Source organism: gamma proteobacterium symbiont of Scutellera amethystina (genome assembly GCF_059730845.1).
Map to the genome: position 1 here is coordinate 56,541 of NZ_AP035935.1, position 56,559 is coordinate 113,099.

Consider the following 56,559-nt stretch of genomic DNA (forward strand, 5'->3'; position numbering starts at 1 on the left):
CGGATTACCGCCGCCCAGCATGATCGTGCCAGGCGTGCGCAGCCCTTCGCCCATATCTTCCATCAGACGAGAGATGCCGGAATGTTGCGTAAATTTGTCGCCGAACTGAGAAAAAGCCATAGGAGGTAAAAACATTGTTATCAGGGGGAAGACCACCATAGCGCCCGCAACCGGCAGGCGCAATGGCTAAAGCCGTGGGATCAAGCCTGGACCTGCGGGTTAACGCAGTTTTTCTCCACTTTACCGCTCAGTGCGGCGATCAGGTTGTCGACCGCATCGCGCGCCATGCCGTAGCGCGTTTCATGCGTGGCGGAGCCGATGTGCGGCAGCGCGACCACGTTCGGCAGCGTGAGGATTTCCGCATCGGCCGGCACCGGCTCGACTTCAAACACATCCAGCCCGGCGGCGTGAATAGTGCCGTCTTTCAGTGCGGCGGTCAGCGCCTGCTCATCGACCACCGGACCGCGTCCGGCGTTGATCAGAATCGCGCTCGGCTTCATCAGTTTCAGCTGTTCCGCACCGATCATATGGTGCGTCTGCTCGGTCAGCGGCAGGCTGATGCAGACAAAATCGCTCTCTTTCAGCAGCGTTTCCAGATCGCAGGCGCGTGCGCCAAAGCGGGTTTCCGCCTCTTCATGCTGGCGGCGGGCGTTGTACAGAATGTTCATGCCGAAGCCAAAGTGCGCGCGCTGCGCCAGTGCCAGACCAATGCGGCCCATGCCGAGAATGCCCAGCGTCTTGTGGTGTACGTCGATACCGAAGTGCTCAGCGTCGATACTCTTTTTCCACTCACCGGCTTTGACCCACTTATCCAGCTCGGTGACGCGACGCGCGGTGCTCAGCACCAGCGCCATCATGGTATCGGCCACGGTTTCGGTCAGTACGGTGGGCGTGTGCATCAGCAGAACGTTGCGCTGGTTGAGCGCATCAACGTCAAAGTTGTCATAGCCGACGGAGACGGTAGAACAGGCACGCAGTGCCGGCATGCTGGCCAGCAGCTCATCATTCACTTTGCCGCCGGAGCCCAGCAGACCCTGCGCTGCGGCGAACTGCGCCGCATGTTGTTTCACCGTCTCCGGCGAGACATCTTTCACTTCCGTGACGCTGAAGTGCTGATCCAGCTTGGCACGCAGGTCATCGGGCAGGCTCTTATACAGAATCACAGCAGGTTTCATTATTTGCTCCCTGTAGAACGTGTGACGGGCGACCTGAGTCGCCCGGAAAAGTCATCGCTTACGCTTTCAGGCGTGCTTCGCCCCGTGAATCGGCGGCGGCGTTTTGTTGGCCGCCGGTTTAACAATCAGCGTCAGCCACACCGACGCCAGTAGCGCAGCACCCATAAAGACATAGGAGGCGGCAGGACTGCCGGTCGCCCCATTAAGATAGCCTACGATCCATGAACCGATGAAGGAACCCAGTGCGCCCATACTGTTAATCAGCGCCATGGCACCGCCGGAAACATTGCGCGGCAGCATCTCCGGAATGATGGCGAAGAACGGGCCATACGGGGCGTACATGGCCCCGCCGGCAATCACCAGCAGCGCATACGACAGCCAGAAGTTACTGGAGCCCACCATCCACGAGCCGAGGAACGCCAGTGCGCCAATCAGCAGCAGCGGCCAGACAAACAGCTTACGGTTTTGCGTCTTGTCCGACGCCCACGACACCACCAGCATGGCGATGGTCGCCACCAGATACGGTACCGCCGACAGCCAGCCCGCTTCGACCATGCCCATCTGCGTGCCGTTACGCAGAATCGACGGCAGCCACAGCACGAAACCGTACACGCCGATGCTCCAGGCAAAATATTGCAGGCACAGCAGGATAACGTTGCGGTTGCGGAAGGCTTCGCTGTAGTTGCGCACCGCTTTAATGTTCTCCTGCTCCTTCTGCAGCTGCGCCTGCAGCGCCGCTTTCTCTTCGTCGCTCATCCATTTGGCCTGGGCCGGTTTATCCTGCACCATAAACCACCAGGCAATCGCCCAGATCACCGCCGGGAAGCCCTCGATGATGAACATCTCGCGCCAGCCAAAGGAGTTAATCAGGTAGCCGGACACCACCGACATCCACAGCACCGTCACCGGGTTGCCGAGGATCAGGAAGGTATTGGCGCGTGAGCGCTCAGATTTGGTAAACCAGTTGCTGATGTAGATCAGCATCGCCGGCATCACCGCCGCTTCCACCACGCCGAGGACAAAGCGGATGGCGGCCAGCATCGGAATATTGCTGACGATACCGGTCAGCGAGGCGCAGCCGCCCCACAGAATCAGACACCAGAAAATCAGTTTTTTTACGCTGCGGCGCTCGGCATAGACCGCGCCGGGGATCTGAAAGAAGAAGTAGCCAAGGAAGAACAGGGCACCGAGCAGCGATGACATGCCTTTGGTGATACCGAGATCCTCATTTATCCCTGCGGCAGAGGCGAAGCTAAAGTTCGCCCGGTCCAGATACGCCAGACTGTAGGTGATAAACACGATGGGCATGATATACCACCAGCGTTTTGGCGCGATTGTCTGCGATTTCATGGGTGACTCCTCTGGTTGAGGCGGGCGCATTCTGTGGATGCGTCTCGAAATTAGGGTGTAGAGACAGTTTTAGCGTATTGGCACGGCATCGTAGCGGCGCGATTCATCGCGCGTTGTTGACGTTGCGTCCTGCATGTGCGCAATAAATTGCGCCGCTACGGGTCCGTGCGTTTGTTTAATAATCGCCTAGCGCTGCGCGCGTCGGCAGACCTTCGCTGTCGCCGGCAACCTGAATCGCCAGCGAACCAATTTTGTTACCGCGCAGAATCGCCTGCGGCAGCGATTTCCCTTCCAGCAGCGCGCTGATCAGCCCGACTGCAAAGCCATCGCCCGCGCCGACGGTATCCACCACATTCTCCACGTGGATCGGCGCAATCTGGCCCTGCTCGCCCGCGGCGGTTTTATACCAGGCACCGTCGCTGCCGGTTTTGATCACCACCGCCCGCACGCCTTTATCGAGGTAGAAATCCGCGATCGCTTCAGGCTGACGGTAGCCGGTCAGAATCAGCCCCTCTTTTTCACCTGGCAGCACCCAGTCGGCGTATTCTGCCAGCAAATTCAGCTGCTTACGCATCTCTTCTTCACTGCGCCACAGCACCGGACGCAGATTAGGATCAAAGGAGATGGTTTTGCCGCGGGCGCGCATCTCTTTCGCCGCATGTTTAGCCAGCGCCAGCGAACTATCGGAAAGCGCGGCGGCCACGCCGCTCAGATGCAGATGGCGCGCGCTGCCGAAATAGCTTTCGTCGAAATCATCCGGTGACAGGTGGCTGGCGGCGGAGCCTTTACGGAAATACTCCACTTCCGGATCGGAGCCGTCGTCCACGCGCGCTTTAAGCTGAAAACCGGTGCGATAGCGGTTATCAATGGTCACGCAGCGGTGGTCAACGTGCTCTTTCGCCAGCTGCTGCAGGGTAAAACGGCCGAAGCTGTCGTCGCCGACGCGGCTGACCCAGCCAACCTGCAAACCGAGGCGCGCCAGACCAATCGCCACATTAAGTTCGGCACCGGCAATGCGCTTCGTGAACTGATCGGCTGCGGCGAGATCGCCGGTTTGCCCGGCGATAAACATCGCCATCGCTTCACCAATGGTGACGACATCCAGCTGAGAGGTGTGTGTCATGCTCAACTCCTTACACCGCGCGCAGCAGATCGACGTAGTGGCGGGTCACCGCCAGTAAATCTGCGCCGGCTAATGGGAACTCAATACCGCGCGGTGCATCGGCCGGCAGCGCCTGCAACAGCGTGCGCCAGCTGTCGTCGGCGTCATCCAGCGCAATGGCGCGGAAGCTGTCACCGTGCGGCACCGCCGCCTTAACATGAATGTAGCTCACGTAGCGACTGAGCTGCGCCGCTGCCTGCAGGGCGTCTTCGCCGGTCCAGCGCCAGTTGCCCATGTCGAAAGTCATATCCAGCGGCAGCGCGGCATCGCAGGCGTGATGGAAGAAGTGCAGCATCGGCGTCAGCTTACTGTCCGGCGTCTGATCGTTTTCGATGACCAGCGTGACGCGCGAGCCGGCCAGCACCTCAACCAGCTGGCGATCGGCCAGCGAGACATAGTGACCCAATGCCAGCTTGAGGCGCTGAGCGCCCAGCAGCTCAGCTTCCTGCAGAAACTGCGCCAGACGCGGATTGAGCGCACCATCCGCCTGCCACAGCGCTTCCGGCACTGAATAGCTGACGCTGAGCTGATGCAGACGCAGCGCGTCGCCGAGCGTATGCAGCTGGCACAATTCGTCGTCGCTGAACAGCTCGCGGCGGATCTCGACGCCATCGGCACCGGCCGCTTTAATCAGCGGCAGCAGCGCTGCCTGGCCGCCCAGTTCTGCCACCTTGCGCGCGCCGTAGGCGGCCGTGACCACAATAATTTCCGCTTTCGACATCTTTCCTCCAGCCTGTCTCGCTGTGCTGCCCGCCGCACCGTTATGCGTCGGACAGCACGTTAATGTGCTGTAAAAAGCTTAATGGAACCGGTTCCAAAGGAAAGTAGCAGAGTGCGGAATTATGATCCTGCTCACGAAGTGAGCCGTGAAAAGCGGGATTAGCGCAGCGGCTGGCTGGAGCCGCGCACAATCAGTTCGCCGGAGAAAACCTGCTCGCGAATCGGCTGTTCGCTGCCTTCGATACGCGCGATCACCTGCTCCAGCGCGGCATAGCCGATCTGCCAGGTGGGCTGCTTCAGCGTGGTGATACCGACGCCAGCCAGCGCCGCCCACTCCAGTTCGTCGAAGCCCAGCAGGCCAATGCTCTCGCCCCAGCGCAGCGTCAGGCGCTGTAACGCCCGCGCCACCTGTAGCGTCAGCGCACCGTTGGCCGCCATCACCGCGCAGCGTTTGCCCGGATGGCGCTGATGAAACGCCTGCAGCACCTGTTCCAGCTGCGCCGGCTGATGCAACACCACTTCGGCATTCTCTGCCACCACCTGTGGCGCGCTGCTGATGGTGTCAAAGAAGGCGGCGAGACGTTCGCGGCGGGTGTTGACGCTGCCGAGCGGCTCACTGAGAAACAGCAGCGCTTCGTAGCCATTATCCAGCAGATGCCGGGTGGCGATGCGGGCGGCCTCCGGGTTGTTGAGCCCGACCACGTCGCAGGCGAAGTCGGGAATTTTGCGGTCAATCAGCACCATCGGCAGCATCGACTGCTGCAGACGGTTGAGCACCTCTTCGTGCATCCCAACCGCGTTGACCACGATGCCTTCCACCTGATAGCTGCTGAGCAGCTGCAGGTAGTGCTGTTCGAGATCCACTTCGTTGTTGGTGTTACACATCAGCAGCGTGAAGCCGCGCGCGCGGCAGGCGGCTTCAATGCCGCTCAGCACATCCACCGAGTAGGGATTGGTGATATCGGCAATGATCAGGCCTATCAGCCGGGTGCGGCCGCGTTTGAGTCCGCGCGCCATCTGGCTGGGGCGGTAGTTGAGGTCGGCAATCGCCTGTTCGATACGGGCTTTCAGATCCGGCGAAAGCAGATGTACTTCGCCATTCAGATAGCGGGAAACGCTGGTTTTACCGGTTTTTGCCGTGCGGGCAACGTCACTGATTGTGGCTCGTGGCGGCCTGGTTTTCATCACATACACCTGATTAATTGCATCAGGCGAAGACTATCACAGCGCGGCACCCGCGCAATCACTGTGCGTCAGAAGTGAGGCGCAGCATTGGCTGCCACAGCGTCTGTAACTGCGCGGGCGGCGCGCCTTCCAGCAGCAGCAGCACCATTTCGGCGACGCGTTCGCCAATCCGCTGCTGTGATGATTGCAGAATCGCGTTGACCGGTTGCGTGATAATCGAGTCGTGCGGCAGACCATCGTACACGTACAGGGGAATTGCCTGCGCGCCGCTCAGACGCCCGGCCTGCTGCAGGGCAATCGCTGCGCCTTCGCCGAGCGGGCTGCAGTCGGTGATGATGGCGTCAGGCTGGATAACGTGCGCCAGCCAGGCACGGGTTTGCTGATAGCCCGCTCGGCGCGAGGGCGGCAGCGCGGCCATCCAGCCAGCCTGCTGCGCGCATGGCGTGGCGGGCAGCGCGTCGATAAACCCCTGCCGGCGGTCAAGAATGTAGGTGCTGGGCTCGTTACCACCGAGATAAGCGATGCGCGTATAGCCCTGCTGCTGGCAGTGCTGCGCCGCCAGTAGCGTTCCGGCATGGTTATCATAATCAAACCAGGCGTAAGGCTGCGGCAGCTGACTGCGCCCCAGCGTAAGAAAGCGAAAACCCTTCTGCTGCAGGCGCTGCAATCGCACATCCTGCGGCGTGGTATGGGTGACAATCAGCGCGTCCAGCATGCCGCTGCGCAGCATGCGCAGCAAATTGCGCTGCTGATCCTGCGGTTTGTCGGGGAGCAACAGCAGATCGATCTCGTGCAGGGCGAGACGCTGATCGAGCGTCAGCAGCATTTCACTGTAGTAGCTGTCGTTGAGTGAGGCATTGCTGACCGGAAACACCAGCCCGACCGCATTGGCACGGCCGGTCTTCAGGCGACGCGCGGCGGCATTCGGGCGATAACCGCGCCGGTCGGCTTCCTCTTCGATGCGTTTGCGGGTAGCAGCGGCGACATCATCAAACCCATTCAGCGCGCGGCTCACGGTGGTCACAGAGAGGCCAAGGGCGGAGGCGATAGCTTTGAGTGACATGATGGCTTTCCACTGATCAAATTTTGATCACGCTAGCATAAAGTCATCGCTGGCTCTATCGTGCTGCGACGTTTACGCGTTATCTGCTGCTTTGCGCGTCAATAAGCGCGTAAAAACGCGTCAAAAGCCGGCCTGCAGCGGCAGACCGGCCTGTGCCTTAGCCCAGCGGACTCAGGGTAATTTCGACGCGACGGTTTTGTGCTTTACCGGCTTCGGTGCTGTTGCTGGCGACCGGGTTATCCGGGCCCATACCCTGGGTACGCAGGCGGTTCTTCGCCACGCCCTGCACGATCAGCGCGCTGGCAACGCTTTCTGCTCGCTGCTGCGACAGGCGCATGTTCAGCGCGCGCGTGCCGGTGCTGTCGGTAAAGCCGACCACGTTGACGGCGGTTTTCGGATACTCTTTCAGCACCATCGCCACACCGGTCAGCGTATTTGCGCCGGCCGGTTTCAGGTTGGCGCTGCTCGAGTCAAAGGTCACGTTGTTCGGCATGTTCAGCACGATGTTATCGCCCTGACGCGTTACGCTGACGCCGGTGCCGCGCATCTTGTCGCGCAGTTTGGCTTCCTGCACATCCATGTAATAGCCGACGCCGCCGCCCAGTGCCGCACCGGACGCTGCGCCAATCAGCGCACCTTTACCGCGATCTTTCTTCGACGAAGAGAGCACGCCCACGCCAGCGCCCAGCACCGCGCCCAGACCCGCGCCGATGCCCGATTTCCCGGCCTGCGATTCGCCGGTATAAGGATTGGTGGTACAACCCGACAGCGCCACGCTGCCGCTCATTAACAAGGCCAGCGCCAGTACACGCTTTTTCATGAAAAAGTCCCTCATACGGAAACGGGGAAAATGCCCCAAAACGGCACTATTATGCCGCTCAATGATGGGGAAATTCGTGAGGCGCAGTCTTAATTTGTAAACTTTTGCCTTAAAGATTATCGGGATGGCAGAAACAGCTGGTTTGATGATCGTTTATCAGCCCGCAGGCCTGTAAAAAAGAGTGGCAGGTTGTAGGCCCGACGAATTTAAAACCACGCTTCTTAAGCGCTTTAGACAGCGCAATGGCCGGTTCGGAGGTGGTGGGCGCCAGTTTATAATCCGCATAACGGTGCAAAATCGGCTGGTTATCGACAAATGACCAGATAAAGCGGGAAAAGTCTTCGCCGGTGGCCTCCAGTGCCAGCAGCGCTTTGGCATTATTGATGATGGCTTCCAGCTTGCCGCGATGGCGGATCAAACCGCTGTTCTGCAGCAGGCGCAGCAGATCGGCCTCATCCATCAGCGCCACCGCCTGCGGATCAAAATCATGAAACGCCTGGCGGTAGTTCTCGCGCTTTTTCAGCACGGTGATCCATGACAGGCCAGCCTGTTGCCCCTCCAGACACAGCATCTCAAATAAGGCGCGCTTATCGGTCTGCGGCACGCCCCATTCCGTGTCGTGGTACGCCAGATAAAGCGCATCCTGTGTTACCCAGCCACATCGCTGCATTGCATCACTCCCTAAGCATGAGGAAAAAGCGGTCAGTCGCTTGACGTTTGAAAGAATCGATTAATAGTTAATCAATGGGTGCCGATAATAACGTCATGGACGTTCGCGCTGCAACCGGGTGAACGCTTCAGGATCATCATCAATTTCAAGGCCAACCCGATCCCTTCTGGCTCGTCAGGAGTCTTTCATGTGGCAGAACAGTCAGCGGACCGGCCAGTGTCTCTTTGCGCTGGCCTTTAGCGGTGGGTGGCTACTGGTGGCGGCCCTGCCGGCGCACGCCTGGGATCAGGCCAGCGAGAGCAGCGCGCCGGATTACAATGCGATACTTGCCGAAAAAATTTCCAGTAATCATTTGATGTTGACAGAAAACCGCGACAGCGATCTGCTTGATGCCGCGCTCAATCCGCCCGGCGGCGGCATGGCGCTGCACAGCGAAACGGCCAGCGTCGGCAACTCGCCGCTGGTGAACCGCTACTCGGCAGGCTGGAACCTGCCGATGAATGACCGCCTGCGCACCGGTCCGGTGGCGCAGTTTGCCGTCGATGATTCCACCCTGAGCTGCGCCGCCTGCGCGCCGGTCGATCGTAACAACGCCGAACACATCGCTTCACTGGGCTGGCGCGTGGATTCCAGTTTTGGCTGGATATCGCCGTGGGCACAGGTGAGTTACAGCCATCAGCTCAGCTTTGACGGCACGGCCGCGCCACGCGATCGGCCGGAAGAGATGAACCGGGAAACGAACTGGATGGATGTCAGCGTCGGTGCCCGTCTGCCGCTCGGCCAGAACATGGCGGCGTTCGCCTCCTTCGCCCAGACCGGTGCGGTCAGCAGTGGCGAACAGTTCATTTACAACCTCGGCGTCAGCGCCAGCTTCTGAAGCGGCATGAAATGAGAAGTGGTGCCAGCCAGCGGAAATATAATAAGCGCGCTAATTATTTTCTGATTTGGTATCACAATGCGCGAAAACATTATTCTTATTAGCCGCGAACTGGCGGCCTTTATCATCAGTGGATTGGTGCTGGTCTTTTGTATGGCGATGGTCTACATCGACGTCAACTGGATGAACGATGCACTGCACGAAACCTCTTTCACCGAAGCGACACAGGAGCTGATGCTGGCGGCCATTGCCGCACTGTTCTTCTTCGCCGCCTGGCAGCGACCGCAGCAGCGCAGCGCGCTGATTCTGGTCGGTGGCTTCTTCAGCTGCATGCTGATTCGTGAAATGGATTTTCTGTTCGACGTGGTGCAACACGGCGCATGGCTGTGGTTTGCGCTGGCAACGACCGCGGCCTCGCTGGCGATGGCGCTGCGTCAGCCGCGGCAAATCCTGCCGGGCCTGGCGGCACTGCTGCAGCATCGCAGCTGGCAAATGATGGCCGCCGGGCTGCTGGCGGTGCTGGTGTTCTCGCGGCTGTTTGGCATGCATGAGCTGTGGCAGCAACTGATGCTGGATGGCTATAACCGCGTGGTGAAGAACATGGCGGAAGAGGGCAGCGAGCTGTTTGGCTACAGCCTGTGTCTGGTGGCATCGCTACGCTATCTGTGGCAAACCCGCCCGGCGCTGGCAACGGCCCGCGCCAGCCGTCGCGTGGTCAGCATTGAGGCGGCTGAAGCGCACTTCGCCTCGCGCTAAATCCGCGCGGTTTTATGGCGATCCCCGGTGCTAAAACAGGTACACTGACCGCTTAGCACCGGGTCGCCGGTGCACCGGGTGAGTCAACGTCAGGTTTCTTCATGTCAGTCAAAATCTTATCTTCAACGCTGGTGGGGCTGGACGGCTTTTGCCACGATCCCCTCACCACGCTGCAGCAGGCCGATAACGGCACGCTGGCGGTGCTGCACAACAATGTTCCGGCGTTTTACGCGATCACGCCGCAGCGCCTCGCGCACCTGCTGGCGCTGGAAGCAGCGGCGCAGCAGCCGAATGATGTCACGCTGGACGACAGCCTGTTTCACAGCGACGCCGCGCCAATCGCCGTGCCGGTGGGCAAGTTCGCCATGTATCCGGGCTGGCAGCCGGACAGCGACTTCCAGCGCCAGGCGGCGATCTGGGGCGTGGCGCTGAGCGAGCCGGTGACCGCCGCAGAGCTGGCGGCTTTCGTCGCCTACTGGCAGGCGGAAGGCCGGCTGTTTCACCATGTACAGTGGCAGCAGAAACTGGCGCGCAGCGTGCAGATGAACCGCGCCGCCAACGGCGGTCAGCCAAAGCGCGATATCACTCAGATCAGCAATACTGATTATGATATTCCCGATGGATTCCGAGGTGAGTAATGAAAACGCCGAACGATCTTTTCAGTCGCCTGAAAAAAATTATGCCCGCGGATGTGCAGCCAAAGTTTAAAAACGGCGCCGAGCTGCTGGCGTGGAATCAGGAGCAGGGCCGGCTGCGCTCAGAAGCGATTGTGCGCGAAAACCGCGCCATGAAGATGCAGCGCATCATGGGCCGCTCCGGCATCCGTGAGTTGCACATGAACTGCTCGTTCGACAACTACCGCGTCGAAAATGACGGCCAGCGCAAGGCGCTCAGTCTGGCGCGTGAATACGCCGCCGGGTTCGAGAACAGCATCGCCAGCTTTGTCTTCTCCGGCCGTCCCGGTACCGGTAAAAACCATCTGGCGGCGGCGATTGGTAACGATCTGATTCTGCGCGGTAAAAGCGTGCTGATTGTCACGGTGGCCGATCTGATGTCGAGCATGAAAGGCACCTTCAGCGGCGGCAGCGACCTGACCGAAGAGCGGCTGCTGCAGGATCTCAGCCATGTCGATCTGCTGGTGATCGATGAGATCGGCATGCAGAGCGAATCGCGCTACGAGAAAGTGATCATCAATCAGATTGTTGATCGCCGTTCGTCGTCAAAGCGGCCGACCGGCATGCTCTCCAACCTCGATCCGGCCGGCATGAATACGCTGCTTGGCGAACGGGTGATGGATCGCATGCGCCTCGGTAATAGCCTGTGGGTGCGTTTTGACTGGGAAAGTTACCGCAGCCGCGTGCGCGGCGACGAGTACTGATACGCGGCAGAAGCGCTAAAAACCCGGTTTTACCGGCGATTAACCGCCGGTGCGGGCTGCTAAACTTACACCTATTACTCTTTGTCAGGTGAGGGTGCGATGAAAGCAGCCGGGAAAGGACCAGCGGTACTTCGACTGAACAACCTCAAACGGGTGATGACGCAGCTGCGTACCACCCGCATCACTTCCCGCCAGGATCTGGCGCTGGCGCTCGACCTGAGCAAAAACACCGTTTCCCTGATTATCGATGACCTGCTGGCGCAGGGGCTGATTCACGAGCTTGGCCCGGTCAGCGTGGCGGCGGCCGGCCGGCCCAAAATTGAGATCGAACTGCGCGCGGGTCAGCTGAAAAGCGCGGGCATCATGGTGGAGCGCCAGGCAATTCACTGGCGCGTGTGCGACTACTTTTCGCGCGTGGTGGCCGAGCAAACCTGGCGCACCGAAACGGCCGATGCCGACGGGCTGCTGCACGAGCTGACGGAAGTGTGTCAGACGCTGCGCGCGGCGCATCCGGCGCTGCTGGGCGTCGCCATCGGTTTTCCCGGCATCATTGATTCTCAGCGCGGGCGGGTGCACTTTTCTGCGCCGCTCGGCTGGCAGGATGTCGATGTGCTGACGCCGCTGCGGCGTGGCGTTGAGCTGCCGCTGCGCATCATGAATAACGTCAAAGCGGCCGCGCTGCTGGCGGTGCAGCAGCTGGAGCTCAATAAAGCGCAAAGCCACTTCTATCTGCGCATCGCCGACGGCGTGGGCGGCGCGCTGGTGGAGCGCGGCGAGGTGTTCAGCGGCAGCAGCTGGACCGCCGGTGAGATTGGCCATCTGAGCGTGCAGCCCAACGGCGCGCGCTGCAGCTGCGGGCGACAGGGTTGTCTGGAGACGCTGGTCAGCCTGCCGGCGATCCAGCAGCAGCTGGCCCGGCGTAAGCCCGGCTTACGCTGGCAGTCCGGCGACAGCGAGCCAGAGATCGTGTATGAGCTGATGGCGCAGACCGGCCGCTATCTCGGCCATGCGCTGAGCCAGGTGATGCAGCTGGTCAATCCGGCCAGCATCATCATTGACGGCCCGTGGAATGCGCAACCGGCGTTTGTGCAGGCGGTACAGCAGGCGGCACAGGCCGGCACGCTGGCGTTTACCTTTGCCCATACCGCGCTGCACTTTCTGCCGCAGCGCATCGATCCGGCCAACGGTCTGGCGCTGGCGGTGATTGAGCACTACGAACGAGCGGTATGACCGGCGGAGCAGCGTTTCTTTTTTGACTCGCCAGCGGGCATAATACGTTGATTGACAGGCTCTCTTTGCGGACCGCGCAATGAAAACGCAGCGCATCACTCTGGACGATATTGCGACTCTCGCAGGGGTCACCAAGATGACGGTGAGCCGCTATCTGCGCACGCCGGAAAAGGTCAGGGCGGAAACGGCGGCGAAAATCGCCAGCGTCATGGCCGAAATCGGCTACGTCGCCGAACAGGAAAACACCGCGGCGTCGCGGCACCCACCGCCGCGCATCGGCGTACTCATCCCCTCATTCAATAATCAAATCTTTGCCGATCTGCTGGCCGGTATCGAATCGGTCACCAGCGCCCACGGCTATCAGACGCTGGTGGTCAACTACGACTACAATCCGCAGCGCGAAGAGGAGCAGATTGCCACGGTACTGGCTTTTAACGTGCAGGGATTGATCCTGACCGAGTCGGTGCACACCGTGCGCGCGGAAAAGTATCTTAACGCGGCCACCATTCCGGTCGCCGAAGTAATGGGACTGAGCGAGACGCGCGGGCGCATTAACGTCGGCTTTGATAATTACCGCGCCGGCTACGACATGACCGCGATGCTGCTGGCCAGCGGTAAACAGCGGGTGATTTATTTTGGCTCGATGTCCGATCGCCGTGACCAGCAGCGCTACGCCGGCTATTGCGATGCCGTGGCGGCGGCCGGATTGCCGGCCGGACGCATCGTACCGAACAAAGTCTCTTCGGTGTCGATTGGCACTGGCATGATGACGCTGGCGCGCCAGCTCTATCCGCAGATGGATGCCATTCTCTGTACCAACGATGATCTGGCGGTCGGCGTGCTGCAGGAGTGTCAGGCGGCAGGCATTGCAGTGCCGCAGGCGCTGGCGATTGCCGGATTCCACGGACTGGAGATTGGTCAGGCGACAACGCCGCGGCTGGCCAGTGTGATTACACCGCGCTTCGAGATGGGCAAAGTGGCAACGGAAATTGTGCTGAAGAAGATTAACCAGCAGCCCACCATTGAACAGGTGGATTTGCATTATCAGCTGTCGATGGGCGCCACCATTTGAGCGGTGGCGCTTTGGTGCAGGCGCGACGTGCGCCTGCATAATTAACGCTTAGTCGCGTGCAGCGGTGGGCGGCACAATCGACGGCTGAGCGTGATGGGTGCGCTTCAGGAAACGGCTCTCCAGCAAATTCCACGAGGTGTAAGCCAGCGCCAGCGTCATTACAATTGTCAGCCCCAGTCCAGCAAACGCGTTGGCATCGAACACACCGAAATGCTGCAGCACCTGAATAATCGGCCAGTGATAGAGGTACATGCCGTAAGAGAGATCGCCGTACTGGCTGATTTTAATCTCTTTACACAGGCTGGTGCAGAACAGAATCACTACCGCCGAAAACGCCACCGGCTCAACGATAAACGCATAATCCGTGCTCTTGAACAGCAGGAACACCACCAGCGACACAATAGTGATCTCTTTCAGACGGTCAAAGGTTGGCTGATGCACCGCCAGCAGGCTGCCAAAGAAGAAGTAGGACGACAGCGCAATAAACTGCTTGGCCAGCGTATCGGCTTTCGGCCCGCTGTACAGCGCGGTGAAGTAGAAGTACCAGGCGCAGGAGATAATAAAAATCACGCTCCACACTTTCAGCGGGCTTCGTTTCAGCAACGGCACGATAAAGGGCAGCAGCACGTAGAGCGTCAGCTCGGCTTTGATGGTCCACAGGGAACCATCCAGCGGCTGATTGGGGTTGTTGGTAAACACGCCCGGCAGCGACGGCTGAATAAAGTTAAGAAACGAGAAGTTGGCGACCAGATATTTAAGGGTTTCTTTATTTTTCAGGAAATCCATCAGCGGCAGGGTAGTAAGACACATGCCAATCACAAAACACATGATGATGGTGAAAATATAAGCCGGCAATATACGTTGTGCGCGCTTAATAAAATAGGACGTCAGCGATTTACTTCTTAAGTAACTTTTTGCAATAAGAAAACCACTTATTGCGAAAAATCCTTTGACGGCAAAATCACTATTGAGAAAATGCGCCAGAAAACGGATATCGGCGTTTCTCGTCACCTCAGCGGAATGCACCAGCATTACGATAAAGGCGAGGGAAAGTCGTACGATGTCAAAATTGTTTTTTTCGTTCATGTCAGCATTCTTTCATTGAGTGACGACGTGCCAGGAAAAGCCATGAAAGACTTTGCATGGTTGCTTCGGAATATTCTTATCACAGGTGTTCTGCGTGAGCAGATGCAATCTATTAGAATTTTAATCCACATAAAAAGCAAGCAATGTTCAGGACCAGTAAAATATTCGGATTTTCCCTGGATGACGATGAGAAAGGGCTTATTAATGAAAAAACGCTAACCAGTTGGCTAGCGTTATTTCTGGACCTAACGGAACAGCTGGAAAGTGCGTGACACCTCATAGCCGACAATCGACTGCTTGCTCGATACGGTGTTGTAGTAGAGATAGTACAGCACCATCAGAATGGTGACAGCCACGGCAAGTACCTTCTTCAGCTTTCTGGTTTCCCAGATACACAGCGAAATAAGCACCGGCTCAACCTGCAGCAAATAGTTCGCCAGACGACCACCAGAAGCGTAATCCTGTAGCGCCATCCTCAGGCCACTGCCGATGGCAAAAGTGATCACCAGAATGTAATAGGTATTAAACTTTTCCGGGTCGAAATTTTTAATTTTATCGCTCAGCAACATGTAGCTGAAGATAAAGACGAAGCCGATATTCTTCAGGTTCGACAGGGTCAGAATACCCTGTTCCTGGCGAGAATCGGCATCGGCATAGCCCATGGCCCTGTCGCCCAGCGCACCGAGGTGGCTGGAGAGCGCGGCGATCAGCGCTGAACTGCCGAGAAACGCCAGCGGCAGGCTGGCGACCACGATGGCAATTGGGATATATTTGTTTTTACGCACAATCATCGCCAGCGGAATCAGCAGCGCGACAATCGCGGTGGCGTGGCTGATAAACGACAGGATGAAGGTGGTGATCATGCCAGACTTGCTGCGCCGCGACATGTGCCAGACGAAGCCCATTAAAAACGCCGAACATAAACCGAAGCGAATCTGGTTCATGTCTTTGTTGATAAACAGGTGCGCAGAGTAGACGGCGAGGGCCACCAGCGGCAGCGGTGTCAGCTTACGGAAGTAGTGCGCGTTGACACCAACAGCGATGACCGCGAAGACAAAGATGAAAATGTCCGGATTAGCGGTAAAGATGCGTGTCGCACCGGCTATGGCGTAAATGGCTGGTTCATAACGGAATTCCACGACCGCGCGCCAGAAACCTTCGATAATAATTTTATCGATAAACTGGGCATAGAAGTCGCGATACTGGAAGTCATCAAGGCCGGTTCCCAGGCCACGAATACCGCCAAAAGTAAAAAGTACTACAACGGCAACAAAATAAAGCCACGTCCTGATTTGCGCTGTGTTTTCATTTTTACTTAACATGATTTCGACAATAGCGACGAAAGTCAGGCTAAGACTTATGATCCAGTAAATTCCCATGGTCACAGATTCTTATAGTTTAAAATTCACTTATAACATACGGCCTTGTTAACGTAAACATGAGAAAAGTCTAATTTTTCCTGGTCCGATATTATATTGAATAGGTTTTGCCATATTTATTTGCTACCGTTTCCACAGACATTTTTCGATGAGTATGTTTTTTTCATTATCTCGCGGGGAGCCGGAGCGTCACTGAGCGATTTTATCCGCTCAGTTTGACTTTTGTTACTGTTTTTATTAAGGATTTGGAGCCAGTGCGATGAGAGGGTTGCGGATATTTAGCCTGTTTTTTTTACTGTATCTTCCGGCCGCGTTTGCCAATAAGGAAATTCCGATCTGGCCAGATGAAGTGTCAGCAAATAATAAATTTATTAATTTTAGTAAAAACCCGGCCATTAATAACCGGGCTGTTACCCACGTCGATGCGCCACAAATGATTTATGTTCCGGCAACGGGAAAAAATAATCATGCGGCGGTGCTAATCATTCCCGGTGGGGGTTTTTCTTATATTATGAAAGATCTTGAAGGGCTGGACGTGGCCAATGTGCTCAGCAAGCAGGGCTACGCTTCATTTGTGTTAATTTATCGTCTGCCACACGACGGTTCAGCGCAGTATCGCCAGCAGGCTTTTGCCGATACCCAGCGAGCGCTGCGGCTGATTCGGGCCAATGCGCAGCAGTACCAGGTGGCGCCTGACCGCATTGGCGTGATGGGCTTTTCCGCCGGCGCCTTTCTCGCCGCCAATCTGAGCAACACTCCCGATGAAGCTAACTATCAGGCCGTCGATGCGCAGGATAAGGTGTCGGCGCGCCCGGATTTCAGCGCGCTGATCTATCCGGTGCTGTCGCTGAAACAGGGCGTGACCCACCCGGGCACGCGCGCGGCGCTGTACGGAAAAGATCTCAGTGCGCAGCAAATGGCGCAGCTTTCGCAGGAAGATCGCGTCAGCGCGCACACGCCGCCGACTTTTCTGGTGCAGGCGCTGAATGATGGCACCGCCTCACCGCAAAACGCGCTGGGCATGTTCAGCGCACTGCGGCAGAACAAGGTCAATGTGGAACTGCATCTGTTCCAGCAGGGCGGTCACGGCTTTGGCACCGGCCAGAAGCAACATCTGCCGGTGCAAAACTGGCTCACCCTGTTCCACGCCTGGCAAAGCAGCCTGGTGAAGCGGTAAGCGGGATGCGCCGCGGTAACGTAGATGCCGCAGAGGAAACGGAATTCCTCCCTGGGCAGTTATACGGTATCTGCCAGCTCACCGTCGGTTAGCCTGGCAAGGATTTGATGATAACTGCTGCACGGCAACTTACCGATCAACACACGGTTATGGTTACCGGCCTGAGCGAGAGGGTGAGCGCTACATCAAACGGCTGTGTCTCAATAACTCTTTGCGGACGATTTATGAGGCTTCCATTTGATTGCGGTGCACGAAAGCAAATAAATCACTCATGGTTTTGCAGTGCAGTTTATCCATTAACCGGCTTTTATAAGTGCTGACGGTTTTATTACTGACGCCCATCCGCGCCGCGATGCGCATATTATTCAGGCCCTTAATAATGTGATGGAAAACCTGAAACTCCTGTGGTGACAATGATTCAATCATTTTTTTCTCCGCCAGCGTGCTATCCTGCTCCATTTGCTGCATAAAACCGCCCAGCGGGAAATAACCGTAACCACGTTGTGTCACCTGAATAGCACTGACGATCTCTGGCATATCGGTTTTTTTACTGACAAAGCCATTGGCACCGCTGCGCAGGCTCTGCACGGCATACACGTTTTCATTTTTTCCGGAGATAACAATGATTTTTCCTGGAAAACTCTGCTCGCGCAATGACTTAACCACTTCAATTCCGTCCAGCGACGGCAGGTCGATATCAATGATGACGATATCCGGCTGCTGCTGCTGAATCAGCGTTACCGCTTCCCGGCCATCGGCGCTTTCGGCCAGCACCGTATGTCCATTTTGTTCCAGCAAATAACGAACGGCCATCCGCGCGATCGGATGGTCATCAACCACAACGACCTGAGCCATAGTTAACCTTTTCCTGATGAGTGAATGACAGGTCAAACTTTAGCCGCTCGTTTAATTTTATATATTGCGTATGATCAAGAACAATAAAGTAATTATTTGTAGTCCATGTCCTACAAGATAAATTTAATTTTAAAAGGGAAGGGTTTATTCCGCTCTGGGGCGTTGTCTTTCCTTCTGGGAAATAAATTTTCCCTTTCTGTCACTCAGTTATTTAATTAATTAACCGATGCCCAATCGCCTTTTCACCGTAATTTCTTTTACTGTGGCGGTTTGCCTTTTCCTATTGGCAGCATGATTAACACGAATGTCTGGTCAGGGCGTCATCCACGCTCAGCCGGGATAAATTGTTGCCGCCAGCGTGGTTTGCTACAGTAGCGGGAATTTCAGAGGAAACGTCCATGCCACGCGATAACCGCCTGTCCCGCTCGCTGCACGCGCTCATTCATCTTGATCGTCACGTTAAACGCGCTACTTCCGATGCCATGGCAAAAATGCTCGGCACCAATCCGGTGGTGGTGCGTCGCATGATGTCAGGGCTGCGTGAAAAGGGATATCTGGTGTCGGAAAAGGGGCACGGCGGCGGCTGGGAGCTGCGTGCGGACCTGCACGATATCACGCTGCTGGATGTGTACCAGGCCATCGGCTCACCGGCGCTGTTCAGTATTGGCCCGGCGGCCGATCCTTCGCCCTGCCTGGTGGAACATGCGGTGGACGCCCGGCTTGACCAGGCGCTGGGTGAAGCCGAAGCGTTACTGCTGCAGCGCTTTAGCCAGATTACCGTGGCGGACATCGCCGAAGACTACCTGCAAAAAATGGCCAGCCTTGGGCTGGATCCGCACACCTTTCCGCGCTGCAGCGACTAGCCGGCGCGGCCGTTAATCCTGCTTCTGCAATTTGATCTGCGCGTCATGCTTCATCACATGCGTGGTGACGGCGGCCTGAAACACTTTAAACATCATACCGCTGACAAACGTGGTCAGCGTCAGCGTGATGAAGGCTGTCATGATCCAGTCGACCAGCGGCCAACCGCTGTTCAGCAGCGTCGGGTGGTAAATCAGCATCGCGGCAAACACCACCCAATGGCTCAGGCAATAGAAACAGTGAAACAGATGACCGAGCAAGGCGTGTTTGCGTGCGGTCCAGGCGCGCAAACCGGCAAACAGTTCGGTCTGCGTCATGGTCATCGCGATGCTGGCTGAGGCCAGCGCAATCGCCAGGCACACACCCGTGTCAGAGAGTAAAAAGGCATGCATAGATTTTCTCCTTTGTGACGATTGGCGCAGCGGAAAGAACGGCGGCTTATCTGTCATGTAACTTACAATATTACATGATGTGCGCTGGCGCAACAGCGTCTTCTCCTCGCCAGAGTAGTGATATGTAAATTGGCGAGTTATCGCTATTTATTGGCTTTATGCGCAAACACAGCCAGTCGTCCTGTTTTTACAATGTCGCAGATTGAGTCGCACCACGGCATCAGGAGGAGAGGATGGATATTCACGCAGCCTTTATGCATCAGCTGATGATGTGGATAGAGGCGAATATTGAACAAAAGCTCATGCTGGAGACGGTCGCGCGGCGGGCCGGTTATTCGCAGTGGCATTTGCAGCGGCTGTTCCGCAGCTATACTGGCGTGGCGCTGGGAGCCTATATCCGTGAACGGAAGCTAACGGCTTCCGTCATCACCCTGCTCAGCAGTAACACGTCGCTGATGCAGATTGCGCTGCAGTTTGGCTTCGATTCACAGCAAACCTACTGCCGCACCTTTCGGCGCATGTTTGACCTGCCGCCGGGCGCTTTTCGCCGCAAATACCGGCACAGCCTGCCACCGATTGACGGTCCGGCTAGCCTGCTGATGCTGCATTCGCAGAGTCGGCTGGCGTCGTAAAGTATTTGCCTGGCGTTGAGCCGAAGGCGGCGCGAAACGCGCTGATATAGCTGCTGACGCTGTCGAAGCCCACCTGCCAGGCAACCTGCTGCACGCTGTGGCCTGCCGCCAGCCCTTCCAGCGATTTCAGCAGGCGCGACACCTGACGATATTTACTCAGGCTCATGCCAACCGCGCTGGACCAGTGGCGACTCAGGCTGCGCGCGCTCAGACCAGCCCACTGCGCCAGCTCCGGCCCGGTGCGTGTATCAGCCGGATCGTCCATCAGCAGGCGTGCAATCTGCCGCAGCCGCGGCTCATCCGGCAGCGGCAGGGTGAGTTCCTGCGGCGTGGATTCGTACAGTTCATCAAGAAACACCTGACCCAGTCGGGTATAGCGCGCGCTGCTCCACAGTTCAGGCTCCAGCACCGCCAGCCGTTCTGCCAGCGGCTCCAGCACGGTCGGGCAGGAGAGCAGCACCGGCCGATCCGGCAGCGGCGCAGCCAGCGCTTCGTCAATCAGTACCGTCCAGCCCAGCACGCGCCCCGGCCCGACAAGGGCATGGTCAAACCACGGCGGAATCCAGCCAACCAGCCGCGGCGGATTAGCAAAAATGCCCGACGAGGTGTTCACCGTCATCAATCCCTGGCGCAGACAAAACAGCTGACCGGCGGCATGACGATGCGTGCGTCGCTCGCGATCCAGCTCCTTCGACAGTGACACGGCAATGACTTTGGGCGCATCCGGCCGCAGCAGCCGCTGGCGCAGTTCTTCCTTACGCGGATCGCCAGAGAACGGAAGATTGTCGGATGGATGGATGAGCATGGCTGGGCCTGAGTGGTGAGTGGCGGAAGATCACCGATGTAGGGTGATGTTTTTAAATTATGAATTTAAGAGATTCATAGCTACTGGTTTTGACCGGAGAGTTGAACCTGATACAAGAACCGGGCAGCTCTCACATTCATACTACCGATCAAGTCATTCAGCACAAGCCGGTTTACTGAATCTGGCAGCAGATCGCAGCAATAACTAAAAACCTGAAAAATTATGAGCGTTCCGAGCAAAGACAGTGTTGCCCTTTTGGTCTGATGACTTTATGAATTTGAGGGTGGTGATTCCGGTTTCATTTATGCTTAATTGATACCGGATTTGCAGGCAGCACATCAAACTTGAGTTTCGTGCAAGTTTTCTAATGATTCATATCTAACGAGTCTGAGTGAGAGCGTATAAGCCAGAAGCTACTTTAAATCCTCAGGCTTGGTTGTTAATATCAAAACTTATTAATTCATTGATTTATATGACGAAGAGTGGATTGATGTATTTTTTATTTTATAAATTGAGATGGGTATTGGAGCCATGCCACTTTGTATTCATATTTCAATCAAACTGGCGTGGCATACCTGGATTTCATGTGGCTTTTCATCATTGGATTGTGATATATTTGATTCGGAACAGGATGTCTAATCGGGATGATTTATATGAACGAATATGAGAAAAAGCTGTTTGATAATGGTTTCACTACTAAAGATATCGGCAAGCTCAGGAGTATCGTAAAAAAGGATGAGTCCCAATCTGATACCCTTAAAACTCTGGTTATTGATTTAAGCAAACGTTTTTGGGGAGGTGTTATCGGAGTATCTATATTGATCCTCATAGGATTATATGGTGCCCTTAATGCCGATAAATCAGATTTCCTCTCTTATGTGATTGTCCTTGGCTTCGCTTTTTTGATTATCTATTTCGTTACTCCATTGAGATTATCCTGGAAAGCCTATAGGTTTATTAAGAAGAACGATAATAGTTAATTATTTGCAGGGTTGTTTTGCATTTGATAAAGATTCAAACCTATTCCAGTCCCTTTGATCGCCGCTCCTGCACCTTTTATAGCAAGGGCGGGCTTGCTCATAGTCTGAACTTTGCGATAATAATCAGCAGGAAGATATTTGTATAATCTCCAGGCTTCCGGCTTTAATGTAAGTTTGAAAATACCATAATAAGAGGTGGTTAAATCAACTACCTGATATGCAAGTAATCCCAGCCTTTGGTCAAATCCAAAAAACTCAGCTATATCCTCATATGCGTCTCTGACCGGATTTGAAGGGTTAGGTACACCTCTCAGCTTTCCAATTCCTTCAATACCTGAACCTACACCATTCATAATGAGTGTTGAACCGGCGATTACGCCTAGCACATTGCCTGTTGCTGCAGACCCGACTAATACACCCGCCCCTGCCACAATTTGTAAGCCACTTAGGACAACGCTTATACCGTCAATAACATAACCGATGACCTTTTCATTATCATGGTAGAACTTTACTGATGAGGATATCGTCGCCTGGCCGGTTCTGAGCATTCTGTCCTGAATTGAAAGGTTATGAGACTCTTTCTTAAGATTCTGAATGCACTCCTGACATTGTTCATCGCTGGTAGCAGAACGGATGGTATTAAGTTGAAGATTAATGAAGTCCCGTACTTCATCATGAAATCGCATCCTAAGCATTCCATCTTTCAGATGAATGAGAGAAAGATTGTTAGCTAAGCTTACTAGTTGATTTGCCTGAAGATTACCCATTGTGAGGAAGTAATCTGAAAATCTGTTCTTATTCCAGTAGTTGTCCATAACGATACCTTTGTGTAAACATAGCTTTCAATTAACAGGGCTAATCAGATCCTAAAATAACTGGAGTCGAAAAGGAAGACAAATGAGCATTGATATTTTTCTCAAAATTGAAGGCATCACAGGCGAATCTCAAGACTCGAATCATAAGGGATGGATTAATGTTGATTCTTTTACCTGGGGTGCCAGTCAGCCAGGCAACATGAGTGTGGGTGGCGGTGGTGGTGCAGGAAAAGTGCAGTACCGGGACCTAACAGTTCAGACTCATATCGACAAAGCCACACCAGCAGTGATGAAGTATGTCTCGAACGGCAACCATATTAGTAAGGTGGAACTTTCCGCCTGTAAGGCAGGGGGCAGCCAAACTGAATATTGCAGGATAACATTGGAAGATGTCCTTATTACCAACGTTCTCTTCAATGGAGCAAACCATTCAGAGCTTTTAGCCTTATCTTATCAGTTTCAGGCTTCAAAAGTTAAGATTCAGTATTGGGAACAGTCTTCCTCTGGCGGTAAAGGTGCTGAGTCGCAGTCGGGATGGGATATTAAAAGTAATAAGGAAGCTTGAATGAGTACGTATCTGAAAGGCACCCTGTAAATATTTAAGGTAGTTCTGTCAGATGCGTTCATTAGCGTTAACGAAAGATTAGAGTTAGCGCTAATTACAGGTTGTAAAAATGATCACCTGAAGCGGTGGAATTCAGAAAAAGCAAATTGGCGGAAGATAACATGAGTGTCAATTTGTTAAAGTCCATTATTTTGTAAGGGCTTCTGGGGTTGGGTGTAAAAATATACCTCCAAAAATATTCCAAAAAAATAATATTGTGTGAATCAGTGCTTTAATTTCCTAACCTAGCTTATTTAAGGAAGCATGCCTAGGTACTGATATGTACCCAGACTCTTATCAATTTATGTAAATAATATTCTATTTTATTATGTCAGCCCATATGTCTTTTTAACAAGATTTCGACATTTTATCATGCTCATATTTTCAGGTATTCTGCCTTGAGTTTCATCAACATTTGAATGTAGTAAATTCCATATCTTTTTGAACTTTTCATGTTGATGCTCTGATCTCCAAGAAGGTAGGCGTCTCCACTCAATAGCCCACCTATAGCATAATTGTTCAAATAGGTAAGTATTTACCGAGCTAACTAAACTATTACATATCGCTAATATTTCTTGAAGTTCGTCAAAGTTTATTACGATGCAGCTCTTATTAACTGAACTGTTAATCCCTAATTTTATTGCATTTTTCCCAGCTATTATCCTGCTAGAGTGCACAATGCCATGTCTTAATTCGCAAATGTTGTCAAAGTTTTCAAATACAGTGTTCAGCTCGGGGGTGTTAAAATCAACTTTAATATATTTTTTAGCTGTATTTTTTATCACGTTAGCATCAGCGAATGAGAAGTTTTCAAAAGCTCCGCGAGGATAGTCAGTGGTTGGATGCCATAAAAGAGATCCTAGATTTATTTGTGATTCGGCTGCTGACTTTTGAGATGATGGGCATAAGAATAATATTTCTGAAAACATTTCTCTAAAGTAGTTTTCTGTAGATGAGAAAATTCCTAGACTTAAAAAGGAGCCTAACCACTCACAGTCATCATATTCGCGGGGAAGAAACTTACCCTGGATAGCTCGTGTTTCACTATAAAAAGTGTCAATTGGTGCTTCTCCATTACGAGCTTTATGAACAATACAATTTTGTATCAGTGTCGGTGTTATGGTGCCAGCAGAGCCATTAACGCTCTTTTTCCATCTAACTAAAGACATTATACAATTACCTCTTCAGCATAGGATTTTATCTTCTTACACCAGAAAGGGCCAATCATTGTTACGCTTTGCAACTCACTGTTGTCATAGTCCATCAATATATCTTTTATTGTTCTTATTTTGCTGTGTTTCTTAATCGTAGCTGCTCGTTCCTTCGTGATAGGTAATACCTCAATATCCTGTTGTACTATTCCCTCAAATACTGAGGCTTCTGTTAAAAATGCACCACAGTGCGAGCAAAACTTAGCATTTTCAGAAACTCGTGGAGTTTTACAAACAGTGCAAGGGGGGAGTGATAGATGAAACATTTTGGGAATATCATCCCCACCTACTAATGCTTCAACAGAATGTTGAGGTGTTTGACGCGTTGTTTTATTACTGAAGGCTTGGCAGTAATCTTCTTTATTTATTGATGTTCTGCTGAAAAATACATTTCTATCAATAATCGCAGCGCTATGAATTTCAAAGTATTCGTATATTCCTTTCTCGCCTCTATTATTTGGATTCATAGGGGAAATAAGACCTGCGTACTGGAAAAAACCAAAAACTTTTTCAAGTTCAGACGGTATATGCCGACGGATAGCAATTATAGAGGATTGTTTTTGAGGTGATCCTCGATGATTTCTATTGAAGTCTTTTAGTATGGATAACATTTTTTCAAAAACCTTATCCCCCACATCTATAAATTTTGAATACATAGGGAGTTTCACACGAAGCGATTCATATACATTGTAGGTGTTTCTAAATGAATCCTTTATAGATCTAATTACTTTTTGGCTATTAAAATCAGTTATCTTGATATCTTCCTCACCATCTCCAGTATCTTTACACAAACGTGATATCATATTTAAGAGAAGACGCGGGGAACCATATGATGAGTAGCATACAAGATTTAATAAACTTAAATCACTGGTTAGTTTCTCATAAATCTTTTGGCTAAACCTTGCTTTAAGTATTGAGTGCATGAAGTCAATATAGCCATCGCTATTAGGACGCATCCATACATCAATTTCTTCTGCATCATGCCCAATATGAAATGAAGGTGAATAGTTAGTTACACCAGGGTAAACTGCAGCTTTCGGCGAAATATTTTTTCTTCTTATTTGCCTAAAGAATTCAAAAAAATCTTGCTGTTGTTGATTAGAAAATGCATGAGCGGCGTCATCTAATAAGATAACGCATCTTTTTCTTTTAGTCTGCTCAAGAGAAAATTCGATTTCAGTTACGATATCTTCAATAGTAATTATACTTTCACTTTTGAATAAGTCTATTCTACCCATTTCAAGTAAATTTAAGGATCGAGAAACTAACTTTTGTGAAAACTTGCCTTTCCATCCTCTCCTCTTATTTATACTATCTAAAGTCTCATGTAAGCCTTCAATAACTTTTAATAACATCCATTGATTGAACCAGAATTGAGCACTCGATTCTTTTTTATAGAGCGGTTCAAGCTTAAGTGATGATTTAAAGTTAACGTAAATTCCAAGGGTCGCTTTAGTCTTTAAACAACTGTAATATGTTTTAAGCATCAAAGTTGTTTTGCCACAGCCCCTTGGGCCAACAATTAACTTAGCCCCACCTTGACTTAATTTTTTTATGTAAAGTTCTTCGTCAATATGAGTAGTTGTCCACTTTTCGAAAGCATCCTTTTCTATATACTCAGCCTGCTCAGTAAAAAGATCAAGTTCTTGCATAAAGAGTTACCATTGAGATCTGTTTAAGTTACTTGTGAAAGATTGCTGCATCTATTTAATCATAATTTTCTTCATTACCGCACCAAAATCTAGTTTTAGCCTGCGCGCAATGCTATCCCCACCACGCCTGTCCGCTTTATGCATAGCTTTTCATGCAGGTGCATGATGGCATTTAGGCCGTGCCATATGGGCTTCTAAGTATGCTGCTACCGAGCGAAATCTGCATGCAAATCCATGCACCCTATGTATGCATTCCTCTTTATACTCGCCAATGTCCAGAAAATCTTTAGAGTTGAGACAAAAAAATCCCCGCCAATTGGCAGGGATTGCAGAGTATTTGTTATCAATGTCGGAAGGCAGAGCCGTGCGCCCCAGCGTCTGCGGTTGCCGTTGCGGAGTTAGTTGCGGCGGGGCGGTAATCTGTTCTGGCTCGGGTAGGCAGGTGATCATCTTCACGATGTTCTTATTAGTTTTGAACGTGTTGGAACACACCAGATTCGTGCATTGATGATAAGCTTACTTCACCTGTTTAGACAGATAGTAGCTGCTTTTAACGTGCGACGAATGGCGGCAGAACGGGCAGCGCATCATTGTTTATTCTCCTTCTGCGCGCACTTTTCTTTCAGCTCATGTCGTAGCTTATGAACGACTACCGGGCTGTTATAGAGACCCATATCAACGCCGGTCAGCGCAAGGCGATGAAGTCCTATTTGTGCTAACACTGGCTCACCCTCCATATCAAATCGCACGCCAGCAGCCGCTTTTGTCAGCGTTTCACCTGTTAGGCGACTCAATATCACCTCTGGTTTTTCGTGCGTTAGTGACGAGTATTCTCACAGATCACTGAGTTTTAGCGCCATAAGCTTGAGCTTGATAATCCGCAGCAGCGTTGGCGCACTTTACGTATCTTTTCTAATGAACCATGCTTTTCCATTCTTTTAAGTGTTTCAGCAGTTCCAGCGGCTCGATGTCAGCAATCAATTTCATGTCTATAAAGGTAAAGATATCCTCTTTGAACGTGCTTAGAATCTCCTCACGATAACGAAGTGACCAGCGGTCAGCTTTAGCTTTGTGCCATTCTCGCGCAATTGCCTCGAAAGTTTTTGCGGTAGCGATTTTCCTAGCTTGCCTTTGTACCTTCTTAATCGCGCCGGATCATCTTCGGCTGTAAAGCTGTGTCCGGCTTCATCTCGTTTCTGACGTGCCATAGCAAGCGGCATCAGGATAAACACCGATAGACAGTAACTTTCACGTCCTAAAACGCGTTACTTCATTCGCCAATAGCGAGAACCGTTGGGATTTATCAGCAAGTACAGACTACCGCCATAAGCGAGCTTGTAAGGTTTATCGAGGGGCTTTGCAGTGCGCACCTTGACGTCAGTTAAGTGCATTCCATCCCCTCTAGGGGGATCAATTTTGTGGGATAATTTTAAACCCCCCTTAAATACCCCGTTATGGGAGTTGAATTGAGTAGATTTAGAGTGACATCAGGAGAGTACGAGTTGAACCTAACTTGCAGATTTTAAGATTTTTATTGATGTAGCTTGAATTGAAAGGAGTAAGAGTGGCGGAAGATCACAGGAGTAATATTTTTTTGTATGCTGTTGTTTTTATTTGTTAAATTTTTTTGTTCTTTGATTGATATACACATTCTTATACATACATTAAACAGTCGACTCGTATCATACTCACCCTCAACTCAACTTCAAATGATCAAAAAGATTTTGCCTAAAAGTGTTCACACTATTCACCGTGTAGATTAATGCTTTAAAAACATATAGTTATAGTATGACTAGTAAAGCCGATACTGTACATGACTGTTCATCCTTGTGATGTGCTTGAGTCTGCATCAAGAAGTAATCACCACCCTTGTTCAAAGTCTAAATCAACTAACCATGTTAGAGCTTTACACCGGTCGATGCTAACTCAGGACCAGATATATTCATTCCGATGTGAGAATCACGCTTATAGACGATTCAAGGTATGCAAGTGCAAGGAAGAGATTTCAGTTACGGTTTAGTGCCAGCCCCCATTATTAGTGCGCCAGCACTATGGTATCCAGTCTGACAGTCCTACACTGAAGTAAATGAGTGTATTACGAATATCAAGCAATACTTACTAACCTACTAATAAATATATGATTTTTTTCTATTCTGGTTCTGTTTAAGTTTTTTTCTCAACAAAGAATTATGACTATGTAACATTCTATTGCATATGTTGGGTTTTGGAAATATATTGATAAAAAAGAAATCATTGGTGCTAAAATGGAACTCTGGAACTTCATCAATAACTCTTGGTTTGTTGGTATCGTCGGTGGGATATTGAGCGGACTTGCTACAACATGGATTGGCAGGAAATTATTTTCTGAGAAAGATAAAAAAGAATATATCCGAAAAGTTAATGCAACAAATAGAGAGATTGTATACTCACTGCGCTCGGCCATATCTGATAATATTCATCATGATCATAAAATAATCAATAGTCTAATGTCCGCTACCGCACGAAGAAATGGGGTGTTGATCTCCGATATTTATAGTATAAAGGAAATTACTGAGGATTTAATAAAGGAAGTGATGGACTCAAGCTTTATTCCGTCTGAATACAAAAAGAAATATTGCGAGGGCTTAACTAGAACCTACTTATCTGAAGGGGAAAATAAAAAATCAGAAGTACTTCCTAGTGAAATAAAAAATACGATTTTGCACTATTCAGCACGAAGAGATTCAATCATATCAACCTCAACTGCTTTAATTGGAATAATGGTTACAGCGTTTACTTTTTTGCTTACTCTAATTCAAAGCAAGTCAGATATGCTTAATAATATTGACAGCGTTATTTTCCCAAGTTTAAAAGATTCAGATGGATTAATTTTCCTGCTAACGGCGCCTGTTGTTGTAGCGACATCCGCTATGATGCTCCTCTACATGAAGAAAACTATATTACCCAGACTGATAGATAAAGAGATTGAACAGAAAAGACGAAGTAAAGGTTCACAAAGTGAATTTTTAAAGACCAAGGTTTATAATGAGTCGAAGGAACGCCACGCCTCCGGAGACAGTGATGATGGAAAAATAAACAGCAATGAAGAGTAAGTTCCAGGCGGAACCATATCTGGTTGTAAGCTATAATTCTTATTAGATTTTCGTTTACGTACCACGGTGATATGAGAAACCGTTAGAAGCCAAGGTATTACAAAGTCAGTTACAGTTTATTGGTGTGATATTCACACCAAAAATCACTAAAATTTATAGGGCGAAATTTTAATTTTATGCATCAGTGAACGGTGCTAAATAACTTGTTAAATATCACTTTTTACTGGTCGTTTGCATTTTTCGGAGAAATTATGGATAACTGGCTATATACCGAAGTAATCAAAGAAAACGATATTCGAGCGCCAGTGTTTGCTTGGCAAAGCACGATTAATTGGATGAAGGCGCTTCGGTTTGAAATAATCAACGAACATGGGTGCTCAACTAAAGAACAATTTGAGTCTTGCGTTAGGCATTTTAAATCGGCATATCCGAAGAAGTTATCCCCTTCTAATAATAGCTATATTTTTGAATCGCTGTACAAATCACTTACTGGTAGCCTTTCTTTACAGACCTGTGCTAAAAATTCCAGTAAAGAATCATGGATACTCCCTAGTGCAATTGTCACATGGTATTACTCCATATACTTCTCATTTTTATCAATGTTTGGTACTACAGGCCAATCTGTAGACGATAATCATGCTTCAGTTTATAGAGCATTCGCTTCAAATTTATGTGACCAAATGCCACACCCTCTTAATATGAAGGCAAGCTATTTAGATAATGAGAATTACAGCATACTCTTACCTAACTATCTTTCAGCGGCGAGTTTTAGCTTAAGTAAAAAATTCCCTGAGTGTGAAAGCGCAGCGAAAGGAATGATTCTTGAGTATCTTTCGGGAAATGCAAAATATTACACATGGCTAACCAAGGACCGGATTCTTAAAAAATCTGAATACACTGACTTCAGAAGTAAAGCTGCTAAAGAAGATAGAAATAGACAACTCCCTAAAAAAATAGCCTTCATGCATTGCGCATTTCGTTACAGAGGGAAGGCTAACTATCGTGATGGTATATATCTTACCTATGGAAAAGCCTCTGCTGAGGATACGAAAGAATTTCTTGAAGACATGAAGATTGTATCACAGTTTGTATTTATTAATGCTCTTGCACTGGTTTATAGATCACCGCTCAGTCCAGAGGTGAATAAATTTCTGTTAGATATTGATAAAAACTTAAAGGGGATTGAATGCATAGCTAACGATGAGTGCTTTTGGCGAGTGCTGTAAATAAATGTGAATTAAAAAATTAATAGGGATGTTCGGAATAAAAGCGTTTACGCGATTTTATTGTTCTCTGTGTTCCTTATACACCATTTACCAAAAAGCTGACGTTTAATACTCGCTCCAAGCTGCCTCTGGCGACTATTTTCATTAGATCGATTTCATTTTTCATCATATACAACAAACCGGCCTGAGCCGGTTTATGTTCCAAGGATTTACTGACTACACGCGGGCAGCCAGTCGGCCTCGCTGTCCTCATGCAGCGTGAGGTTAGTCTGGACGCCGTTATTCGTCCTGCGCTTCAGCAGTATCCGCTCATATTCCTTCAGCGTCTGCGGCACCGCCTGGCCGAATGCAGTCAGGCTCAGCGGGTGCTGATGGCCGCGCGACTCCATAAACGACAGGTAGGCATGATAGAGGTAGCGCTTCGGGTTCAGCGGGCGGATATTGGCGTTCCCCATAAACAGGCCGGTCGTGGTGCTTATCGGCATCAGGTAGGCGCAGAAATCGACCAGTGGATCAGCTTGGCGTTTAATCTCCAGCGCCTCGCCGGACGTCTGTTGCGCCTGTAGCAGCGCGCGGGCCTCCTCCGGCTGACTGAAACGCTGCATCAGGTGACGCACGATGACGGCCAGCTCGGTGCTAATTTTGTCCAGCAACTGCGGGTCACGCTCTTTTGCCGGTATCACCTCCGGGAACGTCAGGATTACCCGGCGGCGCGACACGCCGCCGCTGCGGTCGCTGAAGCGCATTGGGTTGTTGTTCACCGCTAGAATCACCGCCGGGATGTGTGCCGAGTAGGCGTCACGGTATTTCGGGTCGATTGCCACCGCATCGCCGCCGGTAATCGCCTTGATGCCCGCGCCGTCGCCGCTCCATTTCTCCTGGTCAGGCAGGATAATCAGCGAGAAGCCCACCACGCTCGCGCGCTCGCGGGAGGATTCCAGCGTGTCGATGGTGGCTGACGTGGTATTGTCTTTTCCGGCCAGCATCGTGGCGATGGAAGCCATCACGCTCTTGCCGCTGCCGCCGGGGCCGGTAACCTCGAGAAACATCTGCCAGTCATAGCGGTTTGCCAGCACCATAAATAACGCCGCGAGGATACGCTCCTGCTTGTCGTGACAGTGTCCGGCGGCCCGCGTTAACCAGCGCCAGAATGCCGGTGCGTGGTCTGCGAGGTTTTCCCCCGTACGCGGGACGGTGTAGTCCACGCTGTTGACGGTGCGCAGCCAGTGCTCGCGGTGGTGCGGGCTGAACGTGCCGGTGGAGGTATCAAACACGCCGTTACGGAAGCCAATCAGGCGGCGGGACGGTTCCCCCATCTGCGGCACCATCAGCTTGAGCGTGTCCAGCACGCTGCCGATACCGGCGGCCGAGAACGGGGCGCGCACCTTTTGAAACAGCGCGGCGATTTCCCGGCGCAGCGTCTTCACCTCCATCACCTGCCATGCGCCGTTTTCATAGCGGCAGATTTCCTCCCCGACCGGCGGCACGGCCAGCGCCTGCCCGTAGTGGGCGACCAGCAGTTCCGCCTTCTGGCTGGCGCTCATTGCCTTTAGGTCGGCCTCGCTGACGGATTCAAACGGGCTGAGTGGCTGCGGCTGCGTGAAGGCGGTGAGCTGCGCCTGCGTGGCGATATCACCCTGCGCCTGCCATACGTCATTCCAGTCACCCACTACCGGCGGCAGGGCGGCTTTACCGCCGCAGGCTTTCGCCGCTTCCTCTGCCTTTAACTGGCCGGTGCCGTTGTCGTCACGGTCGGCGGCAATCAGCATCATCGCATCAGGATGTGACTCTCGCAGCCGTTTCGCGAGCGCGGGCAGGTTGTTGGCGCTCAGCGCCACGTACACCGCCTGGCCTGTCAGCCGGTGCACGGTCAGGCCGGTGGCGTAGCCTTCTGTGAGCCATAGCGTTTTGCCGTCCGGCTCGCCTGCCAGCCAGTACGTGCCTTTCACCTGTCCTCCGGGCAGGGTGCGCTTGTCGCCATCGACGCTGATTAGCTGGACGTTAACGGCGTTGCCGGTTTCATCGGTCAGCGGCACAAGCAGATCGCCAACTGCAAAACTGATACCGCCACAGCGAAAACCCGCAGCCAGCGTTAACGCCTGAGTGCTGTGCAGCCCTTTCGATAAAAGGTAGGCGTTATCCGTGCGGCTAACGGCGGCGGCGATCAGCTTCTGCGCCCGCGCGGCGGCCTCAGATTGTGCGACAGCTTTATCCAATGTGTTCACCGGTGCTTTTGATACAGGTGGCAGCGCACCGAGCATGTCGGCGATTTTGATTGCCGCCTCTTTGGCGCTGACGTCGAGCGCCTTTTCAACCAGATTCAGGCCGTCACCGGCTCCGCACTGGTTGCAGTGCCACGTCCCCCGATCGTCCCGATTATCAAAGCGAAAACGGTCTTTACCACCGCAAACCGGACATGCGCCGTGTCTGCCGCTGGCGTGAATGCTGATGCCAAGCGCGGGCAGCAGTTGCGGCCAGAATCCGGCGGCCGCTTTTACCGTGTCAGAGACAATGTGTTTCATTTGCTGAATCTCCCTCAGTGCAACGTGGCGCGGCGAGTCGCGGCAAGCTGGCTGCAAAACAATTCATCCATCATGGTCGCACCAAGTCGGGTCAGGCGAGGCGGCGCGGTTAGCAGGTCAGGCTCAACCATATCGCCCAGCATCGTGCAGGCCATCTCCATGCCTGCGTCCGGGCCGTGGCGGCGCACATAGAAGCCCTCCAGCTCAAGGGCAATGGTCATCTGAAGCTCATCGATCGTCGCTGACACGGTGATGCCGAGGCCTTTGCAGGCATTCAGGTAGCCCTGCGCCAGCGCGCGGCGGTAAACGGCGGTGCGGACTTCAACAGGTAAGCAGGAGTGATTAACGGTCATCATGGCGGGCCTCCGTGGCTAACATGCGGGATTCACAGGTTTCAACAACTTTACCGAGCTGGTCGGTGAGCAGGGCAACGACCGAGGCAAGCGCCGCGCCGTCCGGCACGCAGCCGCGCGCGCTCATGCCGTTCACCGAGTCGAACATATCGAGCACGGTCACGCCGACCGCGTGCGCGTGCAGCAGGCGCAGGTAGTCAGCGTGTGGAATAGGGTAGGTCTCACTGTTATTCAGGCGTTTTGTGAGCGTGTTCATGCGACTACCGCCTTAACCGGCAGACGACCGGCAAAGGACAGCACGTAATCGCGGGCGAGGCTGGCGCGGGCGCTTCGCTCATTGCCAGCCACGGTGCGCAGCATGCAGGGACGTGCGGCAGCATCGGTGCGGCGTATAGCGGCAAAAATAAAGGTGAATTGAGAGTGAGCGGCAGTAAGGACCGTTGTCATGAGGACAATCTCCATTGAGTAGCGGTTGCTGCTACCACCGGAGTTCCTACGCTCATGGGTGGTAGCCCGGACGGGGGTAGGAATACCGGCCTCAATGGATACCGGCCAGCCCGAAGGCTGCCCCGCCCGGGCCACCATTACGCAGACGGCGCAACGGCGAAAGAACCGTTGCCCGGATAATGGGTGCACTGAGGCATAGACACAAAAAAAGACGCATGGCGCGTCTGGTGTCGCCATTGAGTAACACGGGTTCCTACGCCCGGCTGCCGATTTTGCGGCAGCACAAAAACTGTATAACGGCCGCTCGCCAGAGAAAAGCCTTTTTTCACACATCGGGGCGATTTCCTCAGCAACCGGTCAGGACGTGATCGGATTGCGGCGGATTTGATCGGAATTCCCCGCTCTCTTTCTTCGCCCGCTGCCTGGCAGGCTTCGCTTTTTTACCCATAACGGAGATGTGACCGTGCATTCCGCTGGTAAAGGCCGGTGCGGTTACTGGGCTGCCGCTGACGGCTGCCGTCAGGATTTCTGCGACAAAGGCGGCTTCTTCGCGGGTGAGCGGACAGGTTTTCGTGCTGACATTCTGCGTAATCATGCTGTACCTCCGGCGCGCTGTGCGATGCGGGCCTGCATCCAGCCGTCAATCTCTGACGCCAGCCAGGCGACGTTTTTACCGCCGAGGGAAATCTGCGACGGGAACTGCTCCCGGCTGATTAAGTCGTAAATGGTCGAGCGTGACAGGCCGCAGGTGCTGATGACTTCCGGCAGGCGCATAAAGCGGTCGCGCGGGAAAACGGCGTCGCGGATTGCAGGAATGGCGGGGGCCGGTACGGATGAAACTGCGTGCATGGTGTTACCTCATTATGAGTCCGGCCGGTGCTGTCCGGTTCCGGTAGTGTCTTCAGGTAACCCCTTATTCTGAGAATATTTTTCGGTAAGTAAACAAGTGTCCGGCTTGCTGAGATAAGCACGAATGAGTGTTTTTTAACCATCGTTTGCCATTAAATTGCAATGAACTGCAAACATTTGCCATTTGCAAGTTTAAGGCAATCAAAAGAATGTTATTGATAGGATTAAATGCTGAAAAATGCTCGCCAGAAAAAAGCTGTTATCTGAGGTCGCATGAACACCGGTGAATACTCAGTGAATACTTAATTTTGAAGTGTTCACTGTCTTATTTACTGTATTTATTATCTTTTTTATCTCAGTGAATACCAGTGAACAGTTATATAAAAAATATAACCTCTTAAGGGGCCGTTTCGCACCGGTTGTGCCCTTGTCTGCTCATCGACAGGCGGAAAGCAATGAAATGCACTGTCCTGTGGTACACGACAGAATGGCCTCATCCTTTACAGACGATGAGAGACAGCCATGACCACCCCGGAACAGAAATCTGCATCACTGGAACGCTTTGAGAAAGCCCGCGCTCAGCATACCGAAAGGATGAAAGCCTATAACGGTATCTGCGCCGATATCGTCCGCTGTGAAAGAGAGCAGCAGGCGGCCATCGAGGCAGGGAAAGAAGCCGAGAGCAACTGGCGCACGCGCTTTCGCAACCTGCGAGGCAATCTCACTGACGAGCTGCGCGCCGAACACTCTCAGCGCATCGCCAGCCGGGAACTGGCCGATGAGTTCGGCGGGCTGCTGAAAGAGCTGGCTCTGGATAAGCAGGAGGCGATGCTGAAATGTTGCGGCAGTGGGAAAGAGTACGTTGAATCGCACCGGGAGGCGTTTACCGGGTTCGCGGATGCACACTGGCAGTCAGCCCTGCGTAACGTGAGCCCGTCGCTGCTGTGGGCCATTAAGCTGCTTATCCGCCGTGAAGAACTTTCCCCGACGTTTGCCGGTGACGACCGGGATGCGATTCAGGACGTGGCTCATCTGGTTGGTGAAGCGCTGACGCAGGCGGCTGCGGCCCTGCCGGACAGCGTGATGAGAGAGGCACCTCTGCTGGAGAATATTGGTCTGTATCGCCCGCCGCTAACGGGTATTGATATGGAGCTTTACCACCATCCTATGCGCCGCCAGAAACTGGCGGAATCAATCCGGGCGCAGCGTGCAAAACTTCAGGAGGGCAGCCAGAAATGATGCACTGTCCCTACTGTAAAAGCGCGGCGCATACCAAATCGAGCCGTTATATGTCTGAGCAGGTGAAAGAGCGCTATCACCAGTGCACTAACCTGGACTGCTCCTGCACCTTCAAAACGAATGAGAGCATCACAAAGGTGATCACCGCACCGCCACAGCCGGAAAACGTACCTGAAGCACCGCCGGAGCCGGTAAGAGAACGTCAGACGCTGGGCCGTTACGGTTCTGCATTCCGCCAGGTTCATTAATCCCGCACAGCCGCTGCCCGACCAGCGGCTTTTTTGTGTTTGTCCTTTGCCTTTCTGAAGCCCTTTTTCTGGCCAGCCGCTTTGTAAAGAGAGATGCATGCATAGCGTGCATGAATTTGCATGAAAAACCATGCACCCCTTTCCCCCGTTCAGGCCATACCGGGCGCGGCTCTAACCGCATCATGCATCTGCATGAAAAGCGATGCATAAAGCGGGCAGGCGAGGGGGGGATAGCATTGCGCGCTACTAACGTCAGCCATTCATATGAAATGCGATCTCATATTCTTTGAATAAACGAATCAAGTTGTTGTATGCGTAAACAAGCAGTCACGAGCTTAGCTATCGATAAATCAGTATGATCATACTGAACTTTAACCAATGGTTTATCATTAGCAATCGCGTCAACGGGTTCGCCAATGTCATTGATATTATCAATTCGTGAATGAATATATTTTTTTATCCTCATTAGCCATTCACTAACAAAATGATAGACATACTTACCTCGAGTTAATTGATCCTTATCTAGTTTCATTATAGCGTCGTAATAGATCTGTTCATCTGGAGTCATATTCAACAGTCTTTCTGAAATAGCTGCCACCTCGGTTTGCTTAAGGATAACTTTATTTCTTTCAATTTTTTCAAAAACGTCACTGTTACTAGGGAATTCAATTCCCAGGCCGAGGATTCGTGACATATATAGTTGAATTGATAGGTTTTTTATTTTGCTGTAAAAGTCATCCTTAGCTTGAGAATAGTCTTCCATTATTTTGTCTAATATTTTTCCGTGCCGTTCATCAAATTTAAATGTTGAGACAATAAAATGTTTTATCACTCTTGCTTCTGAAAGCGGATTTTCAATCGCATAAAAAGGTAATGTGGTGATGTTCTCATTGTGGTGCGAAAATATTGAATAGTCTTGATCCACAAAAAAATATGTTTTATTTAGATTTTCATTTTTTTCTTCTTCAAGTTCTTTATAAAGTGAGACAGATTGATCCTTTCCTGATCCATTAATATGAGAGTGTTCTTTATCAAAACCAGAAAGCGTCAGTGCATGATGATAAAAATCATAGTCATCATCACCTTCATAAACAAATAGAATTTTCCCTGGTTTTTTGTTTTTGATTAACTTTAATCTCAAAACGCAAGGTTTTTTTATTGATTTCATCATCATGTTGAAACGATTATCATCCATGTTAACCTCAGTGCTTCACTACTTTTAAAGATTTAACTTGGGACTTTAACTCATTATTAAAAACAAAAGGCGAGTGTGTTATTGCTAACATTTGAATCAAGGATGGACTATTTACAATATCTAACAGGACATGTTCCTGCCATTCAATAGAGAGAGAAAGTTCAGGCTCGTCGATTAAAACTATTTTCTTCTTTGTGTGGTCAAGATACATGTGAGCCATCAGAGAGATAATCTGTTTTTCTCCAGAGGAAAGATCTTCAAGTTCAATAGGATTGTTTGTATGCATATCTTTAACAATCACTTGCAGACTTTCAATGTCATAATTTAAAGATTTGGAATCATCTGATAGCTGAAGGTACTTATTGCAAATGCTGACAAAACTTTCAATCTTATATTCAAGCTCTTTAGTAGAATCAATAACAGCTTTAAGTTTTGAAAGGAAATAACTTAACATGTTGTTTGATGATAAGACTTCTTTATCCTCAATTACTCGAGTTACCTCCTGAATTATTTTTTTATTACTATCTTTTTCTTTGCTAACAACTCTACCCAAAAATCTTGATAACTCAGATGCGGAAGGTAATTTTGGATTAGTTTCCGCATTGGCTTTACCAGTCATCATATCCTCGATGATGGTTGCGCTCAATGTTCTGTATCCTAAGCTGGATTTTCTTTCAATTGATGAGTTGATTTCTTTTAATTTATACTCAACATCATATAAGCCAAATTCTATATTCGATTCGGAATCAGGTTCTCGCTCATGAACAAGTTCACCTTCCCTAACGAAAATGTTGTTGCTTTCATTTCTGTTAAATTTGTCACGGAGTGTGGATTTTTCAATGCGACGATAAGTTGGTAGATGGATTATTTCAATATCTTTCGCTATATTTTTTATCTCTTCAATGGTAGATATTGTGTTTGTTCTTTTAGACTGTTCTGAAGTAAATAAACCATCTTGGTCGTATAATGAGTAGAATTTTTTTAATGCAGATTTTGCTTCCGTTAAGATAGACTCCAAATCTGAATGCATATAAGGACTTTCTCTGTAAAACCTTTTATACCATGAGGTGGTTTTCGCTTCTTTTACCTGCTTGCTTCTTAAAAAAGAAAGAGTGTCCTCAATTTGAGAACTACTCATTTTTTTAATAAGTGAAGAAAACCGAGTTGGCATCAAATCGCTTGAAATAAAATCAGAGTAGTTAAGCTCATGCATATCTAGTGAAAACTTTCTTTCTTTAAATTCAATAGTGATTCTTTCACATTTTATTTTCCTTAACTCATCGACCTCGCCTTTTAATGTGGATTTCAATGCGTTAATTAACGTCGTTTTCCCAGCGCCATTTTCTGCAATTATTATAGTGCTTTTTTCGTTAAAAACTATTTCAATATCCTTATAGCCATATAGTTTTTGAATGGAAAATTTCTTAAGTTCTAATGCCATGATTACTTTCCTTATATGTCATTCATCTCATTGCGATAATAATATTTTCAGGTCATTGTGATAAGTTTATATTTTAATAGCTGGTTAATTATTTTCTCCATAAGACTATTTTTACAAGTATCTTAGCATGGTTTAGGCGATTGACAGCGATGAACGACACTTATGTCTCATTTAAAGCAGAAAGAACTGAGTATGAATACCAATCCATCATTTTTCTCCTAGCATCAAGGTACTGTGCGTGATTATAGATCCCGCGGATTTTGTTTTTGTCACAATGAGCCAGTTGACTTTCAATCCAAGTGCTTTCAAATCCTTTTTCATGAAGTATTGTAGACATTGTGTGTCTAAAACCATGTCCAGTCGCTCTACCCTTGTAACCCAGTAACTCAATTACTTGCGAAACACTTTCTTTAGATATCGGTTTGCTGCGGTTATTTCTACCAATAAAGACGTATCGATAGTGGCCAGTAATAGGCTTGAGTTGTTTGAAGAGATCAATTACATGTGTTGATAACGGAACAATATGAGGCCTGCGCATTTTCATGCGTTCTGCCGGGATTTCCCATATCCCTTTTTCAAGATCAATTTCTTCCCACGTTGCAAAGCGCATCTCCTGAGTCCTTACACCCGTCAACATAACGATCTTTGTCGCATTCTTAGTAATGATGCTGCCGGTATACGCTTCCAGATCGCGGACAAAATGATGTAACTCTTCCGCTGATAAATACGGATGATTCTTTTGCTTAGGAACGGCCAGCGCAACAGCTAAATCAGGTGCAGGATTGTATTCAGCTCTACCTGTAATTATCGCATAACGAAACACCTCGCCGCAGCGCTGCCGCACCTTACGCGTTTTCTCTAACGCACCACGCTTTTCAATACCGCGAAGCACCTCAAGCAATTCTAGCGGCTTAATTTCCGATATAGGGCGATTACCGATGAAAGGAAACACATCCTGCTCAAAGGTCTTAATGATCTCCTCGCGATAGGCCACCGTCCAACGATCAGCCTTATTAGTATGCCATTCACGGCTTATGGCTTCGAACGAATTTTCAGTGGAGATTTTAAGCGCCAGTTTTTGAGCCTTGCGCTCCTCCACGGGATCAATGCCATTAGCTACCTGCTTGCGTGCCACATCGCGCTTTTCTCGCGCCTCAGCAAGCGAAACAAGGTTATATGAGCCAAACGACATCAGTTTCGCTTTATCATTGAAGCGATAGCGAAAGCGCCAGCCTTTGCTGCCATCCGGGTTGATGAGTAAAGCCAAGCCGAGGCCGTCGCTAAGGGTGTAAGGCTTTTCTTGGGGCTTTGCGCGTCGAATTTGTATGTCTGTGAGTGCCATGTGTATAAGTCTAAAGTGTGTATAAAAAACATATACGCAACACTATACACATTTGTCGTGGATTCTGGCAGATTTTATAGGACTCATACGGATGAATTTAGTATTAAGTGTTTTGTTTTTAAAGGATATTTAATGTTTTATCGGAAGGCTGAGGAAGTGCGGTGGCGGAAGATCACAGGAGTCGAACCTGCCCGGGACCGCTGGCGGCCCCAACCGGATTTGAAATCCGGCCGCCTCACCGGAGACGACGATCTTCCTTTGAAGATGCCGCGCAGTATAGCGGCAATTGGCGGCAAAATCTTGATCGCAGCGGGGCGTTACTGCACCTTCTCGCCGTGATGCTGTCGATACTCCTTTGGCGTGGTGGCGTAGCTTTTCTTAAACACCGAATAGAAGTACTGCAGGGAAGGATAGCCGCACATCTGCGAAATTTCATTAATATTCAATGAAGAGCAGGCCAGCAGTTCACGCGCTTTCTCCAGCTTTTCGCGGTGAATCATGGCGTGAATGGTGTCGCCGGTCTCATCGCGAAAACGCTTTTCCAGATTGGAGCGCGACATGCCAATCGCATCCAGCACCTGTTCGACCTTGATGCCTTTACAGGCGTTAAAGCGGATGTAATGCATCGCCTGAATCACCGCCGGATCGCGCAGCGAGCGAAAATCGGTAGAACGGCGGGCAATGACTTTCACCGGCGGCACCAGAATGCGTTGCAGCGGCAACGTTTGCCGATCGAGCAGACGATGCAGCAGTTTGGCGGCCTGATAACCCATCTGGCGCGTGCCCTGGGCTACCGAAGAGAGCGCCACGCGGGACAGATAGCGCGTCAGCTCTTCGTTATCGATACCGATTACGCTGAGCTTCTCCGGCACCGGAATTTTCAGGTGTTCACAGGCCTGTAGCAAATGACGCGCACGCGCGTCGGTCACCGCGATAATGCCGGTCTGCGGCGGCAGCGTTTGTAGCCAGTCGGCGAGGCGGTTTTGCGCGTGCTGCCAGTTTTCCGGCGCGGTTTCCATTCCCTGATACACTACGCCCTGATAGCGCTCGCGCATCACCAGCTGGCGAAACGCCTGCTCGCGCTCCTGCGCCCAGCGTTTGCCGCTGGCGGCGGGCAGGCCGTAAAACGCAAAGCGATGAATGCCTTTCTCTTTCAGGTGCAGAAAGGCACTCTCCACCAGCGCAGCGTTGTCGGTGGCGATATAGTGCACCGGCGGATAATCCTGCTGCCGGTGATAAGAGCCACCAACGCCGACAATCGGCACCGGCACATTGCTGAGCAGGCTCTCGATCGAGCTGTCGTCGTAATCCGCAATGACGCCGTCCCCCAGCCATTCGCGGATGTTGTCGATGCGGCAGCGGAAATCCTCTTCAATGAAGATATCCCAGTCGGTTTGTGAAGCCTGCAGATACTCGCCGACCCCTTCCACTACCTGGCGGTCATACACCTTGTTGGCGTTAAACAGCAGCGTAATACGGTAACGTTTTTCGTGCATCGTGGCGCGCTCCCTTAAACCTGTTGCGCATTGCATAGCACGGCGGAAAAGGCAGCAGAAATTGTTTGCGCCACATTGTGATCGCCCACGCGATTACACCCGGCGGCGCGTGGCCGTATCCATCCACACCGCCAGCAGTAAAATCGCCCCTTTGACGATGTACTGCCAGAAGGTCGGCACGTCCATCATGCTCATGCCGTTATCCAGAGACGCCATGATGAAGGCGCCCATCACCGCGCCGGCCACCGAACCGACGCCGCCGGCCAGACTGGTGCCGCCAATCACGCAGGCAGCGATGGCGTCCAGTTCGGCAATATTACCCGCTGAGGGCGAGCCAGCACCAAGACGTGAACTGAGGATCAGGCCGGCAATAGCCACCATGACGCCGTTGATGGCGAACACTGCCAGCTTGGTGCGCGCCACATTGATGCCCGACAGGCGCGCTGCATCAATGTTGCCGCCGATGGCGTAAATCCGCCGTCCGAAGGCGGTGCGCGTGGCCATAAACATGCCGCCGAGCAGCAGCAGTGCCAGCAGCAGGACCGGTGTCGGCACCCCGCGGTAATCGTTCAGTAACCAGATGGCACCCAGCACCAGAACGGCGGTAATCGCCTGGCGTGCCACCGTGCCGCTGGCGGCTGGTTGTGATAACCCTAGCTGCTGGCGACGCAGCCGCAGCCGCCATTGCCAGAGAATAAACAGTGCCAGACCGGCGAAGCCGAAGCCAAAGCCAACACCGCCCGGCAAATAGCTTTGCCCGATCTGCGACATCGCCGGCGTCGTTGGCGCTACGGTGGTGCCATCGGTAATACCAACCAGAATGCCGCGAAACGCCAGCATGCCCGCCAGCGTAACGATGAACGAGGGCACTTTACGGTACGCGACCCACCAGCCATTCCAGGTGCCCAGCAGCAGGCCAAGCACCAGCGTTACCACGATGGTCAGCGGCAGCGGCCAGCCGAGCCAGACGTCAAAGATGGCCGCGGCACCGCCCAGCAGGCCCATCATCGAACCGACGGAAAGGTCGATTTCCGCCGAGATAATGACAAACACCATGCCCACCGCGAGGATGCCCGTGATGGCGGTCTGGCGCAGCAGGTTAGAGACGTTGCGTGGGCTAAGCCAGGCACCGTCGGTGGTCCAGGTGAAGAACAGAGCGATAAGCACAATCGCTCCCAGCATCACCAGCACCTGCAGATTGAAGCGCGGAAACTTGCCCGGCGCTGGCTTGCCCGGGGTACCGGACAGGCTCTGGCTACTTTCAGTTTTAAGCATAATGTTCGCTCCGCAGGGCAGCTTCCATGACCTGCTCCTGAGTCAGGTTGTCGTTAATCAGATCGGCTTTGATTTGCCCTTCGTGCATCACCAATACGCGGTCACTCAGACCCAGCACTTCAGGCAGTTCGGAGGAGATAACAATCACCGCGATGCCCTGCTGCACCAGCGCGTTAATCAGCAGATAGATCTCCTGGCGAGCGCCGACGTCGATGCCGCGCGTCGGTTCGTCCAGAATCAAAATGCGCGGATTGAGCAGCAGGCATTTGGCGAGGATCGCTTTTTGCTGATTGCCACCGCTGAGGCGGCCAATCGCCAGCTCGGGTGAGGAGGTTTTGACACGCAGACGGCGGATAGCATCGTTGATCGCCTGCTGCTCCTGGGCTTCATCCAGCGTGGAGAAGCGATGGCTGTATTGATCCAGCGCGGCCAGCGTGATGTTTTTCCCCACGCCCATCAGTGGCACGATGCCATCTTTTTTCCGGTCCTCCGGCACCATGGCGATGCCGTGCGCAATCGCTGCCCGGCAATCGTCAATCTTCACCTGCTGACCATCAATCCAGATTTCGCCCTGCCAGCGACCGGGCCAGACACCAAACAGGCACTGGACCGTTTCGGTGCGTCCTGCACCCACCAGCCCGGCAATACCGAGAATTTCGCCGCGCTTCAGGCTGAACGACACATTATTAACGCGGCGCACGTGGCGGTTGACCGGATGCCAGGCGGTAAGGTTTTCGACTTTCAGTACCGTTTCGCCGATCTCGTGCGGCTGGTGCGGATAGAGCGCGGTGAGCTCGCGGCCCACCATCATCGTGATAATGTCATCTTCACTCAGCCCGGCCGCTGGCCGTGTGGCGATGTGCTGACCATCGCGGATCACACAGATGGTGTCCGAAATTGCTTTGACCTCATTAAGCTTGTGGGAGATGTAGATGCAGGCAATACCGTGCTCGCGCAGGTTAGTGATAATCCCAAGCAGCACTTCGGTTTCCTGTTCGGTGAGCGACGAGGTCGGCTCATCGAGGATCAGCAGTCGCACCTGCTTATTCAGCGCCCGCGCGATCTCTACCAGCTGCTGCTGGCCGAGGCCGAGCTCGCCAACTTTGGTGGCAGGCGAAACGTTAAGTTTGACCCGCTCCAGCAGCTGCTGGCAGCGCAGCGTCATGGTTTCATCATCGACCATACCGAAGCGACCGAGCTCGGCACCGAGGAAAATGTTCTCCATGACCGTAAGCTGCCGCACCAGCGCCAGCTCCTGATGAATAATCACAATGCCTTTGCGCTCGGTGTCGCGGATGGTTTGCGCCTCGATGCGATCGCCGGCAAAGCGAATTTCGCCGTCAAATTCGCCGTGCGGGTAAAGCCCGCACAGCACTTTCATCAGCGTCGATTTGCCCGAGCCGTTCTCACCGCACAGCGACATGACTTCACCGGCTTCGAGCCGCAGGCTGACGGCGTCCAGCGCTTTCACCGCGCCGAAGCGCTTGGTGATGTTGTTCATTTCCAGCAGCATCGATCTGCTCCTTCGCGTTTCAGGCGCTTAGAGTTCGCTCTGTTTATGGAAGCCGTCTTTCACCACGGTGCTTTCGATGTTGTCTTTGTTGACCGGAATCGGCTTCAGCAGGCGCGACGGCACCTCTTTCAGGCCATTATTCAGCTTGCTGTTGCTGGCGGGCGTTTTGCCATCGCCCAGTTCCACCGCAATTTTTGCCGCTTCGGTGGCGAGTTCGGTGATGGGTTTGTACACCGTCATGGTTTGCGTGCCGTTCATGATGCGTTTGATGGCGGCGAGATCGGCATCCTGACCGGAAATGGCGACTTTGCCCGCCAGTCCCTGCGCGCTCAGCGCCTGAATGGCCCCACCGGCGGTGGCATCGTTGGAGGCAACGACGGCATCAATGTGGTTGCTGTTAGCGGTCAGCGCGTTTTCCATGATTTTCAGCGCATTCTCTGGCAGCCAGGCATCAACCCACTGATCGCCCACCACTTTGATGCTGCCGTTATCGATGTAAGGTTTTAACACTTTCATCTGGCCGGCACGGAACAGACGTGCATTATTATCCACCGGCGATCCGCCCATCAAAAAGTAGTTCCCTTTAGGTACCTGTTTAACCAGACTTTCGGCCTGCAGTTCGCCGACTTTTTCATTATCAAACGAGATATAAAAATCGATGTCGGCATTATTAATCATGCGGTCATAAGCGAGCACTTTAATGCCTTCGCGTTTCGCTTCGGCCACCACATTACTCAATACCTGACCGTTATAAGGAATGATGACCAGCACATCGACACCGCGATTGATCATATTTTCAATCTGCGAGATTTGCGTCTCTTCATTGCCGTTGGCCGACTGGACAAATACTTTGGCCCCAGACTTTTCCGCCTGGCTGACAAAAATGTCCCGGTCTTTCTGCCAGCGTTCCAGACGTAAATCATCGATCGCCATACCAATTTTCACTTCTTTCGCCAGCCCGGCGTGGCTGAACAGGGCCAGTGCAGCGCTGAGGGCTAACAGCGTGTGTCTCATTTTCATCATGGTCATCCTGTAGGTTGAGGCTATTGTCGTTGTAAGGCTATGAACCAGGGCGGATGAATTGTTGCCCCGCGACGTGAACAACATCAATTACTGATTTTTATCCTGCTATTACGTTTTTTTGTTTATTTGTGATTCTTTGAGCGCGATCGAAATTTTACGCGGCCATCTGTTAAATCTTGCAGCGGCGCTGCGCGCCGGCACGCGATGTAATTAAATACATGGATTTGCGAGCTGCCGCACAAATAATAATTATCTTAAGTTCAGTGTGAAATATCGTAATTGAGCTGAACGCTTACGCCTCCGCAAAATAACGCTTCACTGCTGACCATTCGGGTCTGATGCTAAGGAGCACAACATGCACGCTTATTTCGACCAGCTTGAGCGCGTTGGTTATGAAGGGGCCAATACCACTAACGCACTGGCGTTTCGTCATTACAATCCGCAGGAAGTGATTCTGGGTAAAACCATGGCGGAACACCTGCGTTTTGCCGCCTGTTACTGGCACACGTTCTGCTGGAACGGTGCGGATATGTTCGGCGTGGGGGCCTTTGATCGCCCGTGGCAGAAAAATGGCGATGCGCTGCAGCTGGCGAAGCTCAAAGCGGATGTCGCGTTCGAGTTCTTTTACAAACTCAACGTGCCTTATTACTGCTTCCATGATGTCGATGTGTCACCGGAAGGTGATTCGCTGCGCAGCTACCAGGAAAACCTGGCGGTAATGACCGATAAACTGCTGGAAAAACAGCAGGAAACCGGCGTCAGATTGCTGTGGGGCACCGCGAACTGCTTTACGCATCCCCGCTATGCGGCCGGCGCGGCGACCAGCCCGGATCCGGAAATTTTCGCCTGGGCAGCCAGCCAGGTGTGCAGCGCGATGCAGGCGACGCAGACGCTGGGCGGTGAAAACTATGTGCTGTGGGGCGGACGCGAAGGATACGAGACGCTGCTGAATACCGATTTGCGGCAGGAGCGCGAGCAGATCGGGCGCTTCATGCAGATGGTGGTGGAGCACAAGCATAAAATCGGTTTCCAGGGGATGCTGCTGATTGAGCCGAAGCCGCAGGAGCCGACTAAACATCAGTATGACTTTGATGTCGCGACGGTCTACGGTTTCCTCCGCCAGTTTGGCCTGGAAAAAGAGATCAAAGTGAATGTGGAAGCCAACCATGCCACGCTGGCGGGTCACTCTTTCCATCATGAAATTGCGACGGCGATTGCGCTGGGCATCTTCGGTTCGGTCGATGCCAACCGCGGTGACAGCCAGTGCGGCTGGGATACCGATCAGTTCCCGAACAGCGTCGAAGAAAACGCGCTGGTGATGTACGAAATCCTCAAAGCGGGCGGGTTCACCACCGGCGGCTTAAACTTTGATGCCAAAGTACGGCGCCAGAGCACCGACAAATACGATCTGTTTTATGGCCACATCGGCGCGATGGATACCATGGCGCTGGCGCTGAAAGTGGCGGCGCGTATGGTGAGCGATGGTGAGCTGGATAAGCGCGTGGCGCAGCGCTATAGCGGCTGGAATGGTGAGTTCGGCCAGCAAATTCTGAAAGGCGAGTTTTCTCTTGCCTCGCTGGCGGCGCATGCTCAGCAGCAGCAACTCAATCCGCAGCATCGCAGCGGACGCCAGGAGCAGCTGGAAAATCTGGTGAATCACTATTTGTATAATTTCTAATCCATCGGGAGCTAAGCATGGTTATCGGGATCGATTTAGGCACCTCCGGCGTTAAAGTGGCGCTGCTGGATGCGCACGGCCAGGTTCAGGCAACGGCCAGCGCGCCGCTGCAGGTGACGCGTCCGCAGCCGCTATGGAGCGAACAGGATCCCGAAAGCTGGTGGCAGGCCACCGATAGTGCCATGCAGGCGCTGGCGCAGCAGCACGATTTACGCCACGTCAGCGCCATCGGCTTTAGCGGCCAGATGCACGGCGCGACGCTGCTGGACGCCGCGCATCAGGTGCTGCGTCCGGCGATCCTGTGGAACGATGGGCGCAGCAGCGCGCAGTGTCACGAGCTGGAGCAGCGCGTGCCGACGTCGCGTCAGATTACCGGCAACCTGATGATGCCGGGTTTTACCGCGCCCAAATTGTTGTGGGTGCAGCAGCATGAACCGGCGATATTTGCGCAGGTAGCAAAAGTGCTGCTGCCGAAAGATTATCTGCGCTGGCGGATGAGCGGCGATTTCGCCACCGATATGTCAGATGCGGCGGGAACAATGTGGCTGGATGTGGCACAGCGCGACTGGAGCGATGCAATGCTGGCGGCGTGCGGGCTGAACCGCAGCCACATGCCGCAGCTGTTTGAAGGCAACCAGATTACCGGCACGCTGCTGCCGGAAATTGCGGCGCGCTGGGGGATGGAGCCGGTGCCGCTGGTGGCCGGCGGCGGCGACAATGCGGCTGGCGCCGTGGGCGTTGGCATGGTTGAGCGAGGGCAGGGCATGCTGTCGCTCGGCACCTCCGGCGTCTATTTTCTGGTGAGCGAAGGCTATCTCAGCAATCCGCAACGCGCCGTGCACAGTTTCTGTCATGCGCTGCCGCAGCGCTGGCATCTGATGTCGGTGATGCTGAGTGCCGCCGCCTGTCTGGACTGGGCCGCTGCGCTGACCGGCTGCGATGATGTGCCGCACCTGCTGGCCGAAGCTGAACGCGCCAGCGCGCAGGCCACGCCGGTATGGTTTTTGCCTTATCTTTCCGGAGAGCGCACGCCGCACAATAATCCGCAGGCACAGGGGGCTTTCTTTGGCCTGACGCACCAGCACGGCCGGCCGGAACTGGCGCGCGCGGTGCTGGAAGGCGTGGGCTTTGCGCTGGCGGAAGGCATGGATGCGGTGCATGAGTGTGGCGTACTGCCCAACACGGTGATGCTGATTGGCGGCGGTGCGCGCAGCGCGTACTGGCGGCAGATGCTGGCGGACATCAGCGGACTGACGCTGGATTATTGTCACGGCGGCGAGGTGGGACCGGCACTCGGTGCCGCGCGCCTGGCGCAGCTGGCGATGGACCCGACCAGCGAATGGCCGGCACCGGCGTTAGTGCAGCGCCATCAGCCGGATGCCGCGCAGCATCAGGCCTATCAGCCGCGCCGTGCGCGCTTTGCGCAGCTATACCAGCAGCTGTTGCCACTGATGTCCTGATTTGGCTGACGCATGGCCGGATGAGGTCGTAAGGCGTGAGCAGAGTCGGGTATGATGGGAAGAATCGATGAAGATACGTGGCCGGATTTGGCTGCGCATCTTCGCCCATCGTTACCCTTCATCGCCTGAGGAACCCACCATGCCGCAGCCCGTCTATTTTCTTGTCCTGCCGGGCGTCATGGCGCTCGACCTCACCGGGCCGGCAGAAACGCTGCAGCTGGCGGGCGGACATTTTGCGCTGCACTACATCGGCCCGCAGGCGAGCGTCACCTGCTCGACCGGCATGACCATTGCTGATATTGCACCGCTGCCCGCCACGCTACCCGATAACAGTCTGCTGATTGTGCCCGGCGTGTTCGATTCCCGCATCTGGTTCGATACCGGGGCAGCCGGGCAGGCGCGCGACTGGCTGCGCCAGCAACACGGCGCGATTCATACGCGGCGCATTACCCTCGTGTGTATTTGCTCCGGCGCGCTGCTCTCCGCGCAGGCTGGTCTGCTGGATGGCGTACAGTGCACCACGCACCATGATGTGTTGCCGCGCCTGAAAGCTGCCGCGCCGGCTGCGCTGGTGAAAGACAACCGCGTGTTTGTGGAAGATGCCGGCATCTGGACCAGCGCGGGGATTACTGCGGGTATCGATCTGGCGCTGCACCTGATCAATCGTCTGTGCGGCGCGCGGCAGGCGCTAACGGTGGCGCGGGAGATGGTGGTGTGGTTCCGCCGCTCGGGTGACGATCCGCAATTGTCGCCGTGGCTGCGTTATCGTAATCATCTGCATCCGGCGATTCATCGCGCGCAGGACGCGATGATTGCGCATCCGGAACATGACTGGTCGCTGGGCGCGCTGGCCGAACGTGCCCACGTCAGCGAGCGCCATCTGACGCGCCTGTTTCGCCAGCATCTGGGTATCAGCGTGCGGGAATACCACGAGCAGCTACGGCTGGTGATTGCGCGCCAGCGCCAGCAGCAGGGGGAAGCGGCGGAGAAAGCGGCGCTGGCCGCCGGCTTCTCCTCGGCACGCCAGCTGCGCCGCGCCCGGCAGCGCTGGGACGATCAGCTCACCAGATGATGCTTGTCCACGCGTTTCAGCACCATTGCCAGCAGCAGGCTGCCCAGCAGGGTTACGCCAAAGACCCACGGCAGATCCAGCCACGGCCGCGACATATCGTCGTAATGATGGGTACGCAGATAGTGAATGAACAGCGCATGGAAACCATAAATCGGCAGCGAATAGCGTGAAATGGTCGCCAGCAGCGGCAGCGGCCGGTGGTTCAGCACATTTTTAAACAGCACCAGCAGGCTTATCGCCGCGATAAACACCAGTGGGCCACAGTAAAGATACCAGGTGTCATTAAACGCGCCGTTAATCTTCAGCATCTGTCTGGTGCCGAGCGCGATACCGATGACGCAGGCGATAAAACTCAGCCCTGCCAGCCAGCTGATGCCGCGCCTGTCGGTATCCATCACGCCAATCGCCCGTCCAAGCAGCGCGTACAGCAGGTAGTAAATCGAGTCGCCGCTGACATACAGATTGACCGGCAGCCAGTGGAACGGCCCCAGCGACTGGCTGACGGTGTTCGGATTAGCGATCACCGCGAGGATCAGCACCAGCAGCGCCACATAGCGCGGCGGCACGTTTTTCACCTGAATCAGCGGAGACAGCAGGTAGATGCCGATAATGGCGAAGAAGAACCACAGATGGTAGAACACCGGCTTCTGCAACAGCTTCAGCAGCGATCGGCCTTCGCTGATCGGCGTCAGCCAGGTGATGTAGGCCAGCGCGACGGCGCTGTAGAACAGCAGACACAGCACAATGCGCAGCAGATGACGGCCCTGCGCGCTGCGTTCGCCAAAGAACAGATAACCGGAAATCATGAAGAACAGCGGCACGCAGACGCGCGAAGCCGAGTTAAGCAGATTGGCGACGTCCCAGCTGGGTCCGGTGACTGCCATCGGTCCGGTGATGTACCAGGTGGTGGTGTGAATGACGATCACCATCAGACAGGCGACCGCGCGTAAGTTATCAATCCAGCAGATTTTTTGCGACATGGCTTCCTCGTGCGTACTCCGTGCGAAGAAGGGTAGCCAGTGCACAGCGGGCCAACAACCCCCGCAGCCTGGATTTCGGAGCTCTCTGTTAACCGCCGCATAACCGCACCCGCCTGCGCCAGGATTTCCGGCTGCACAATGCGCGGTCAAAGGGTATACTGTCGCACTCTTTTTAAATCCACCCGTATCGCGTGCGAATTCAACATGCAAAAGTTTGATACCAAGACCTTTCAGGGCCTGATCCTGACCTTGCAGGATTACTGGGCGCGTCAGGGCTGCACCATTGTCCAACCGCTGGACATGGAAGTGGGCGCTGGCACTTCTCACCCTATGACTTGCCTGCGTGCTCTCGGGCCAGAGCCGATGGCGAGCGCCTACGTGCAGCCATCGCGCCGTCCCACCGATGGCCGCTACGGTGAAAACCCGAACCGTTTACAGCACTACTACCAGTTCCAGGTGGTGATTAAGCCGAACCCGGACAACCTTCAGGAGCTGTACCTCGGATCGCTGAAAGAGCTCGGTATCGACCCTGGCGTGCATGACATTCGCTTCGTCGAAGATAACTGGGAAAACCCAACGCTGGGCGCCTGGGGACTCGGCTGGGAAGTGTGGCTGAACGGCATGGAAGTCACGCAGTTCACCTACTTCCAGCAGGTCGGCGGCCTGGAGTGTAAGCCGGTGACCGGCGAGATCACCTACGGTCTGGAGCGCCTGGCGATGTACATCCAGGGCGTGGACAGCGTGTACGATCTTACCTGGAGCGACGGCGCGTTCGGCAAAACCACCTACGGTGACGTGTTCCACCAGAACGAAGTGGAGCAGTCGACCTACAACTTTGAGTACGCCGACGTCGATTTCCTGTTCAGCTGCTTCGAGCAGTATGAAAAAGAGGCACAGCAGCTGCTGGCGCTGGAGAAACCGCTGCCGCTGCCGGCCTATGAGCGCATTCTCAAAGCCGCGCACAGCTTCAACCTGCTTGATGCGCGCAAGGCGATCTCGGTCACCGAGCGCCAGCGCTATATCCTGCGTATTCGCACCCTGACGAAAGCCGTGGCGGAAGCCTATTATGCCTCCCGCGAGGCGCTCGGCTTCCCTATGTGCAACCGTAATAAGTAAGAGGCAGCCATGACCGATAAAACTTTCCTGGTGGAAATTGGCACCGAAGAGTTGCCTCCGAAAGCCCTGCGCAGCCTGGCAGAAGCCTTTGCTGCGCACTTTACCGCTGAGCTCGACAGCGCCGGTCTGGCGCATGGCGACGTCAGCTGGTTTGCGGCACCGCGTCGTCTGGCGCTTAAGGTGGCACAGCTGGCGGCCGCGCAGCCCGATCGCGAAGTAGAAAAGCGCGGCCCGGCTGTCGCTGCGGCGTTTGATGCCGAAGGCAAGCCGACTAAAGCGGCAGAAGGCTGGGCACGTGGCAACGGCATCACCGTAGAGCAGGCTGAGCGTCTCAGCACTGACAAAGGCGAGTGGCTGGTGCATCGTGCTGCGGTAAAAGGCGAAAGCGCGCAGGCGCTGCTGCCGGCGATGGTCGCGACCGCGCTAAGCAAGCTGCCGATTCCAAAACTGATGCGCTGGGGCGCCAGCGACGTGCAGTTCGTGCGTCCGGTGCACACCGTGACGCTGCTGCTGGGTGATGAGCTGATTCCGGCCACCATCCTCGGTATTCAGTCCGATCGCGTTATTCGCGGCCACCGCTTCATGGGCGAGCCGGAGTTGACGCTGGATAATGCCGATCAGTATCCGCAGCTGCTGCAGGAGCGCGGTAAAGTGATCGCCGATTACGCCACGCGTAAAGCCAAAATCAAAGCCGATGCCGAAGCCGCCGCGCAGCAGTTGGGTGGTAAAGCCGACCTGAGCGACAGCCTGCTGGAAGAGGTGGCTTCGCTGGTGGAGTGGCCGGTGGTGCTGACGGCGAAGTTTGAAGAGAAGTTCCTCGCGGTACCGGCTGAAGCGCTGGTGTACACCATGAAAGGGGATCAGAAATACTTCCCGGTTTACGCCGAAGACGGCCAGCTGCTGCCAAACTTCATCTTCGTCACTAACATTGAATCGCGCGATCCGCAGCAGATCATTGCCGGTAATGAAAAAGTGGTGCGTCCGCGTCTGGCCGATGCCGAGTTCTTCTTCAACACCGACCGCAAAAAGCGTCTGGAAGATAACCTGCCGCGTCTGGAAACCGTGCTGTTCCAGAAAGAGCTGGGTACGCTGCGTGACAAAACTGACCGCATTCAGGCGCTGGCCGGCTGGATTGCCGCGCAGATTGGCGCTGATGTCAATCACGCCACGCGCGCCGGCCTGCTGTCGAAGTGCGACCTGATGACCAATATGGTGTTCGAGTTCACCGACACCCAGGGTGTGATGGGCATGCACTACGCGCGCCACGATGGCGAAGCGGAAGATGTGGCGGTCGCACTTAACGAGCAGTACCAGCCGCGTTTCGCCGGTGACGATCTGCCGTCCAGCCCGGTGGCCTGCGCCGTGGCGATTGCCGATAAAATGGATACCCTGGCCGGTATCTTCGGCATCGGACAGCATCCGAAAGGCGATAAAGACCCGTTTGCGCTGCGTCGTGCCGCGCTGGGCGTGCTGCGTATCATCGTTGAGAAGAACCTGCCGCTCGATCTGCAAACCCTGACGGAAGAAGCGGTGCGCCTGTACGGCAGCAAGCTGAGCAACGCCAACGTGGTTGATGATGTCATCGACTTCATGCTGGGCCGTTTCCGCGCCTGGTATCAGGAAGAGGGCCACAGCGTTGACACCATTCAGGCGGTGCTGGCGCGTCGTCCAACCCGTCCGGCCGATTTCGATGCACGTATGAAGGCGGTTTCGCACTTCCGTACGCTGGAAGCGGCTTCGGCGCTGGCGGCGGCTAACAAGCGCGTGTCGAATATCCTGGCGAAAGCCACCGAAACCCTGAACGACAGCGTGCAGGCGTCCCTGCTGAAAGAGAACGCTGAAATTCAGCTGGCGACCTTTGTCACCGCGCTGGGCGACAAGCTGCAGCCGTACTTTGCGGAAGGCCGCTATCAGGATGCCCTGGTGGAGCTGGCGCAGCTGCGCGAAGCGGTGGATAACTTCTTCGACAACGTCATGGTGAATGCCGATGACGAAGCGGTGCGTATCAATCGCCTGACGCTGCTGGCGCAACTGCGCAAGCTGTTCCTGCAGGTGGCGGACATTTCGCTGCTGCAGTAAGCGATGGGCAGAAGTGAACCGAAGGGACGAGCAATCGTCCCTTTTTTTTCACGCAGCAGAAGGGGTGAACAGGCGCGCGTCGCGCAGCAGGTGATCGTTACCGCGACGGCGGGTAAAGCCGCTGCGGTCAAAGAATTCCAGAATCTGCACCGCGACTTTGCGGCCGGTACCCAGCTGGTTGCGGAAGTCGGCGGCGCTGGTGCTGCCTCCGGCGGCCGCGCGCTGACGAATCAGATCGGCGAAGATCTGGATCTGAGCGCTGCGGTAGTAGCGATCGCGCACGATCGCCGTGATATGGCCGAGACGCGCCGCGGTGAGCAATAAACCGCGAATTTGCTCTTCATCCTGCTGCAGCGCATCGGCAATGTCGCGCACCCACAGCGGCTGATCGCTGAACAGCGGCTCGACCTGCTGCCACAGCGTGGCTTCCTGCGGATTAAAGCGCGGCGCGAAGTCGGGCAGGTGCAGCCAGCCCTGTTTCTGCCGCAGCTCGCCTTGTGCCAGCATCTGGTCGATTAATCCCGGCACCAGCGGTGCCGGCGCATGCGGCAGCGCCACACGGCGCAGGCGATCGTGGCCGATGCCCGGCAGCTCCGGATGCTGCTGGTGGAAGGCGCTCAGCGCTTCCCGTAAACGCTGCTGCCAGGCGCTGGCCATTGTGTCGCTCATCAGGCTGGTCCCCAGCCGTACCGGATTCAGCGGCAGCAGCAGCGCGTCCAGCGCCGGCGCAGTGAGCTGGCGCGCCCAGCCGAGCTCGTCATACGCGGCTGGTTGATACGCCAGATGCGCCTGCAGGCTGGCGCTGTCATCCCGCGCCGCGGCCAGTTGCTGTAGCCACTGCAGGTAGTCCGGCTGGCGTTTACCGCGCTTTTTGCTGTCGCACAGCAGTACGCGTCCGCCGCCCAGCGTGTGCTGCGCATTGCTGTCGCGGATAATTATCCGATCGTTTTCCGCCAGCCACAGCGGCTGGCTGAGCACCAGTTCAGCCACATCGTCCGTGAGCTGCGTTAAGCGGCCGGTGACGTGGCTGGCCGCTTGATGCAGATGCACCGGCTGTGAGGCCGTTTTCAGCGGTTGCAGCAGGCGCAGTGCAACGATCAGCCGCTGCGTGCCGGCGAGACGCGGCTGCGCCAGCAGCCAGTCGCCGCGCGTAATCTGTGCCTTCTCCACGTCACCGACGATATTCAGCGCGATGCGCTCGCCCGCCTGCGCGCGCGTCACTGGCTGGTTCTGCGCATGCAGCGCCCGCACGCGCAGCGGCAGGTTCAGGCTGCTGAGCCACAGCGTGTCGCCCACCCTGACTTCACCGCTCAGCGCGGTGCCGGTGACTACCAGCCCGGTGCCTTTCAGCGTGAAAGCGCGGTCGATGGCGAGCCGGAAACGGCGGCCAGGCTCAAACGCCGGTGCGTTCAGGCTGCTGAGGTGCTGGCGCAGCGTTTCAATGCCCTGCTGCGTATGGCTGCTGGTAACAAACTGCGCTGCCGCTGGCCAGCCGAGCTGCTGCGTGAGCTGCGCGACCTGCTGCTGCACCTCCGCGATGCGTGCGGCATCGACGCGGTCGGCTTTGGTCAGCGCCACGCTCAGCGGCGGCTGTCCGGCGAGGCTCAGCAGCTGTAAATGCTCACGGGTCTGCGGCATCACGCCATCGTCACAGGCCACCACCAGCAGCGCATGATGAATGCCGCCGATGCCGGCCAGCATGTTGGCGAGAAATTTTTCATGGCCAGGCACATCAATGAAGCCCAGCGTGCGGCCATCGGGCTGCGGCCAGTAGGCATAACCGAGATCGATGGTCATGCCGCGCCGTTTCTCTTCCGGCAGGCGATCGGCATCAACACCGGTCAGGGCCTGCAACAGTGCGGTTTTACCGTGATCGACATGTCCGGCCGTGGCAATAATCATGGTACTAAGGTCCGTATCAGGGCGGCTTCGTCATCAAGGCAGCGTAAATCCAGCCACAGTTTGCCCTCCTGCAGGCGGCCAATCACCGGGCGTGCCAGCTGGCGCCAGCGTTGCGCCAGGGCGTTGAGCTGGCTGCCGTGACCGTCGCGTGGCGTGAAGGTGATAGCAAAGCTGGGCAGACGTTCGACCGGCAGCGAACCGCTGCCAATTTGCGAGGAACAGGCGGCGATCGCCAGCGAAAAATCGGCGCTAAAGGCGTGCTCCAGCGCCGGCATCAGACGTTCAGCCTGTTGCAGAATATCGTGCGCGCTGCGCGTCAGCAGGCGCAGTGTTGGCAGCGCTTCATGCAGGGTTTCCGGCTGACGGTAGAGCTGCAGCGTGGCTTCCAGCGCCGCCAGCGTCATTTTATCGACGCGCAGTGCGCGCTTCAGCGGATGCTGTTGCAGCTGGTCAATCAGCGCTTTTTTGCCGACGATAATCCCGGCCTGCGGGCCACCCAGTAGTTTGTCACCGGAGAAACTCACCAGGCTCACGCCGGCCGCAATCAGCTGCTGCGGCATCGGTTCAGGCGGCAATCCGTACGTCGTCATATCCACCAGCGAACCGCTGCCGAGATCGCTGATCACCGGCAGGCCGTGCGCGTCGCCTAACTGCACCAGCTCGGCTTCAGGCACGGCATGGGTAAAGCCCTGAATCTGGTAATTACTGGTATGTACCTTCATCAGCAGGCCGCTATCCCCGCCGATGGCGCCGCGATAATCCTTCAGATGGGTGCGATTGGTGGTGCCGACCTCCACCAATCGGCAGCCCGCCTGGCGCATCACGTCAGGGATACGGAATGCGCCGCCGATCTCCACCAGTTCGCCGCGAGACATAATCACGTCGCGGCCCGCTGCCAGGCTGGCCAGCATCAGCAGCACCGCAGCGGCGTTGTTATTGACGATACAGGCAGCTTCGGCGCCGGTTAGTTCGCACAGCAGTGCGCTGACTGCGCGATCGCGATGGCCGCGCGCCGCGTCGTCCAGCGCATACTCCAGCGTTACCGGCTGGCGCAAACAGGCGCTGACCGCCGCGATTGCGCGATCGCTGAGCTGCGCGCGCCCG

At 53.7% G+C, this 56,559-nt stretch carries 54 protein-coding genes, 1 tRNA gene and 1 pseudogene (2 of these 56 running past the window's edge); 21 read left to right on the forward strand and 35 right to left on the reverse strand.

Going from position 1 to position 56,559, the window contains the following annotated elements:
- The 9 genes from AC6I79_RS00275 to AC6I79_RS00315 all read right to left on the reverse strand — a co-directional run.
- Positions 1-120, reverse strand: partial view of a valine--pyruvate transaminase gene (locus tag AC6I79_RS00275; protein WP_159377261.1) — the beginning only. The gene continues 1,128 nt to the left of window position 1, outside the view; only the first 120 of its 1,248 coding nucleotides appear in the window; it begins with the start codon at positions 118-120; its stop codon lies off the left edge, out of view.
- 80 nt (positions 121-200) lie between these two features.
- A complete protein-coding gene (ghrB, locus tag AC6I79_RS00280; protein WP_058758185.1) occupies positions 201-1,175 on the reverse strand; it encodes a glyoxylate/hydroxypyruvate reductase GhrB in 975 nt (324 codons plus the stop codon).
- Between the two features lie 66 nt (positions 1,176-1,241).
- Positions 1,242-2,525 (reverse strand): MFS transporter, encoded by a 1,284-nt coding sequence (locus AC6I79_RS00285; protein ID WP_021506893.1) that lies wholly within the window; start codon positions 2,523-2,525, stop codon positions 1,242-1,244.
- A gap of 175 nt (positions 2,526-2,700) precedes the next feature.
- Positions 2,701-3,648, reverse strand: a complete 948-nt coding sequence (locus AC6I79_RS00290; protein ID WP_058758183.1) for a sugar kinase — start codon at positions 3,646-3,648, stop codon at positions 2,701-2,703.
- 10 nt (positions 3,649-3,658) lie between these two features.
- Positions 3,659-4,408 (reverse strand): sugar phosphate isomerase/epimerase family protein, encoded by a 750-nt coding sequence (locus tag AC6I79_RS00295; protein ID WP_498027495.1) that lies wholly within the window; start codon positions 4,406-4,408, stop codon positions 3,659-3,661.
- Between the two features lie 158 nt (positions 4,409-4,566).
- Positions 4,567-5,592 (reverse strand): LacI family DNA-binding transcriptional regulator, encoded by a 1,026-nt coding sequence (locus AC6I79_RS00300; protein WP_058770743.1) that lies wholly within the window; start codon positions 5,590-5,592, stop codon positions 4,567-4,569.
- A gap of 58 nt (positions 5,593-5,650) precedes the next feature.
- The gene (locus tag AC6I79_RS00305; RefSeq protein WP_262264847.1) at positions 5,651-6,655 is read right to left on the reverse strand and encodes a LacI family DNA-binding transcriptional regulator; all 1,005 of its coding nucleotides are present in this window, start codon (positions 6,653-6,655) and stop codon (positions 5,651-5,653) included.
- 157 nt (positions 6,656-6,812) lie between these two features.
- Positions 6,813-7,475: an OmpA family lipoprotein gene (locus tag AC6I79_RS00310; protein WP_498027496.1), complete on the reverse strand. Its 663-nt coding sequence runs from the start codon at positions 7,473-7,475 to the stop codon at positions 6,813-6,815.
- A 109-nt stretch (positions 7,476-7,584) separates the two neighbouring features.
- Positions 7,585-8,145, reverse strand: coding sequence for a DNA-3-methyladenine glycosylase I (locus tag AC6I79_RS00315; RefSeq protein WP_058781878.1), 561 nt, complete (start codon positions 8,143-8,145; stop codon positions 7,585-7,587).
- 187 nt (positions 8,146-8,332) lie between these two features.
- On the opposite strand from AC6I79_RS00315, the gene AC6I79_RS00320 reads away from it, so the two are divergent.
- The 6 genes from AC6I79_RS00320 (at position 8,333) to AC6I79_RS00345 (ending at position 13,458) form a co-directional block, all read left to right on the forward strand.
- Positions 8,333-9,022, forward strand: a complete 690-nt coding sequence (locus AC6I79_RS00320) for an autotransporter (RefSeq protein WP_498027497.1) — start codon at positions 8,333-8,335, stop codon at positions 9,020-9,022.
- A 78-nt stretch (positions 9,023-9,100) separates the two neighbouring features.
- Entirely contained in the window at positions 9,101-9,778 is a 678-nt protein-coding gene (locus tag AC6I79_RS00325; protein WP_498027498.1) for a hypothetical protein, read from the forward strand.
- Positions 9,779-9,879: 101 nt separating this feature from the next.
- Positions 9,880-10,416 (forward strand): primosomal protein DnaT, encoded by a 537-nt coding sequence (dnaT, locus tag AC6I79_RS00330; RefSeq protein ID WP_021506884.1) that lies wholly within the window; start codon positions 9,880-9,882, stop codon positions 10,414-10,416.
- Complete coding sequence (dnaC, locus tag AC6I79_RS00335) at positions 10,416-11,156, forward strand: replicative helicase loader DnaC (RefSeq protein ID WP_021506883.1); 741 nt, start codon at positions 10,416-10,418, stop codon at positions 11,154-11,156. Before dnaT ends, dnaC begins: the two co-directional genes overlap by 1 nt.
- 99 nt (positions 11,157-11,255) lie before the next feature.
- On the forward strand, positions 11,256-12,386 hold the full coding sequence (locus AC6I79_RS00340; protein WP_021506882.1) for an ROK family protein: 1,131 nt from the start codon (positions 11,256-11,258) through the stop codon (positions 12,384-12,386).
- A 79-nt stretch (positions 12,387-12,465) separates the two neighbouring features.
- Positions 12,466-13,458: a LacI family DNA-binding transcriptional regulator gene (locus AC6I79_RS00345; protein WP_058775602.1), complete on the forward strand. Its 993-nt coding sequence runs from the start codon at positions 12,466-12,468 to the stop codon at positions 13,456-13,458.
- A 48-nt stretch (positions 13,459-13,506) separates the two neighbouring features.
- On the opposite strand, the gene AC6I79_RS00350 is transcribed toward AC6I79_RS00345, so the two are convergent.
- On the reverse strand, positions 13,507-14,544 hold the full coding sequence (locus AC6I79_RS00350; RefSeq protein WP_058758174.1) for an acyltransferase family protein: 1,038 nt from the start codon (positions 14,542-14,544) through the stop codon (positions 13,507-13,509).
- Between AC6I79_RS00350 and AC6I79_RS00355 the strand changes: the two genes are divergently transcribed.
- Positions 14,434-14,763 (forward strand): hypothetical protein, encoded by a 330-nt coding sequence (locus tag AC6I79_RS00355; protein WP_498027748.1) that lies wholly within the window; start codon positions 14,434-14,436, stop codon positions 14,761-14,763. The two genes, AC6I79_RS00350 and AC6I79_RS00355, sit on opposite strands and share 111 nt — an antisense overlap.
- A 26-nt stretch (positions 14,764-14,789) precedes the next feature.
- Here AC6I79_RS00355 and AC6I79_RS00360 read toward each other — a convergent pair whose 3' ends face one another.
- Complete coding sequence (locus AC6I79_RS00360; protein ID WP_223815726.1) at positions 14,790-15,866, reverse strand: EpsG family protein; 1,077 nt, start codon at positions 15,864-15,866, stop codon at positions 14,790-14,792.
- Positions 15,867-16,356: 490 nt separating this feature from the next.
- Between AC6I79_RS00360 and AC6I79_RS00365 the strand changes: the two genes are divergently transcribed.
- Positions 16,357-17,100: an alpha/beta hydrolase gene (locus tag AC6I79_RS00365; protein WP_369597188.1), complete on the forward strand. Its 744-nt coding sequence runs from the start codon at positions 16,357-16,359 to the stop codon at positions 17,098-17,100.
- 222 nt (positions 17,101-17,322) lie between these two features.
- On the opposite strand, the gene AC6I79_RS00370 is transcribed toward AC6I79_RS00365, so the two are convergent.
- Positions 17,323-17,955, reverse strand: a complete 633-nt coding sequence (locus AC6I79_RS00370; RefSeq protein WP_058781884.1) for a response regulator — start codon at positions 17,953-17,955, stop codon at positions 17,323-17,325.
- Positions 17,956-18,353: 398 nt separating this feature from the next.
- Here AC6I79_RS00370 and AC6I79_RS00375 point away from each other — a divergent pair, with 398 nt between their 5' ends.
- A complete protein-coding gene (locus AC6I79_RS00375; RefSeq protein ID WP_498027499.1) occupies positions 18,354-18,818 on the forward strand; it encodes an RrF2 family transcriptional regulator in 465 nt (154 codons plus the stop codon).
- A gap of 12 nt (positions 18,819-18,830) precedes the next feature.
- Here AC6I79_RS00375 and AC6I79_RS00380 read toward each other — a convergent pair whose 3' ends face one another.
- A complete protein-coding gene (locus AC6I79_RS00380) occupies positions 18,831-19,208 on the reverse strand; it encodes a hypothetical protein (RefSeq protein WP_021506874.1) in 378 nt (125 codons plus the stop codon).
- A 233-nt stretch (positions 19,209-19,441) separates the two neighbouring features.
- Here AC6I79_RS00380 and AC6I79_RS00385 point away from each other — a divergent pair, with 233 nt between their 5' ends.
- Entirely contained in the window at positions 19,442-19,840 is a 399-nt protein-coding gene (locus AC6I79_RS00385) for a helix-turn-helix domain-containing protein (protein WP_058775597.1), read from the forward strand.
- On the opposite strand, the gene AC6I79_RS00390 is transcribed toward AC6I79_RS00385, so the two are convergent.
- Positions 19,797-20,645 (reverse strand): AraC family transcriptional regulator, encoded by an 849-nt coding sequence (locus tag AC6I79_RS00390; protein ID WP_498027500.1) that lies wholly within the window; start codon positions 20,643-20,645, stop codon positions 19,797-19,799. The genes AC6I79_RS00385 and AC6I79_RS00390 overlap by 44 nt on opposite strands.
- Positions 20,646-21,298: 653 nt before the next feature.
- On the opposite strand from AC6I79_RS00390, the gene AC6I79_RS00395 reads away from it, so the two are divergent.
- Entirely contained in the window at positions 21,299-21,625 is a 327-nt protein-coding gene (locus AC6I79_RS00395; RefSeq protein WP_136546269.1) for a hypothetical protein, read from the forward strand.
- Here AC6I79_RS00395 and AC6I79_RS00400 read toward each other — a convergent pair.
- Positions 21,622-22,440 carry a DUF4225 domain-containing protein gene (locus tag AC6I79_RS00400; protein WP_150059699.1) on the reverse strand — a complete coding sequence of 273 codons (819 nt, stop codon included), beginning with the start codon at positions 22,438-22,440 and terminating at the stop codon, positions 21,622-21,624. The genes AC6I79_RS00395 and AC6I79_RS00400 overlap by 4 nt on opposite strands.
- A gap of 82 nt (positions 22,441-22,522) precedes the next feature.
- Here AC6I79_RS00400 and AC6I79_RS00405 point away from each other — a divergent pair, with 82 nt between their 5' ends.
- Entirely contained in the window at positions 22,523-23,005 is a 483-nt protein-coding gene (locus tag AC6I79_RS00405; protein ID WP_150059700.1) for an Hcp family type VI secretion system effector, read from the forward strand.
- 365 nt (positions 23,006-23,370) lie between these two features.
- Here the strand turns inward: AC6I79_RS00405 and AC6I79_RS00410 are convergent, their stop codons facing one another.
- From AC6I79_RS00410 to AC6I79_RS00420, 3 genes and pseudogenes are all read right to left on the reverse strand, one after another.
- Positions 23,371-24,213, reverse strand: a complete 843-nt coding sequence (locus AC6I79_RS00410) for a hypothetical protein (protein ID WP_498027501.1) — start codon at positions 24,211-24,213, stop codon at positions 23,371-23,373.
- A complete protein-coding gene (locus AC6I79_RS00415; protein WP_498027502.1) occupies positions 24,213-25,907 on the reverse strand; it encodes an ORC-CDC6 family AAA ATPase in 1,695 nt (564 codons plus the stop codon). Before AC6I79_RS00415 ends, AC6I79_RS00410 begins: the two co-directional genes overlap by 1 nt.
- A gap of 883 nt (positions 25,908-26,790) precedes the next feature.
- Positions 26,791-27,298 (reverse strand): annotated as a pseudogene (locus AC6I79_RS00420) (tyrosine-type recombinase/integrase); the annotation flags it as partial.
- Between the two features lie 873 nt (positions 27,299-28,171).
- On the opposite strand from AC6I79_RS00420, the gene AC6I79_RS00425 reads away from it, so the two are divergent.
- The gene (locus AC6I79_RS00425; protein WP_498027503.1) at positions 28,172-28,999 is read left to right on the forward strand and encodes a hypothetical protein; all 828 of its coding nucleotides are present in this window, start codon (positions 28,172-28,174) and stop codon (positions 28,997-28,999) included.
- Positions 29,000-29,250: 251 nt separating this feature from the next.
- On the forward strand, positions 29,251-30,225 hold the full coding sequence (locus tag AC6I79_RS00430; protein ID WP_498027504.1) for a hypothetical protein: 975 nt from the start codon (positions 29,251-29,253) through the stop codon (positions 30,223-30,225).
- A gap of 209 nt (positions 30,226-30,434) precedes the next feature.
- Here AC6I79_RS00430 and AC6I79_RS00435 read toward each other — a convergent pair whose 3' ends face one another.
- From AC6I79_RS00435 to AC6I79_RS00460, 6 genes are read right to left on the reverse strand one after another with little or no spacing between them, the layout of a single operon-like run.
- On the reverse strand, positions 30,435-32,747 hold the full coding sequence (locus AC6I79_RS00435) for a primase-like DNA-binding domain-containing protein (RefSeq protein WP_498027505.1): 2,313 nt from the start codon (positions 32,745-32,747) through the stop codon (positions 30,435-30,437).
- Between the two features lie 14 nt (positions 32,748-32,761).
- Positions 32,762-33,103, reverse strand: coding sequence for a DUF5375 family protein (locus AC6I79_RS00440; RefSeq protein ID WP_498027506.1), 342 nt, complete (start codon positions 33,101-33,103; stop codon positions 32,762-32,764).
- Complete coding sequence (locus tag AC6I79_RS00445) at positions 33,090-33,356, reverse strand: hypothetical protein (RefSeq protein WP_058781704.1); 267 nt, start codon at positions 33,354-33,356, stop codon at positions 33,090-33,092. The genes AC6I79_RS00440 and AC6I79_RS00445 overlap by 14 nt, the downstream gene beginning before the upstream one ends.
- Entirely contained in the window at positions 33,353-33,880 is a 528-nt protein-coding gene (locus AC6I79_RS00450) for a host cell division inhibitor Icd-like protein (RefSeq protein WP_498027507.1), read from the reverse strand. The genes AC6I79_RS00445 and AC6I79_RS00450 overlap by 4 nt, the downstream gene beginning before the upstream one ends.
- Positions 33,881-33,893: 13 nt before the next feature.
- Entirely contained in the window at positions 33,894-34,142 is a 249-nt protein-coding gene (locus tag AC6I79_RS00455; protein WP_498027508.1) for a hypothetical protein, read from the reverse strand.
- Complete coding sequence (locus AC6I79_RS00460; RefSeq protein ID WP_064703300.1) at positions 34,139-34,396, reverse strand: helix-turn-helix transcriptional regulator; 258 nt, start codon at positions 34,394-34,396, stop codon at positions 34,139-34,141. The genes AC6I79_RS00455 and AC6I79_RS00460 overlap by 4 nt, the downstream gene beginning before the upstream one ends.
- A 522-nt stretch (positions 34,397-34,918) precedes the next feature.
- Between AC6I79_RS00460 and sid the strand changes: the two genes are divergently transcribed.
- Both sid and AC6I79_RS00470 read left to right on the forward strand, forming a co-directional pair.
- Entirely contained in the window at positions 34,919-35,635 is a 717-nt protein-coding gene (gene sid, locus AC6I79_RS00465) for a capsid size-determining scaffold Sid (protein WP_498027509.1), read from the forward strand.
- Positions 35,632-35,883, forward strand: coding sequence for an ogr/Delta-like zinc finger family protein (locus AC6I79_RS00470; RefSeq protein ID WP_058781709.1), 252 nt, complete (start codon positions 35,632-35,634; stop codon positions 35,881-35,883). Before sid ends, AC6I79_RS00470 begins: the two co-directional genes overlap by 4 nt.
- A gap of 277 nt (positions 35,884-36,160) precedes the next feature.
- Here AC6I79_RS00470 and AC6I79_RS00475 read toward each other — a convergent pair whose 3' ends face one another.
- The 8 genes from AC6I79_RS00475 to xylF form a co-directional block, all read right to left on the reverse strand.
- On the reverse strand, positions 36,161-37,078 hold the full coding sequence (locus tag AC6I79_RS00475; protein ID WP_498027510.1) for a DUF4435 domain-containing protein: 918 nt from the start codon (positions 37,076-37,078) through the stop codon (positions 36,161-36,163).
- Between the two features lie 7 nt (positions 37,079-37,085).
- Positions 37,086-38,519, reverse strand: coding sequence for an AAA family ATPase (locus AC6I79_RS00480; RefSeq protein WP_498027511.1), 1,434 nt, complete (start codon positions 38,517-38,519; stop codon positions 37,086-37,088).
- 160 nt (positions 38,520-38,679) lie between these two features.
- The gene (locus tag AC6I79_RS00485) at positions 38,680-39,861 is read right to left on the reverse strand and encodes a tyrosine-type recombinase/integrase (protein ID WP_498027512.1); all 1,182 of its coding nucleotides are present in this window, start codon (positions 39,859-39,861) and stop codon (positions 38,680-38,682) included.
- 162 nt (positions 39,862-40,023) lie between these two features.
- A tRNA-Sec gene (locus AC6I79_RS00490) sits at positions 40,024-40,118 on the reverse strand.
- A 60-nt stretch (positions 40,119-40,178) separates the two neighbouring features.
- A complete protein-coding gene (gene xylR / locus AC6I79_RS00495; protein ID WP_021506871.1) occupies positions 40,179-41,357 on the reverse strand; it encodes a D-xylose utilization transcriptional activator XylR in 1,179 nt (392 codons plus the stop codon).
- A 93-nt stretch (positions 41,358-41,450) separates the two neighbouring features.
- Positions 41,451-42,632, reverse strand: a complete 1,182-nt coding sequence (gene xylH, locus AC6I79_RS00500) for a xylose ABC transporter permease XylH (RefSeq protein ID WP_058758166.1) — start codon at positions 42,630-42,632, stop codon at positions 41,451-41,453.
- Complete coding sequence (locus tag AC6I79_RS00505; RefSeq protein ID WP_058758165.1) at positions 42,625-44,145, reverse strand: xylose ABC transporter ATP-binding protein; 1,521 nt, start codon at positions 44,143-44,145, stop codon at positions 42,625-42,627. The genes xylH and AC6I79_RS00505 overlap by 8 nt, the downstream gene beginning before the upstream one ends.
- Before the next feature lie 27 nt (positions 44,146-44,172).
- On the reverse strand, positions 44,173-45,165 hold the full coding sequence (gene xylF / locus AC6I79_RS00510; protein WP_058758164.1) for a D-xylose ABC transporter substrate-binding protein: 993 nt from the start codon (positions 45,163-45,165) through the stop codon (positions 44,173-44,175).
- 358 nt (positions 45,166-45,523) lie between these two features.
- Between xylF and xylA the strand changes: the two genes are divergently transcribed.
- The 3 genes from xylA (at position 45,524) to AC6I79_RS00525 (ending at position 49,378) form a co-directional block, all read left to right on the forward strand.
- On the forward strand, positions 45,524-46,846 hold the full coding sequence (gene xylA, locus AC6I79_RS00515) for a xylose isomerase (protein ID WP_058775593.1): 1,323 nt from the start codon (positions 45,524-45,526) through the stop codon (positions 46,844-46,846).
- Between the two features lie 17 nt (positions 46,847-46,863).
- On the forward strand, positions 46,864-48,306 hold the full coding sequence (gene xylB, locus AC6I79_RS00520) for a xylulokinase (RefSeq protein WP_498027513.1): 1,443 nt from the start codon (positions 46,864-46,866) through the stop codon (positions 48,304-48,306).
- A 139-nt stretch (positions 48,307-48,445) separates the two neighbouring features.
- Positions 48,446-49,378: a GlxA family transcriptional regulator gene (locus AC6I79_RS00525; protein WP_058770764.1), complete on the forward strand. Its 933-nt coding sequence runs from the start codon at positions 48,446-48,448 to the stop codon at positions 49,376-49,378.
- Here the strand turns inward: AC6I79_RS00525 and AC6I79_RS00530 are convergent.
- A complete protein-coding gene (locus AC6I79_RS00530; protein WP_278707481.1) occupies positions 49,363-50,358 on the reverse strand; it encodes an acyltransferase in 996 nt (331 codons plus the stop codon). The two genes, AC6I79_RS00525 and AC6I79_RS00530, sit on opposite strands and share 16 nt — an antisense overlap.
- A gap of 204 nt (positions 50,359-50,562) precedes the next feature.
- Here AC6I79_RS00530 and glyQ point away from each other — a divergent pair, with 204 nt between their 5' ends.
- Positions 50,563-51,474 carry a glycine--tRNA ligase subunit alpha gene (gene glyQ, locus AC6I79_RS00535; RefSeq protein WP_021506863.1) on the forward strand — a complete coding sequence of 304 codons (912 nt, stop codon included), beginning with the start codon at positions 50,563-50,565 and terminating at the stop codon, positions 51,472-51,474.
- Positions 51,475-51,483: 9 nt separating this feature from the next.
- Positions 51,484-53,553 carry a glycine--tRNA ligase subunit beta gene (glyS, locus tag AC6I79_RS00540; RefSeq protein WP_241798567.1) on the forward strand — a complete coding sequence of 690 codons (2,070 nt, stop codon included), beginning with the start codon at positions 51,484-51,486 and terminating at the stop codon, positions 53,551-53,553.
- 48 nt (positions 53,554-53,601) lie between these two features.
- Here glyS and selB read toward each other — a convergent pair whose 3' ends face one another.
- Together selB and selA are read right to left on the reverse strand one after the other, a co-directional pair.
- Positions 53,602-55,455, reverse strand: coding sequence for a selenocysteine-specific translation elongation factor (selB, locus tag AC6I79_RS00545; RefSeq protein ID WP_241798568.1), 1,854 nt, complete (start codon positions 55,453-55,455; stop codon positions 53,602-53,604).
- Positions 55,452-56,559, reverse strand: the 3' portion of a protein-coding gene (gene selA / locus AC6I79_RS00550; protein ID WP_498027514.1) for an L-seryl-tRNA(Sec) selenium transferase. The gene runs 272 nt beyond the window's last position; the window shows 1,108 of its 1,380 coding nt (coding positions 273-1,380); its start codon lies beyond the right edge, outside the window; the stop codon is at positions 55,452-55,454. The genes selB and selA overlap by 4 nt, the downstream gene beginning before the upstream one ends.

Excerpts from the sequence above, each read along its gene's own strand:
- AC6I79_RS00405 (WP_150059700.1), top strand. The coding sequence starts at position 22,523 with ATGAGCATTGATATTTTTCTCAAAATTGAAGGCATCACAGGCGAATCT.
- dnaC (WP_021506883.1), top strand. The coding sequence starts at position 10,416 with ATGAAAACGCCGAACGATCTTTTCAGTCGCCTGAAAAAAATTATGCCC.
- AC6I79_RS00390 (WP_498027500.1), bottom strand. The coding sequence starts at position 20,645 with ATGCTCATCCATCCATCCGACAATCTTCCGTTCTCTGGCGATCCGCGT.
- selB (WP_241798568.1), bottom strand. The coding sequence starts at position 55,455 with ATGATTATTGCCACGGCCGGACATGTCGATCACGGTAAAACCGCACTG.
- AC6I79_RS00400 (WP_150059699.1), bottom strand. The coding sequence starts at position 22,440 with ATGGACAACTACTGGAATAAGAACAGATTTTCAGATTACTTCCTCACA.
- AC6I79_RS00425 (WP_498027503.1), top strand. The coding sequence starts at position 28,172 with ATGGAACTCTGGAACTTCATCAATAACTCTTGGTTTGTTGGTATCGTC.
- AC6I79_RS00440 (WP_498027506.1), bottom strand. The coding sequence starts at position 33,103 with ATGATGACCGTTAATCACTCCTGCTTACCTGTTGAAGTCCGCACCGCC.
- ghrB (WP_058758185.1), bottom strand. The coding sequence starts at position 1,175 with ATGAAACCTGCTGTGATTCTGTATAAGAGCCTGCCCGATGACCTGCGT.
- AC6I79_RS00470 (WP_058781709.1), top strand. The coding sequence starts at position 35,632 with ATGATGCACTGTCCCTACTGTAAAAGCGCGGCGCATACCAAATCGAGC.
- AC6I79_RS00350 (WP_058758174.1), bottom strand. The coding sequence starts at position 14,544 with ATGAACGAAAAAAACAATTTTGACATCGTACGACTTTCCCTCGCCTTT.
- glyS (WP_241798567.1), top strand. The coding sequence starts at position 51,484 with ATGACCGATAAAACTTTCCTGGTGGAAATTGGCACCGAAGAGTTGCCT.
- AC6I79_RS00310 (WP_498027496.1), bottom strand. The coding sequence starts at position 7,475 with ATGAAAAAGCGTGTACTGGCGCTGGCCTTGTTAATGAGCGGCAGCGTG.
- xylB (WP_498027513.1), top strand. The coding sequence starts at position 46,864 with ATGGTTATCGGGATCGATTTAGGCACCTCCGGCGTTAAAGTGGCGCTG.
- AC6I79_RS00430 (WP_498027504.1), top strand. The coding sequence starts at position 29,251 with ATGGATAACTGGCTATATACCGAAGTAATCAAAGAAAACGATATTCGA.
- AC6I79_RS00345 (WP_058775602.1), top strand. The coding sequence starts at position 12,466 with ATGAAAACGCAGCGCATCACTCTGGACGATATTGCGACTCTCGCAGGG.
- AC6I79_RS00445 (WP_058781704.1), bottom strand. The coding sequence starts at position 33,356 with ATGAACACGCTCACAAAACGCCTGAATAACAGTGAGACCTACCCTATT.
- AC6I79_RS00410 (WP_498027501.1), bottom strand. The coding sequence starts at position 24,213 with ATGTCTTTAGTTAGATGGAAAAAGAGCGTTAATGGCTCTGCTGGCACC.
- AC6I79_RS00370 (WP_058781884.1), bottom strand. The coding sequence starts at position 17,955 with ATGGCTCAGGTCGTTGTGGTTGATGACCATCCGATCGCGCGGATGGCC.
- AC6I79_RS00475 (WP_498027510.1), bottom strand. The coding sequence starts at position 37,078 with ATGGATGATAATCGTTTCAACATGATGATGAAATCAATAAAAAAACCT.
- AC6I79_RS00375 (WP_498027499.1), top strand. The coding sequence starts at position 18,354 with ATGCCACGCGATAACCGCCTGTCCCGCTCGCTGCACGCGCTCATTCAT.
- AC6I79_RS00385 (WP_058775597.1), top strand. The coding sequence starts at position 19,442 with ATGGATATTCACGCAGCCTTTATGCATCAGCTGATGATGTGGATAGAG.
- AC6I79_RS00300 (WP_058770743.1), bottom strand. The coding sequence starts at position 5,592 with ATGAAAACCAGGCCGCCACGAGCCACAATCAGTGACGTTGCCCGCACG.
- AC6I79_RS00395 (WP_136546269.1), top strand. The coding sequence starts at position 21,299 with ATGAACGAATATGAGAAAAAGCTGTTTGATAATGGTTTCACTACTAAA.
- xylF (WP_058758164.1), bottom strand. The coding sequence starts at position 45,165 with ATGAAAATGAGACACACGCTGTTAGCCCTCAGCGCTGCACTGGCCCTG.
- AC6I79_RS00505 (WP_058758165.1), bottom strand. The coding sequence starts at position 44,145 with ATGCTGCTGGAAATGAACAACATCACCAAGCGCTTCGGCGCGGTGAAA.
- dnaT (WP_021506884.1), top strand. The coding sequence starts at position 9,880 with ATGTCAGTCAAAATCTTATCTTCAACGCTGGTGGGGCTGGACGGCTTT.
- AC6I79_RS00340 (WP_021506882.1), top strand. The coding sequence starts at position 11,256 with ATGAAAGCAGCCGGGAAAGGACCAGCGGTACTTCGACTGAACAACCTC.
- AC6I79_RS00435 (WP_498027505.1), bottom strand. The coding sequence starts at position 32,747 with ATGAAACACATTGTCTCTGACACGGTAAAAGCGGCCGCCGGATTCTGG.
- AC6I79_RS00485 (WP_498027512.1), bottom strand. The coding sequence starts at position 39,861 with ATGGCACTCACAGACATACAAATTCGACGCGCAAAGCCCCAAGAAAAG.
- AC6I79_RS00305 (WP_262264847.1), bottom strand. The coding sequence starts at position 6,655 with ATGTCACTCAAAGCTATCGCCTCCGCCCTTGGCCTCTCTGTGACCACC.
- AC6I79_RS00380 (WP_021506874.1), bottom strand. The coding sequence starts at position 19,208 with ATGCATGCCTTTTTACTCTCTGACACGGGTGTGTGCCTGGCGATTGCG.
- xylR (WP_021506871.1), bottom strand. The coding sequence starts at position 41,357 with ATGCACGAAAAACGTTACCGTATTACGCTGCTGTTTAACGCCAACAAG.
- sid (WP_498027509.1), top strand. The coding sequence starts at position 34,919 with ATGACCACCCCGGAACAGAAATCTGCATCACTGGAACGCTTTGAGAAA.
- AC6I79_RS00290 (WP_058758183.1), bottom strand. The coding sequence starts at position 3,648 with ATGACACACACCTCTCAGCTGGATGTCGTCACCATTGGTGAAGCGATG.
- AC6I79_RS00320 (WP_498027497.1), top strand. The coding sequence starts at position 8,333 with ATGTGGCAGAACAGTCAGCGGACCGGCCAGTGTCTCTTTGCGCTGGCC.
- xylA (WP_058775593.1), top strand. The coding sequence starts at position 45,524 with ATGCACGCTTATTTCGACCAGCTTGAGCGCGTTGGTTATGAAGGGGCC.
- AC6I79_RS00365 (WP_369597188.1), top strand. The coding sequence starts at position 16,357 with ATGATTTATGTTCCGGCAACGGGAAAAAATAATCATGCGGCGGTGCTA.
- xylH (WP_058758166.1), bottom strand. The coding sequence starts at position 42,632 with ATGCTTAAAACTGAAAGTAGCCAGAGCCTGTCCGGTACCCCGGGCAAG.
- AC6I79_RS00455 (WP_498027508.1), bottom strand. The coding sequence starts at position 34,142 with ATGATTACGCAGAATGTCAGCACGAAAACCTGTCCGCTCACCCGCGAA.
- AC6I79_RS00415 (WP_498027502.1), bottom strand. The coding sequence starts at position 25,907 with ATGCAAGAACTTGATCTTTTTACTGAGCAGGCTGAGTATATAGAAAAG.
- glyQ (WP_021506863.1), top strand. The coding sequence starts at position 50,563 with ATGCAAAAGTTTGATACCAAGACCTTTCAGGGCCTGATCCTGACCTTG.
- AC6I79_RS00295 (WP_498027495.1), bottom strand. The coding sequence starts at position 4,408 with ATGTCGAAAGCGGAAATTATTGTGGTCACGGCCGCCTACGGCGCGCGC.
- AC6I79_RS00450 (WP_498027507.1), bottom strand. The coding sequence starts at position 33,880 with ATGTGTGAAAAAAGGCTTTTCTCTGGCGAGCGGCCGTTATACAGTTTT.
- AC6I79_RS00525 (WP_058770764.1), top strand. The coding sequence starts at position 48,446 with ATGCCGCAGCCCGTCTATTTTCTTGTCCTGCCGGGCGTCATGGCGCTC.
- AC6I79_RS00285 (WP_021506893.1), bottom strand. The coding sequence starts at position 2,525 with ATGAAATCGCAGACAATCGCGCCAAAACGCTGGTGGTATATCATGCCC.
- AC6I79_RS00480 (WP_498027511.1), bottom strand. The coding sequence starts at position 38,519 with ATGGCATTAGAACTTAAGAAATTTTCCATTCAAAAACTATATGGCTAT.
- AC6I79_RS00360 (WP_223815726.1), bottom strand. The coding sequence starts at position 15,866 with ATGTTAAGTAAAAATGAAAACACAGCGCAAATCAGGACGTGGCTTTAT.
- AC6I79_RS00460 (WP_064703300.1), bottom strand. The coding sequence starts at position 34,396 with ATGCACGCAGTTTCATCCGTACCGGCCCCCGCCATTCCTGCAATCCGC.
- AC6I79_RS00325 (WP_498027498.1), top strand. The coding sequence starts at position 9,101 with ATGCGCGAAAACATTATTCTTATTAGCCGCGAACTGGCGGCCTTTATC.
- AC6I79_RS00530 (WP_278707481.1), bottom strand. The coding sequence starts at position 50,358 with ATGTCGCAAAAAATCTGCTGGATTGATAACTTACGCGCGGTCGCCTGT.
- AC6I79_RS00355 (WP_498027748.1), top strand. The coding sequence starts at position 14,434 with ATGCGCCAGAAAACGGATATCGGCGTTTCTCGTCACCTCAGCGGAATG.
- AC6I79_RS00315 (WP_058781878.1), bottom strand. The coding sequence starts at position 8,145 with ATGCAGCGATGTGGCTGGGTAACACAGGATGCGCTTTATCTGGCGTAC.